This window comes from Yersinia sp. FDAARGOS_228 (assembly GCF_002073315.2).
GTDB lineage: Bacteria > Pseudomonadota > Gammaproteobacteria > Enterobacterales > Enterobacteriaceae > Yersinia > Yersinia intermedia.
In genome coordinates this window covers 2998918-3056588 of the sequence record NZ_CP020409.2, presented here as the reverse complement: position 1 = coordinate 3056588, position 57671 = coordinate 2998918, and the positions used below count along the sequence as shown (strand labels likewise).

The window sequence follows — 57671 nt, the reverse complement described above, 5'->3', positions numbered from 1 at the left end:
GTTAACCACGCCGACCCTACTGACCTTACTTATTCCATTCTGCATAATGGCGCTGGTTAATGGTGCCTGCTACCCTATTATCGTAGCGAATGCATTAATGCCCTTTCCAGCGAACACAGGTAAAGCAGCCGCGCTGCAAAATACCCTTCAGCTTGGGTTGTGTTTTGTTGCCAGTATGGTGGTCTCGGCCTATATCAGCCAGCCATTGCTGGCAACAGTGACCGTGATGCTATCAACAGTGGTTCTGGCATTTTTAGGTTATGGCATTCATTGCTACGCATTGCGAAAAGAAAAAAATCATACTAATCCGGTAACCAAAGTCATCGGCATTACAGCAAAGCCGCAAGCGGATGAGACGTGATGTGCTTAGATAAGTAAGTAATTCGGGCGATAAACCGGTCGCAAACCGATTTGAAGGCGGCTTGTGGCGGCCTCAACGAGGCGAGGCCCAAGGATGAGCCGAATAACAAGCGCCGCTAACACAGCGGTAGCGCCATAGGTGAAGTGAATTAATTCCCAATGGAAATAGTCACTAAGGAACACGCGAGCCGGGGACGATTTATTATTGAGAAAGCGCCCCGGCAAGCCTATACTCGATTTAACCAGATACAATACCATTAAAAAAAAGCATTAACTTAAGTACCTTCTGGGCGCGTGGATTGCGTCACATTTACTCTTAAGGATGAGTTGCCCTAAACCAATTTTTATTAGGGTTTCTTCTTAATCTTCCTCTGTCCGTTACGGATATTAGACACCAAGGTCACGACAACCTTATTGGTATGAATCTGCATGTATCGCGGGTCATAAGTCAGAAGAAAGTGATGGAGAAGCTATGAGTTCATCCTGTATAGAAGACCAGAGTATTCAAGAAACCCCGTGGTTTCGCATTATACAAGAAATGCTGAACCGGGCTGATATTGAAATTAATGGCCCTCGCCCTTTCGACATTAGAGTTAATAACCCTGATTTTTTTAAGCGGGTATTGCAAGAAGGATCTTTGGCATTAGGTGAGAGTTACATGGACGGTTGGTGGGAATGTGACCGCTTGGATATCTTTTTCCAACGGGTTCTCAGAGCTGGACTGGAGCATCAACTTCCACACCATTTCAAAGATACTTTACGCATTGCTGCCGCGCGCATTATTAATTTGCAATCGAAGAAAAGAGCCTGGATTGTCGGTAAAGAACATTACGATTTGGGTAATGATCTGTTTAGCCTAATGCTCGATTCAAATATGCAATACTCTTGCGCTTACTGGAAAGATGCCACGACCCTTGAGCAAGCGCAGGAAAATAAACTGCGGATGATCTGCGAAAAACTGCAATTGGCTCCGGGCATGACGTTACTAGACATCGGTTGTGGTTGGGGGGGCCTCGCCGCTTATGCTGCCCGGCATTACGGGGTTGCCGTTTCCGGTGTTACCATTTCGGCTGAGCAACAAAAACTGGCACAAAAACGCGGTGAAGGTTTGGACGTCACTATTTTGTTGCAAGACTACCGTGATCTGAACGAACAATTCGATCGGATTGTTTCTGTCGGTATGTTCGAGCATGTCGGGCCAAAGAACTATCACACCTATTTTGATGTCGTAAACCGCAATTTGAAGCCAGATGGCCTGTTCTTACTGCACACCATCGGCGCTAATCGTACCGATCTGAGTATTGATCCGTGGATTAATAAATATATCTTCCCCAATGGCTGCCTGCCGTCAGTAAAACATATTGCTAACGCCAGTGAGCCTTATTTTATCATGGAAGATTGGCATAATTTTGGCGCTGATTATGATCGCACCCTGATGGCGTGGTATGAACGTTTTCAAGCCGCGTGGCCAAGCCTGGCGGAGAATTACTCGTCACGATTTGAGCGGATGTTTAGTTATTATCTCAATGCCTGTGCGGGGGCATTCCGCGCCAGAGATATCCAACTGTGGCAAGTGTTATTCAGCCCGAACGGAGTGGATGGTGGGATTCGCGTACCGCGTTAAAAGTGAAAATAGGACAGGTATATTGACTCCCCTGTCCTATTCTTAATCACATTATCTCGGTTAAGACTACGTTTATCCGTGAGTGACCTTATCAACTACCGGCGTAGCATGTACCATCTCCCGCTGCGCCAATACCCGCTCGACTGTGTCCACTACCGCCTGAGTTTGTGGATCTATTTCGATATTTACCCGATGCCCCAAACGTTTTTTACCTAATGTGGTACGCGACAGTGTTTCGGGTATCAGATGCACACAGAAACGGTTCCCGACGACCTCACCAATGGTTAGGCTGATACCATCAATGCCAATAAAGCCTTTGTGTAATACATATTTCATTAAATCAAAGCTGGGCATACGAAACCAGATCTGACGGTTATTTTCTGATGTGTATATTTTGACAATTTCAGCAGTACAAATAATATGGCCAGACATGAGATGCCCACCAATTTCATCGCTGAATTTAGCCGCACGTTCCAAATTAACGGTATCACCAACCTTGATATCGCCCAAATTGGTAATGCGCAGTGTTTCCTTCATTAGATCAAAGCTAACCCGATTACCCTCAACGGCGGTGACTGTCAGACAGCAACCATTGTGAGCAACAGAAGCACCTAAGGCTAATTCAGGCAGCATCTCCGTTGGCATTTCTACTACATGTGTACGGAAATTTGATTTTTCCTCGATGGCAACCACCGGCGCGGTGCCTTGAACAATACCGGTAAACATACGCCATGCCTCTTATCAGTTATCTATAAAAAGAAAGATTCTCTGTCTTGATTTTGCCTCAGAAGATAAGGAAAACCAAACCACTTAGACTAAAAAAACAGATAAGCGGTATTTAGCTGATAATTAGCGACAAAGATTGCTTAAGCGCGATGAGCAGGTACAATCCTTTATAGTTTTTCCGCTATTTTATTTATCGCCCATTGCGCGATAAACAGTCGTTATTGAAATCATAACTAGGTTATACCCAAGTTACTTCGAGATACAGCTAGGCGGCAACCGCGTGAACCTCCAGGAGCTTAGATAACTAAGTGACGGGAGTGAGCAAGGGCAGCCAACACCCCTGTATATTGAAGGGCGACGGGTAGAGAAAGGTGCATACGTGCAGAAGTACATCGTCGAAGCGCGTAGCTTATTGGCTCTCGCTATTCCCGTCGTCATCGCGCAATTGTCTCAAACTGCCATGGGTGTAGTTGACACTATTATGGCGGGTTCTGTCAGTGCAACGGATATGGCCGCAGTAGCGGTGGGGACGTCTATCTGGTTACCGGCTATTTTATTTGGCCATGGTTTGTTGTTGGCACTTACCCCAACAGTTGCACAGCTCAATGGTTCCGGGCGGCGCAATCAGATTGCCCATCAAGTCAGGCAAGGTTTTTGGCTGGCTTTATGCGTTTCCCTGCTAATAATGTTTGTTCTATATAATAGCGACCACGTTATTAAGCAAATGCATAATATTGACCCAGTGCTAGCAGATAAAGCCGTTGGTTTCCTGCATGCCATTATGTGGGGTGCACCGGGCTATCTGTTCTTCCAGGTACTGCGTAATCAATGCGAGGGATTATCCAAAACCAAACCGGGGATGGTTATCGGCTTTATTGGTTTGCTCGTTAATATTCCGGTTAACTATATTTTCATCTACGGTAAATTCGGTGCTCCGGCATTAGGTGGCGTAGGTTGCGGGGTGGCTACAGGCACGGTCTATTGGGTGATGTTCCTGATGATGCGCTGGTATGTCACGCGTGCGCGTTCACAACAGGATATCAAACTGGAAAAAGGGTTCGCTGCACCAGACTGGCAAGTAATGAAACGCCTGGGTGGCCTTGGTCTGCCAGTCGCTTTGGCGCTGTTTTTTGAAGTAACGTTGTTCGCGGTTGTCGCCTTACTGGTTTCCCCTTTGGGCATTGTCGCTGTAGCCGGGCACCAAATTGCGCTCAACTTTAGTTCACTAATGTTTATGTTGCCTATGTCGCTAAGTGTCGCAGCCACCATTCGTGTTGGCTTCCGCCTTGGTCAAGGTTCGGTTGACCAAGCGAGGGTCGCCGCCTATACCAGTATTGCCGTGGGTTTAATGCTGGCTTGTGTTACTGCGGTATTCACCGTTATTTTCCGCGAGCATATTGCTTTGCTGTACAACAAAACACCGGCAGTAGTGATGATGGCCTCCCACTTGATGTTGCTGGCCGCTATTTACCAGCTCTCTGATGCGATTCAAGTAATCGGTAGCGGTGTGTTACGGGGTTATAAAGATACACGTTCGATCTTCTTTATTACCTTTACTGCCTATTGGATACTGGGGCTACCCAGTGGTTACTTGCTGGGGCTAACCGATTATATCGTGCCCGCCATGGGGCCAAGTGGGTTCTGGATTGGGTTCGTTATTGGCTTAACCTCTGCGGCGATTTTAATGGCGCTACGCATCCGCTGGTTACAAAAACAGCCTGCGACATTTATCTTGGGCAAAGCCGCACATTAGTACTGGCAATCTCTGGCGTGACCGGCAGAAATCATATTAGCAAGTCACGCCAGCGTAAAAACACCAAGGTGGAGAAAAAAACAGCGCAATGGGCAAAAGCGCAGCAATTACGTGAGTTTGCGGTGAATATTGTGTTTTTCTCCTTGCCAGCAGACGGGCAGCTCGTTAATATTCGTCCCCGCTGTCAGCATTGATGGTGAGTAATAAAAAGATGCGTCCGTAGCTCAGTTGGTTAGAGCACCACCTTGACATGGTGGGGGTCGATGGTTCGAGTCCATTCGGACGCACCAAATTTATTACACCTATGTAGTGGTTAAAGACGTTGTGAGTTCAGTAGCCAAAGTAGTAAGAGTTGCAGTCGGTCGTCCTGTAACTTCAAGTAAGTAGGGTAATGTGCGTCCGTAGCTCAGTTGGTTAGAGCACCACCTTGACATGGTGGGGGTCGATGGTTCGAGTCCATTCGGACGCACCACTCTGGTCACAGATTTATCATCTTTAGATGCGTTCTTAGCTCAGTTGGTTAGAGCACCACCTTGACATGGTGGGGGTCGATGGTTCGAGTCCATTAGAACGCACCACTCCGCTTCACTCTGTGTTTTCTTAATCTTCCCAATACTTGTTTACGCCCCCCTATTCCAGCTAATTCTCTGCAAGAGATGACCTCAATAATACAATAGAGCTCAACGAATCCTTCGATGTCTTCTGCTTGTTTATCAGCCCTGGATTGGCTAAAAATGTTAAAAATCACACCAGTTGCGCAACAAACTAAGAAATATTCGCAATACTTGCGCGACTAATTCCCCCTTTTTATAAAAAACGGCAATGAGTTTCTGTTTTCTATTTCATTTCCCGTTACTTACCGCTTATAATACGAACCGTCGTTTCAGTTGAATGGTTTCAGCATCTTGATCTGCCGATACGCTAAAAAAATACAACTCACATTTACGCCATCGTATACCGATCATGCGTTTAGCCTCGTGCTAAAGTTTTCCGCTCAACTTCCGCAACTGTCATCTATTCTTAGTAATGTTTTGCTTCTTTGTAACGTTTCGCTACACCAGACACTAATCAGATCCCACTCCGTTGATCTCATTAACGGAACTTTCGTTTTTAATCCATCACAACTTGTAGAAAAATCCTCATGAACATGAACGACAAAAAGACTAAAATTGTTTGTACTATCGGTCCCAAAACCGAATCTGAAGAAATGCTGACAAAACTGCTTGATGCCGGCATGAACGTTATGCGTTTGAACTTCTCTCACGGCGACTATGTAGAACATGGTCAACGTATCAAGAACATTCGTGCTGTAATGGCAAAAACCGGCCACAAGGCTGGCATCTTGTTGGACACTAAAGGCCCAGAAATCCGCACCATGAAACTGGAAGGCGGCAAAGATGCAGCCCTGGTTGCTGGTCAGACTTTCACCTTTACCACGGATCAAAGTGTTATCGGTAACGACAAGATCGTTGCTGTGACTTACCCAGGCTTCGCTGCTGACCTGAAAATTGGTAACACCGTTCTGGTTGACGATGGTCTGATCGGTATGGAAGTGACTGAAGTCACTGAAAGCGCCGTAGTCTGTAAAGTGCTGAACAACGGTGATTTGGGTGAAAACAAAGGCGTTAACCTGCCAGGCGTTTCTATCCAGTTACCCGCACTGGCTGAAAAAGATAAAGCTGACCTGATCTTTGGTTGTGAGCAAGGCGTGGACTTCGTTGCTGCCTCCTTTATCCGTAAACGTTCAGACGTGCTGGAAATTCGCGAACACCTGAAAGCGCACGGTGGCGAACATATCCAAATCATTTCTAAAATCGAAAACCAGGAAGGTCTGAATAACTTCGACGAAATCCTGGAAGCCTCCGACGGTATCATGGTTGCCCGTGGTGACCTGGGTGTTGAGATCCCGGTTGAAGAAGTTATCTTCGCGCAGAAGATGATGATTGAGAAATGTAACCGCGCTCGCAAAGTTGTTATCACTGCAACGCAGATGCTCGATTCAATGATCAAAAACCCACGCCCTACTCGTGCAGAAGCTGGCGACGTTGCTAACGCCATTCTGGACGGTACAGACGCCGTGATGCTGTCTGGTGAAAGCGCCAAGGGTAAGTACCCATTAGAGTCTGTCACCATCATGGCGACCATCTGTGAGCGTACAGACCGCATTATGCCTAGCCGCATTGATACGCTGAATGATAATCGTAAAATGCGTATCACCGAAGCCGTTTGCCGTGGCGCGGTAGAAACAGCAGAAAAACTGGAAGCAAAACTGATTATCGTTGCCACTGGCGGCGGTAAATCAGCAAAATCAGTGCGTAAATACTTCCCTACTGCCACCATTCTGGCATTGACCACCAACGAAACCACCGCCCGTCAATTAATCCTGACCAAAGGTGTTGTCACTCAACTGGTTGATAAAATCGCTTCCACTGATGATTTCTATCGCATCGGTAAAGAAGCCGCTCTGGCCAGTGGCTTGGCACTGAAAGGCGAAGTTGTAGTTATGGTTTCTGGTGCTCTGGTAGCAAGTGGCACCACCAATACTGCTTCGGTACACGTGTTATAACCCCAACACGTCCTCTCGGATGATAATTAAAAACGCCGCTTTCAATAGCGGCGTTTTCTTTTTTAAACCGTCCAAATAATCTTTCTGAAAAATCCGCTTTATCCCAACGGCGTTAAAGCCATTTTTTCAAATAGGACTTATCCCATAGAATCCGGCTGTTTTGCCTCGTTTTTTTAACTTTTTTTTAAAACAAGGTGCTTCTTTGAGCGAACGATCAAAATAAACCCCTCTAACACTAAAAATTTATTCTCTTTCGAAAAAACTTTGTGTAATACTTGTAACGCTACATGGAGATTAACTTAATCTAGAGGGTGTTAATAATGAATCGTACTAAACTTGTACTGGGCGCGGTAATTCTGGCTTCAACTATGCTGGCTGGTTGTTCAAGCAATGCTAAAATCGACCAACTGTCTTCTGACGTTCAGACTCTGAACGCTAAAGTTGACCAACTGAGCAACGACGTGAACGCAATCCGTTCTGACGTTCAAGCAGCTAAAGACGATGCAGCACGTGCTAACCAACGTCTGGACAACCAAGCTCACGCTTACAAGAAGTAATATTACTTCCTGAAAATGAAAAATGGCGCACATTGTGCGCCATTTTTTTTACCCCGCCAAAATGCATTCCTGACGTTACCCTCCTTGATAGCTACCTTCCTTTGCTACTCACTCACTCTGTCATCTTGCGGTTGAGGCTACAGGCTTTGCCACGACGGATACATTGCCATGGCAAAGGTGTATCTAATACTTAATTAGCGGCAGAGTAGACCGGACCTGGCTGAACCAGCTTAGGTGCGGCTTCGTTAGCCGGTTGCTGCCCTTCAGTCTGTGGTTGCGCCTGTTGCTCGCCCTGAGGCGCTACAGCGGCCGGAGCCTCCACAGGTGCTGTCTCACCTACCGTTACGATGACAGGCATGCCAGCGCGGCGTACAATCGCATCCTGGACCACTTGTGCATCAGTCTGGCTGTCGCTCATAAATTTCTGTAGGCCGCTGCTGATCGCAATTGGCATCGTTTGCGGGTCATCACTGTCCACGCGGGACAACGGCTGATGAACCTCAACATAACGTTTACCATCAGGTTCTACGGAATATTTAACCGGTTCGTTGACTATCTGTACGCGAGTACCTTTAGGTACTGAGCTGAACAGTGCCTTGATATCATCAGGACGTAAACGGATACACCCGGAGCTAACACGCATGCCGATACCAAAGTTGGCATTAGTACCGTGGATCAAATACTCACCGCCACCGGCTGACAAGCGCATAGCAAACAGGCCCATTGGGTTTTCCGGCCCGGCTGGAACGACTGATGGCAAGGTAACGCCTTGTGCCAGGTAGTGCTTGCGGATGTTTGCAGTCGGTGTCCAAGTTGGATTCGGGATCTTCTGACTAACAGATGTCGTCATAGTCGGGGTATTACGCCCTAACTGGCCGATACCGATAGGATACACGATGACTTTGCTCTGGCCTTTAGGGTAGTAATAAAGACGCAGCTCAGCCAGGTTGATGACGATGCCTTCACGTGGGGTATCAGGCAGCAGCATCTGGGTTGGGATGGTTAACACTGAACCCGGTAATGGCAGATACGGGTCAGCACCTGGGTTGGCTTCAAGCATCCCCAGCAAGCCGATTTTATAATCAGCAGCAATAGCCTCAAGCGGACGGCCATCATTTGGAACGGTATAGGTAGTATTTTCACCAATCAGACGGCTATTGGCTGGCGGTAGAGGATACTCGGTCGCATTGGCAGCGGTAATACTTCCCGCCATACAAGTTGCGAATAACATACCAATCAAGGTTAATGCACGTTTCATGCTTAGTTCCTACATCACTTCTTCAAATTCGGTTTACACGGCTATACCCAATAGATTCCAAGTTGCAGGAAGGCGGCAAACAAATGAATCCCGCGAGCTTACGCAAGTAAGTGATTCGGGGGAATGAGAGCAGCCAACACACCAGCAGTTTGAAAGATGACGGGTATATCTACGTTAATTCTAGCAGCCAATTATAAGGCCACCATATAGTAACAGCCCTTATTATAAAGGCAATTTATATCTCTAAAAATCAAGGTGTTACAAAGTAATTTATTATGCTTTATCCGGCATGGCAGCCGATTTAACCTGCTGAAATTTCACCATTTTAAGACTGTGACCCATGACTCAAAAATGGTCAACTTCTGAGGAATAAAGCACAAAATGTTGGCGTGAGTTAACCGTTTTTTAAAGTTGCCGCTTTAGTACGAATAGCGCGGATCATCGCTTCCAGACCTTGTGAACGCGAAGGGGTCAGGTGCTGACTGAGGGCTAAATCGGCAAAAAATGGCCGAACATCCAACTCAATGATCTGCTGTGGAGCTAAACCGTGATAAAGGATAAACACCACCGCGACCAAACCTTTAACGATAGCCGCATCACTGTCACCAGCAAAAACCACTTGCCCTTCATCTGAGGCTGTCATGGCAATCCACACCTGGCTTTGGCAACCGGAAATCAGATTCTCCGGCTGGCGTTGTTGCTCTGTCAGTGGGGCTAGCTGCCCCCCTAACTCGATCACATACAGATATTTTTCTTCCCAATTCAGACAACGGGAAAAGTTACGAATCAATTTGTCTTTATCTGGCAAACCAGCCATAGCATGCTTCCTGATACCTTTTATACTTGATGTCGTGGGCGGTTAGCCGCGCCTACTTACCCGCAAAATCACGTGATTACGCATGGGATTAAGGAGCCTCACCTTTGAGGCTCACCTTGTGGCTAGCATAAATACCGTTCAAATCGATCCCGACCGATTGGTCATTCGCTTGCTGCAACATCAATGACATTGGTAATCGTTGAATTTTAGATACAGCGCTTATTAATAACACTCAACCCAGTAATGTTTCAATGCGCTGTAGCCCTGCCACCAAGCGATCTACTTCCTCATGGGTATTATAAAGTGCCAATGAGGCACGACACATACTAGGAACGTGGTAGAACGACATCAATGGCATAGCACAGTGATGGCCGGTACGAATAGCGATACCGTATTGATCGAGGAAACTGCCAACATCATACGCGTGGTGCTCCCCTAAATTAAACGCAATAACCCCGGCACGGGCTTGCGGGCCATAAAGTGTCAGGCTGTTTACCTGACCCAGTTGCTCCAAGGCATACCGCATCAGCGACTGCTCATAGTGCTGGATCTGCGCAAACCCAAGATCAGTAACATAACGGATTGCCGCACCCAGCCCCATAATGCCTGCGGTGTTCGGCGAACCGGCCTCGAAACGCCACGGCGCATCGGCAAAAGTGGTGCCTTGCGTTAGGCTCACGGTTTTGATCATCGAACCGCCCCCTTCCCATGGCGGCATTTGCTGCAACAGTTGACTCTTGCCGTATAAGATACCAATGCCCGATGGCCCGTAAAGCTTATGGCCGGAGAAGGCATAAAAATCACAATCCAATGCCTGCACATCTATCGATTGATGCATGATAGCCTGCGCACCATCCACCAGCACCACCAACCCAGCCGCTTTAGCCTGAGCAACAATCTGCTGTATGGGATTCACGGTCCCCAAGACATTGGAAACCTGAGTAATCGCCAGCAACCGGGTGGTGTCATCAATCAAACCCGCCAATGCAGCCAGTTCAAGCTCCCCTGTTGCCGTCAGCGGCCAGATACGAATCTCAACACCCAAGTCAGTTGCTAACATCTGCCACGGCACAATATTGGCGTGATGCTCCATCTCGGTGATGATGATGCTGTCACCGGCGCTCAGGAAATGACGGCCATAACTGTTAGCCACCAGATTGATGGCCTCGGTGGTCCCTTTAACGAAAACAATCTCTTCGGCAGAAGCTGCATTGATAAAATCAGCAACCTGACTGCGCACCGCTTCCATCTGTTGGGTCGCTTCGCTACTTAGGGTATGAATCCCACGATGAACTGCGGCATAACCCTCACGATAAAAATTAAGCTCCCTGTCGATGACCACTTGTGGCTTTTGTGCGCTGGCGGCACTGTCCAGATAGGCCAGCGGCTGGCCGTTAACCTGGCGGCTCAGCAATGGAAAGTCAGCTCTGACCTGTTCGATAGGGAAACTCATAGCGATTCTCCGGCCAAACGTTCAGCAATCCGCGCCAGCACCACTTTGCGAATGGCGTCGCTGTGAATGGCTTCAGTTAATTCGGCAGCAAAGGCAAAAATAATCATCTGTTGCGCATCAGCCTGATTAATCCCGCGCGATTGCAGATAAAAAAGCTGTTCCGCATCAATGCGACCGACCGTCGCGCCATGGCTGCACTTCACATCATCGGCATAAATTTCCAACTGCGGTTTGGTATCAACCTCCGCCAATTTACTCAATAACAAGTTATTGTTGGTCATCTGTCCGTCAGTTTTCAACGCATGTTTAGCCACTTTAATCATGCCGTTAAAGATAGCTTTGCCGCGCTCACGCACGATGGTTTTATGTAACTGGCGGCTTTCGCAATAGCCTTTGTTGTGCTCCAGATAACTGCGAGTGTCACAGATTTCGCGCCCTATCGGTAACAGCAAGCTGTTAATGGACAACGTAGCACCTTCGCCATTCAATTGGGCGCTGGTATTATGACGAGTCAGCCCCGCGCCCAGCAGGAAGCTATAACTACGCGCCCGCGAATCACGGCTTAACAGCAGGTCATTGTGGGCAAAGTGGTAGCTCTGAGGGGCTTCAAATGCCAGTTTACAGTGATGCAGTTCAGCATTATCACCTACTGCAATGGTGAGCCGTGCGCCAGTAAAGTGAGGCTGTTGATTCAGACTGACGAAATGTTCGATCACTTCAGCCTGTGCATTAGCTTCAATCACCAGATGGTGGCGGTAGTGACTGGTATTCACAACGTCAGAATCATTGCCTGAGCTGATATGCAGCAGATAAAGCGGCTTCTCACTGTGTTTCCCCACCGGTAATCGGATATGCAGACTTTCCTGCGCCAGGCTTTCCGTCAGATGCAAAAACACCTCAGACTGGATCGCCGGAGGAAACTGCGTATTCCCACTCAGATTGGTCAGTTGGTAAGGGCCACACTCAATATCACTGAGTTCAGGTGCATATCGGCCATCAATAAAAACTAAACGATGAGCATCTTGCACCAACGACAGTTCATCGCGTTGGCTAGCCGTTACCTGCGCAGGGCTGGCGAAACTGAAACGATGGGCCAGCAAACGCTCCAGCGGCGTGTATTTCCAGTCTTCATGTTTAAAGCTCGGGAAACCCAACTGCAACACCTGTTGCCAGTGCGCACTGGCCTGTGTTGAATGACCACTCTGGCGCAGATTAAACAGTTGACCGAAGTGCTTGAGAGCATCAGCACGTTGTTTCTGTTGCAGATGCTGCTGTTCCAGCATTTTACTGTTGGTCGGTAAGCCAGCCATAGCCTTGCTCCTCCAACTGTTTCACCAAGGTGAAATCACCTGACTTAATGATCCGCCCCTGATACAGCACATGCACAAAGTCGGGTTTTACATAATCAAGGATACGCTGATAGTGAGTCACAATAATGAATGCACGGTTTTCATTGCGCAGCGAGTTAACCCCGTTAGCAACAATTTTTAGCGCATCAATATCCAGCCCAGAGTCAGTTTCATCCAGAATACATAAAGAGGGTTCCAGTGCCGCCATTTGCAGAATATCGTTACGTTTCTTTTCGCCGCCAGAAAAACCCACATTTACCGAACGGGTCAATAAGTCAGCAGGCATTTTCAGTAACTCAATCTTTTCTTCAATAAAATCAGCAAAATCAAAACGATCTAATGGCTCCTGCTGGCGATATTTACGCACCGCATTGACCGCAGTTTGCAAGAAGAAATGGTTACTGACTCCGGGGATTTCCACGGGGTACTGAAATGCCAAAAATATACCTTCACCCGCGCGATTTTCTGGGTCTAACGCCAGCAGGTCTTTCCCCTTGAAGGTCACACTGCCCTCAGTCACTTCATACTCTTCACGCCCTGCCAATGCCGCGGATAATGTACTTTTCCCTGAGCCGTTTGGCCCCATAATGGCGTGTACTTCACCGGGTTTGATCTCCAGATCCAAACCTTTGAGGATCTCATTACCTTCAACACTGACTTTTAAATTCTTAATGCTTAACATAGGGTTCCTTGGTGCGCCAGAGCGCAAAACTCTGCGAATGCGTGTTTCAACTCACACTTAACCGACACTGTGTTCCAGGCTAATAGCCAACAGTTTTTGTGCTTCGACGGCAAACTCCAGTGGCAACTCGGAGAACACATCTTTACAGAATCCGTTGACAATCATTGAGATGGCATCGTCTTCACTGATGCCACGCTGCAAGCAATAGAACAGTTGGTCATCGCCAATTTTTGATGTTGTCGCTTCGTGTTCCAATTGGGCTGAGTTATTGCGCACCTCTACATACGGGAAGGTATGCGCGCCGGAGTCCGGCCCAATCAACATCGAATCACATTGCGTGAAGTTACGCGCGTTATCCGCACCGGGCAGAATCTTCACCAGACCACGGTAGGTGTTCTGGCTGTGTCCGGCAGAGATCCCTTTGGCAATAATTGTTGATTTGGTATTTTTGCCAATATGAATCATCTTGGTGCCGGTATCGGCTTGCTGGTGGCCGTTGGTTAGCGCCACCGAAAAGAACTCACCGATTGAGTTATCGCCCTGCAAAATCACACTCGGGTATTTCCAGGTAATGGCGGAGCCAGTCTCAGATTGGGTCCACGACATTTTTGAACCCGCCCCTTCACACAAAGCACGTTTGGTCACAAAGTTAAGGATCCCGCCGGTGCTATCGGCACCTGCAAACCAGTTCTGCACCGTTGAATATTTCACTTCCGCATTTTTGTGCAAAATGACTTCAACGACCGCAGCGTGTAACTGGTAGCTGTCTCGCACTGGCGCTGAGCACCCTTCGATATAACTGACATAGCTGTCTTCGTCAGCAATCAAGATAGTGCGCTCAAACTGCCCTGTTTTAGCCGCATTAATCCGAAAATAAGTAGATAACTCCATCGGGCAGCGCACGCCTTTAGGCACATAAACAAAAGTGCCATCAGAAGCCACTGCCGCATTTAGCGCGGCAAAAAAGTTATCTTTGGCCGGCACCACCGATCCCAGATATTTCCGCACCAGATCTGGATATTCCTGAATAGCTTCGCTAAATGAGCAGAAAATAATCCCTTGTTCGGCGAGTTTCCCACGGTAGGTGGTTGCAACAGAAACTGAGTCGAAAATAGCGTCTACCGCCACCTCAGCCCCCTCGCGCACCGGAACCCCTAGCTGGGCAAACGCAGACTCCACCTCTGCGGTGAGGTACTCATTCATCGCCTGTTCAGACAAATCACGTGGTGCTGCACTGTCTGCCGATGATTGCTGCACTGCTCCTGGTTGCGAATCACAACTGTCGTCACAACTGCCACAGGATGGCGCGGAGTAATAACTGTAATCCTGATAATCCAGACTTTTATAATTGGCTTTCAGCCAATGTGGCTCTTCCATTTCGAGCCAACTGCGATAAGCACCAAGACGAAACTCCAGCATCCATTCAGGTTCATTTCGTTTCGCTGAAATAGCGCGAATGACGTCTTCGTTGAGACCTTTGGCTAACTGATCAGTCGCAAGCTGGGTAAAAAAACCCTCTTTGTAACGATTCTCACTGACCCAAGCTTGCACATCATCTGGAACCTCTACATTGCTTCGTGTCATTTCGTTTACATCGCTCAAACGCCAAAACTCTCGCCACACCCGCAGGAATGCTGAGCTTTAGGATTATTAAATTTAAAAATCTGGTTTAGCCCTTCGCGGACATAATCCACCTCGGTGCCATCGATAAACGGCATCGCTTTTAATGGTACGTAGAGTTTGGCACTACCTTGTTCGAAAACCAGAGCGTCGCTGGCTGGCTCTTTAGCCATATCCATCACATAAGCAAACCCGGCACAACCGGACTGTTTCACCCCAAGCTGCAACCCTTTAATTTGCGGATCTTGCTGCATGAGCCGTGTAATTTGCGCGGCCGCGCTATCTGTTATCGTAACGCCTTGCCAGACATTCTCGTCGAGTGAAAATGTCCCGACTGATTCCTGTTGCATATGCCCTACCTTCTATTTCGCAATCACCCATTGGGTTGATCGTTTTCAGGTTAACAATTTGCTGGCTGATTATTGAAGAACCAACACAGATTATTCACAATGGTAGTGATAATAATTATCACTTCAACCGTTTGTTTTGCAGGGATATTAAGAAAAGTGCCGTTTGAACCTCGAATGAGGCGGCAACGAATAAGCATGCTGCGATGGCCTGAAGAGGTCTGAGGGAAAATGTGCACTTTTATCGCCATGAAATAAATGAATAAATTCCCCGACGATGCTCGAATCCCTTGCTATCTCAGAGGCTAATCGCAGTCAGTCTCTGAGTATTTAAAACATTCATAAAAAATACCTATTTCTCTGTTAACTTTAGCTGAAAACCCTCACAGGGGAAACCTATCATAGAGATTCGCCACATTTATTGGCTAAATGAAACAGTCTAAAGGGGATGGGGGATCACTGTGAGCGATTGAAGCCACTCAGGATCATTAAATGACCCTAAGTAGACTAATCACGAATCTTTAGCGGGAGTTATCGGGACAATACGGCGACGGTTAAACGTGAGGTACAACACAGATTATTTTCTTCATCAAAAATCTCAATCTGCCAAACTTGATGGCTGCGGCCAATATGAATGGCCCGACAGCAACCCCGCACTTTCCCGGAACGTACAGCTTTCAGGTGGTTAGCATTGACCTCCAACCCTACCACCTGTTGCCCTTCGGTGGTGCACAGATACCCAGCCATCGAACCGAGCGACTCCGCCAGCACCACAGAAGCCCCACCATGAAGCAAACCGAAAGGTTGCGTTGTCCGATGGTCTACCGGCATCGTGGCTTCTATTTCATCATCCGAGAGCCGGGTAAGCTCAATGCCCAAATGCCCGACCATGCAGTCTTGGCATTGCTGATTTAACTGTTCCAGCGTTGCGGTACGTTTCCAAAGCATCTTGTTCCCTTCCGTTCTTGAAATTGCAGCGGTGTTAGCGGCACTGGTTATTCGGCCCATCCTTGGGCTTTAGGCCGCTATAAGTAGCATGAGGTTAATAGCATAGTTAGGCAGCCAGGTTAAACCAGCTCAAGCAAAGCTTGTAACGGATGTCTCAGTCCACCGCCTTCAATACGCTTAACCTGACTACGACAAGAGTAACCTGTGGCTAAACAACGTTTACTCGGTAACTTTTGTAACGCCTGCTGCCAGGATAACGCATAGATACCCAGAGAGTTATCGACGTTCTTCGCTTCATGACCATAAGTGCCGGCCATGCCACAACACCCGACACTGACGTTTTCCAGTTTGGCGCCATAACGGGAGAATATCGCTGCCCAGTGCTGGCTGCTGGCAGGTAGCGCGGTAGTTTCGGTACAATGCCCAAACAGATACCAGGATTCGCCACTCATCTGCTGCTCTGGCTGTTCAGCCAGTGCCACCTGTAGCCATTCGTGCACCAATTGCACCGTAAAATCACCACGAGCATCACCAAGGATCTCTTTATATTCATCGCGATAGCAAAGCACTAATGCTGGATCAACCCCAACCATCGGCATCCCCAGTAACGAAATACGGTTAAGAAAATCGGCCGTCTTACGGGCTGTTTTAGCAAAACGTTGCAGGAAACCTTTAATGTGTTGCGCCTTGCCATTAGGTGAGAATGGCAACAGCACTGGATTGAAGCCCAGTTTTTCGACCAAGCGAACAAAATCGGCCACAACCTGAGCATCGTAATAGCTGGTAAAGGGATCCTGTACGATCAACACATGTTGACGGCGTTCTGATTCAGGCAATTTCTCCAACTGTTCCAAGGTCATCGTGCTGGCATAATGACCCGATAACGCCTGCTTCAACGTAGGGCTGGAAAGCATCGGTAAATCCACCATCCCAATACTTTTCCGGCTTAGCTCCCTGACCCACGGCTGTTTGAGGAAGAAGTTAAACACTTTCGGTGTTTTAGCCATTAACGGCGCATAACTCTCTACCCCAGCCACCACATAGTCACGCAGTGGGCGATGATAACGGGTGTGATACAACTGTAGGAAGCGGGAACGGAAGCCCGGTACATCAATTTTTATCGGGCATTGCGTAGAGCAAGCTTTACATGCCAGGCAACCTGACATCGCCTCTTTGACTTCATGTGAGAAATCGTAATCCCCCTGGCGAGCAGCCCAGGTATTACGGGTCTTCTCAATCAAGCCACGCAGACTGGGGCGCTTGGTCGCCAGCCCTTTTTCCAACGCAACAGGGTCAACCCCTTGCTCGGATAACAGCCGTAACCATTCGCGTACCAGCGTTGCCCGACCTTTGGGTGAATGAATGCGATCACCGGTAATCTTCATTGATGGGCACATCGGACTACGTGCATCAAAATTAAAGCACAAGCCATTACCATTACATTCCATCGCACCACGAAATGACGTTCTGACCTCCAGCGGAATACGCCGGTCCAGGGTGCCGCGTTTATCGGCTGTATCCACTTTCATCATTGGTGCATCACTGCCCAACGGTGAGCATATTTTCCCCGGATTTAAGCGATTATCCGGGTCGAAAACTGATTTAATGCGCCGTAACTCGTGGTAAAGCACCTCACCAAAGAAGTCAGGGCTATATTCTGCCCGGAAGCCCTTACCGTGCTCGCCCCATAGCAAGCCGCCATAGCGCGCCGTCAGTTGCACCACTTGGTCAGATATCTGTTTCATCAGCATTTCTTGCTGTGGATCGCACATATCCAGCGCCGGGCGCACATGTAATACCCCGGCATCTACATGACCAAACATGCCGTAGCTCAGATTATGGCTATCAAGCAGTTGGCGGAACTCGACAATATAATCAGCCAAATGTTGTGGTGGCACGCAGGTATCTTCGGCAAAAGGAATCGGTTTAGCTTGGCCTTTACTGTTACCTAACAAACCAACCGCTTTTTTGCGCATACCGTAGATACGCTCGATACCGGCTAATTCACTGCAAATCTGATAACCAATAACGCCGCCTTGCTGAGCAGACATCAAGTCATCCAAGCGCTGGCAAAGTGCTTCCATTTGGCTATCGATCAACGCCTTATCATCACCGGCAAACTCAACGATATTCAACCCCAACATCTCTTTATCAGGGATATCAGTAATCAGTTCTTTAACCGAGTGCCAGACAATATCTTCTTTGGCCAAATTGAGAACTTTGGAGTCCACGGTTTCCACTGACAGCGCTTTGGCTTCCACCATAAACGGGGCATTACGCAGGGCGGAGTCAAACGAGTCATACTTTACATTCACCAAACGGCGAACTTTAGGCAGCGGCGTTATATCCAATGTGGCTTCAGTGATAAATGCCAACGTGCCCTCTGCACCGGTTAAAATTCGGGTCAGGTCAAAGGTTTGCAGGTCATCGCTAAACACATGGCGCAAGTCATATCCCGTCAGGAAACGGTTTAACTTAGGGAATTTTTCCACAATCAGCGCGCGCTGTTCACGGCAGTGATGCAACACAGTATGGTAAATACGGCCGGTTACAGAGTCTTCCTGCGCAATCGTTTCCGCCAGTGCCGTCGGCATGGCGCGGGTATCGAGCAGGGTTCCGTCCAGCAATATGGCACGTAACCCCAACACATGGTCGGACGTTTTGCCATACACTAGCGACCCCTGCCCAGAGGCATCGGTATTGATCATGCCACCCAATGTGGCGCGGTTACTGGTCGATAACTCTGGCGCAAAAAAGTAGCCGAATGGCCGCAAATATTGGTTGAGTTGGTCTTTAATGACCCCCGCTTCAACCCGCACCCAACCCTGTTCGGGATTAATCTCCAAAATACGGTTCATGTAGCGCGACATATCCACCACAATGCCGCTGTTAAGAGCCTGACCATTGGTACCGGTTCCGCCGCCGCGTGGCGTAAAGACCAGAGAGTTAAAATTCTCCAGACCAGCCAGACGGCCAATCAAGGCAACATCCGCAGTCGAACGCGGAAAAACCACGGCGTCGGGTAGCAGTTGGTAGATACTGTTGTCCGTCGCCATAGTCAGGCGATCGGCATAACCAGTGGCGGTATCGCCGGTGAATCCGTTTTGCTTCAAAGCATCCAAAAAATCCAGCACCAACTGAATGACACCCGGTGCCTGAGAAATCTGTGGGATCATTAGTGTGACCCTATCTAATAGGTATGTTTGGGGTTCCGCCAAGAGATTATCTGCTAGCAATCACCTTTGTCGAATAATTTATGCCAATTCAGAATGATGAGAAAGTGATGCGTATCTGCCGAGGATAAATGCGGCAATAAATCATTAAGTATCAAAATTATATATTGTACAAATAATAGCCGCATCAGCCCGAAAGAACATTGTTTCAGCGCTTTGGTTGCAGTTGGCGTTTTATTGTGTCCAAGCTAATGCTTTTTTTTTAATAAATCACAGCAGTAAAATCCGGTGTTGTCTGTTAAAACATTAAGAAATACACCATGATTACTACAGATACTTGATTAGTCCGAAAGCTAATGAGTGCCGAGAAAACAGTGCGATGGCCACCTTGCCATGACTTTCGATGTGAGAACCCACTGATGAATTACCCACAACAGCGCCGTTTCGATTTACCTAAACTGATGTTTGGGGTGATATTCATTATGATAATGATTATCGCCAGTTTTTGGGTGGTACAACCTTTTATTATGGGTTTTGCCTGGGCTGGCATGGTCGTTATTGCAACCTGGCCCTTGCTGATTAGGTTGCAAAAGCTCCTTTGGGGTAAGCGCTGGCTGGCCGTTATTGTCATGACTCTGTTGTTGATATTGCTGTTTGTCATTCCGATAGCATTGCTGGTCAGCAGCTTAGTGGAAAACAGCGGCCCGCTTATCCAGTGGGCATCCAGCCCGTCTAATTTGCGCATGCCAGATGTAACCTGGTTGCAATCGATTCCGATGGTGGGGAACAAACTCTACAGTAGTTGGCATACTTTGGTTGCTGGTGGTGGCAATGCGATGATCGCCAAAGTTCAACCCTACATTGGTGCGGCGGCGACCTGGCTGGTAGCTCAAGCCGCCCACGTCGGTTACTTTTTGATTCATCTGGCGCTAATGGTGCTATTCAGTGTTTTACTCTATTTCCATGGTGAGCAAGTCGGCTTAGGTATCCGCCATTTCGCGGTGCGCGCTGCCGACAAACGTGGCGATGGCGTCGTGGTGCTGGCCGCTAAAGCTATCCGTGCCGTTGCGTTAGGCGTAGTGGTTACCGCGCTGGTACAGGCCGTGCTGGGGGGTATTGGTCTGGCGATTGCCGGCATTCAATACGCCACACTGTTTACTGTCTTAATGTTTATCTGCTGCGTAGCTCAGCTTGGGCCACTGTTGATACTGGTCCCGGCGATTATCTGGTTGTATTGGACGGGGGATACCACCTGGGGCACCGCACTGCTGATTTGGAGCTGTATCGTTGGCACCATGGACAACGTTTTGCGCCCCTACCTTATCCGAATGGAAGCTGATATGCCGATGATTCTCATCCTGTCCGGGGTGATTGGTGGCTTGTTGTCATTCGGCATGATTGGCTTGTTTATTGGGCCGGTGGTGTTAGCTATTTCCTATCGTTTGACCTCAGCTTGGGTCAACGAAGCACCGGAACCTGAAGAGAGTATTCAAGAAGTTGCCAAACATTTAGAAGAGCTTTAAGCCTGAATGGGGTTTGGTGGTTATGCTGCCGAACCCCTATTATTTAGCGATATTCGCTATTAACAATAAAGAACAACCCTGTTTAATTCCTCTATCGCTATTCTCAACCTGTATTTCATTAGTTATTAAATAGAATGATTATTAATAACAGAATGAAATCAATTCCATAAAATCATTAATTTAATCTATTATAATCAGAGGATTCTTAATGACTAAGCCACGGAATTTACTTAATATTATTATTAGAAAGTGCTTTCTCCAAGGCATTTAAATAACTCATTTTCAAGTGAGTTATTTAAATATCTGTAATCGAAATACGTATTGCTGTGTGTAGTCTTTGCCTGTCATCTAAGACGGGCTTTTTTTTTACTCATTATTGCAAAAAAATCCGCAACCTACGCTGCGGATAATTAAATGTTCCTTTATCGGTATAACCCGATGCCGATCAATGCTTGGTATGTTGCGCCAAACTGACCCAGGTTTGTACCACGGTGTCCGGGTTAAGGGACAAACTGTCGATCCCCTGCTCCATCAGCCATAATGCAAAATCCTCATGGTCTGACGGGCCCTGACCACAAATACCCACATACTTGCCTTGGCGTTTTGCGGCCGTAATGGCCATCGATAGCAGCGCCTTAACGGCTTCATTGCGCTCATCGAACAGTTCAGAAACCACACCGGAGTCGCGATCCAGTCCCAATGTTAACTGAGTCATATCATTGGAACCGATAGAGAAACCATCAAAATGCTCAAGGAATTGATCCGCCAGCAACGCATTGGAGGGGATTTCGCACATCATAATAAGTTTCAGGCCATTCTCACCGCGTTTCAGCCCTTGCCTTGCCAGTTCAGCCACCACCGCCTCTGCCTGAGCCACCGTGCGCACGAAAGGCACCATAACCTCAACGTTAGTCAGCCCCATCACATTACGCACCCGCTTAACCGCCTCACACTCCAGTGCGAAACAATCACGGAAGCTGTCTGCGACATAACGACCCGCGCCACGGAAGCCTAACATCGGGTTCTCTTCATGGGGTTCATAAGCCTCTCCGCCAACCAGATTAGCGTACTCGTTGGATTTAAAATCAGACAAACGCACAATCACACGTTTTGGCCAGAAAGCCGCCCCTAAGGTAGAAATCCCTTCGGTCAAACGGCCGACGTAAAACTCAACCGGATCGTCATAACCCTTCATCAGCGCTTTGATTTCCGCCTGTATTGCCGGCTCCTGGCTATCGAACTCCAGCAATGCTTTAGGATGCACGCCAATCATGCGGTTGATGATAAATTCCAAGCGCGCCAAGCCAACGCCTTCATTCGGTAAGCGAGCAAAATCGAAGGCTCGGTCTGGATTGCCAACATTCATCATTATTTTTAACGGCAAATCTGGCAATTCAGTAACCTGTGAACTCTGAATTGAGAAATCGAGCAATTCTTGATAGACATAGCCCGTATCCCCTTCAGCGCAGGAGACCGTTACATTCTGCCCTTCTTTCAGAATATCGGTGGCATTACCGCAACCCACAACTGCCGGGATCCCCAGCTCACGAGCGATGATTGCCGCATGGCAGGTGCGCCCGCCACGGTTAGTCACAATCGCCGACGCTTTTTTCATGATCGGTTCCCAATCAGGGTCAGTCATGTCGGTTACCAGTACATCACCCGCCTGAATGCGATCCATCTCGCTAATATCATTAATGACTTTAACCGGCCCCGCACCAATACGATGACCAATGGCGCGCCCCTCCACCAACACCTCACTTTGGGCATTTAGCAGATAACGTTCCATGACTTGCTGATTGGAACGCACCGTTTCCGGGCGAGCTTGCACGATGAACAGCTTACCGGTATGACCATCTTTGGCCCACTCAATGTCCATCGGGCGACCATAATGTTTTTCGATTGATAATGCCTGATGCGCCAGCGCTTGCACTTCGTCATCACTAAGAGCGAAACGATTGCGTTGCTCTTCTGGCACATCTTCAATCTGCACCTGTTTGCCATGTTCCTGGCTTTCAGCATAGATCATGCGAATTTTCTTCGACCCCATGGTGCGGCGCACAATCGCGGGTTTGCCATTACGCAATGTTGGTTTATGGACATAAAACTCATCCGGGTTCACCGCCCCTTGCACCACCATCTCTCCTAAACCATAGGCTGCGGTGATAAATACCACCTGATCGAAACCTGACTCGGTATCAATGGTAAACATCACGCCCGCAGACGCGAGATCAGAACGCACCATCCGTTGTACACCGGCAGACAGCGCCACGCCACGGTGGTCATACCCCTGGTGTACACGATAGGAAATAGCGCGATCATTGAACAGTGAGGCAAAGACATGTTTGATGGCAACCATCACCGCATCAATCCCCTGCACATTCAGGAAGGTTTCCTGCTGACCGGCAAAGGAGGCATCTGGCATATCTTCAGCGGTGGCCGATGAACGCACGGCAAAAGAAGCCTCTGGCTCACCTTCCGCTAATTGTTCGTAGGCTTCATGAATAGCCTGTTCAAACTCCGGATGGAACGGCGTCTCAACCACCCATTGACGAATCTGCGCACCCGCTTTGGCTAATGCCGCAATATCATCAACGTTGGTCTGATCCAACAACTGATAAATGCGTTGGTTAACACCGCTTTGCTCCAGAAATTCGTTAAATGCTTGAGCGGTGGTAGCAAAACCATTAGGTACCGAAACACCCAGATCTGAAAGGTTAGTTATCATTTCACCCAGGGAGGCATTTTTGCCGCCAACCCGCTCAACATCATTCATGCCAAGCTGGTTGTACCAAAGCACATTGCACAGATTTAGGCCATTGTTGGACATCGAAACAATCCTTTTTTACATTGTCTATTAGTTATGGACGGTCATTAGGGTACAGATGGACGTGTACGGCTGACGAATCAGCCATTTCAGACTAGCACAATGATCCATAGCCCATGGACAGGTGAATCGATCAACCCAACAAGAAAAGTTATTTTCAGGCGATTCTGACAGCAAACGCTTTACCGATAAGCCGAATCAGGCACACTGATTGCGTTAAACTTGTCATAAGACGCTTATTTAGCAGTACAACGAATCCGGCCGCAAAATACTCAGGAGTCAGCGTGGAAAGAAGTGTGTTTTATATTTCGGATGGTACCGCCATCACCGCAGAAGTGCTCGGTCATGCGGTTCTGTCACAGTTCCCAGTTAAAGCCACCACCTTTACGTTGCCATTTGTCGAAAGTGCAGCGCGCGCGCAAGAGGTTTGCCAGAAGATTAATCAGATATATCAAGAAACTGGCGTTAGACCGCTGGTTTTCTATTCAATAATCAGCGCCGAAGTACGTGAACTCATTCAGCACAGCGAGGGATTTTGTCAGGATATTGTGCAAGCACTGGTCGCCCCTCTACAGAGTGAACTGGGGGTCGACCCCCAACCGGTGCTCAACCGAACTCACGGTCTCACTGCCAGCAATTTGGGTAAATACGATGCGCGAATCGCGGCTATCGACTATGCCCTGGCCCATGATGACGGTATTTCGCTACGTAATCTGGACCAAGCACAGGTGATTCTATTGGGGGTTTCCCGTTGTGGTAAAACCCCAACCAGCCTCTATTTAGCCATGCAGTTTGGTATTCGTGCTGCAAACTACCCGTTTATCGCCGATGATATGGACAATTTGCAACTTCCTGCCGCGCTGAAGCCTTTTCAGCAAAAGCTGTTTGGTTTGACGATTAACCCTGAGCGGCTGGCGGCAATCCGCGAAGAACGGCGTGAAAATAGCCGTTATGCCTCGCTACGCCAATGCCGAATGGAGGTGGGTGAAGTGGAAGCATTATTCCGCAAAAATCAGATTCGTTATCTGAACTCCACTAACTACTCCGTTGAGGAAATCTCCACCAAAATCCTGGATATTTTAGGCATGAGTCGCCGCATGTTTTGATGGAATATTTGCTTGGGATATTATTTACAGTTTATTTCATCATAAATTGTATGAATGAAGGCCATGGCGGTTGAATTCATTTAGTTTTGGTTTATTGTGATCGCCATCACTTCCCGGTATTCCTGCCGCAGAGAAGAACAGATTTAGAGAATTTCCATGCATAAAACAGATGAACTGCGGACCGCGCGCATCGATAGCTTAATCACGCCACAACAACTGGCGGAAAAGTTGCCGATATCCGAGGGGATAGCAGATAACGTGACAGCGTCACGTAAGCGAATTGAAAAAATACTCACCGGTGAAGACTCACGCCTGCTGGTGGTGGTTGGCCCTTGCTCGATTCACGATCTTGATGCCGCCATTGACTACGCCACGCGGCTGAATGTATTGCGTGAACGCTATCAGGATCGTTTGGAAATTGTCATGCGCACCTATTTCGAGAAACCGCGCACCGTAGTGGGCTGGAAAGGGCTGATTTCTGACCCTGCGTTGGATGGCTCATGTCAGGTCAATCTTGGGATCGAGATGGCGCGCAAACTGTTACTGGCAGTTAATGAGTTAGGTCTACCTACTGCCACCGAATTCCTTGATATGGTGACGGGCCAGTACATTGCTGATCTGATCAGTTGGGGGGCTATTGGCGCACGTACCACGGAAAGCCAGATTCATCGAGAAATGGCATCGGCCCTCTCCTGCCCGGTTGGTTTCAAAAATGGCACCGACGGCAATACCCGCATTGCAATTGATGCTATCCGTGCCGCACAAGCCAGTCATATGTTTTTATCACCAGATAAAAACGGCCAGATGACTATTTACCAAACCAGTGGCAACCCGCATGGGCACATTATTATGCGTGGAGGCAAAAAACCTAATTATGGCGCATCAGATATTGCCGCTGCCTGTGACAGCCTGCGTGAGTTCGATTTACCTGAACATCTGGTGGTTGATTTCAGCCATGGTAATTGTCAGAAAATGCACCGCCGCCAATTGGAAGTTGCCGCTGATATCGGGCAGCAAATTCGTGCCGGATCTACCGCAATTGTAGGTGTGATGGCTGAAAGCTTCCTGATTGAAGGCACGCAGAAAATTGTTGCAGGCCAAGCCTTGACCTACGGGCAGTCCATCACCGATCCGTGCCTAAACTGGGCGGATACTGAGCAATTATTGAGCTTGCTGGCGGATGCGGTCAGTAGTCGGTTTTGATTAACACACAGTGATAGAATGGATTAACCGCTATAGCGAGTCTGTTCTATCACTGGATTAAATGGTCCACGCCCCCTCATTCCGCTCAAGCCCCCTTTTTACAAATCAATTCTAAACTATCTATCCAAAATATTAATTACTAAGCAAAATAAAGGAATTAACATAAAAAGTAATAGAGATTGTTATTGAAACCATTCACCCATGGAGATGATAATCATTATCACTTAAATATGTACTCTAAAGAACACTTCTTATGCACAAAGCCATCTATCCTATTCAAACAGTAAACTGCGCACCAGAGCAAAACTCTGCTGTTTTGCAATTATCCTGTATCAACAGCGGACAACTGCTTGGCCAACATGATGTAGTGATGATCAATCACCAAGGGCAGCTCTATTATTTGCGCCAAACCAAAGCAGGTAAACTGATACTGACCAAGTGATTTGGGTCGTTAGCGCCTATTTTTAAAGAATTTCTACTACGCCAGCCACCTTATATTGAATACTCAGGCAGCCAGCAACTTATTGATTATGTTTAATAACATATGGAGAGTTGCTTATGCTTCGTTTTTTTCGTTTGTCTTTATGCAGTGTGGCGATAACCGTAGCGTTATCCCCACTGGCAACAGCTCACTCAGCATCTACGAGTAAGAATCACACCCTGGTGGTTACTGGAACTCAAGCGGTGACGGACAGTTTTAGCACCCCTGGCACAGTTACCGTCATTGATGCCAGATTGCCACAAAAACAAACTGCCACCACCGCCGCAGAGATGCTGCAAAACGTACCGGGTGTGAGTGTGGGCGGTGTTGGGCGCACCAACGGGCAAAATATAAATCTCAGGGGGTATGATCAGTATGGCGTTATGGTGCTGGTCGATGGTATTCGTCAGGGCATTAATGGTGCCAATATCAATGGTACCTTCCTTGAGCCGGCCCTGATAAAGCAAATCAGCGTCATTCGTAGCCCATCAACATCTAGGTTTGGCAGTGGCGCCATGGGCGGGGTGATTGCTTACCAAACTGTTGATGCGGCCGACTTGCTGGCAGATGGCCAAAATCTTGGCTTCCGAGTTAGCGGCTATGGGGCCACGGGTTATCATAGTATCGGCTCCGGGATGTCCGTTTTTGGCCGCACAGAGCATCTTGACGGCATTATCGCGCTAAGCAAACGTAAGGTCGGCAATACTTACCACGGCAACGGTAATGAAGCACCGAATAATGAAACGATTAACAGCCTGATGTTTAAAGGCACCGCCGCTCTTTCTGGCAGCCAGTCGTTAACCACCGCCCTGCGTTATTACAATAACCAAGCGCTAGAACCGCGCATGGCTAATCTTAGTGCGCCTGACTTAAGATTTAATAAAAATCCAATGATGAATCGTTCCACCCTTCAACGTGATGCTGAATTAACCTACCGCCTGCAACCACAACACCTTGACTGGCTGGATGCCACCACCCGACTCTATCATTCCGAAATCAGTATTAGTGATAACGTCAATCGTGAGGGCTATGGCCGCCGAAAACAGATCACCCGAGGTTTAAAGCTGGAAAATAACAGCATGCTATTTACCCACAGCCCCGCAGCAAATGTATTCACTTATGGCATTGAAACCTATCATCAAGAGCAAGTTCCGAGCGGTGTTATTCGTAGTTTCCCCCCCGCTGAAATCAAATTCTCCTCCGGTTGGTTACAAGACGAAGTTACACTGCGTGATTTACCCATTACCTTACTGGTAGGCAGCCGCTTCGACAGTTATAAAAACAGCCGCAACGGTTTTGCTGATAGGGAAGCTAAAAATTGGTCAACTCAAGGAGCCGTTACCCTCAAACCCACTGATTGGCTGATGTTGTTTAGTGCCTACAGTCAGGCGTTCCGTACGCCAACGCTGACTGAGCTTTATAATGATTCAATCCATTTTTCTATGGGGCCTTTTGCCAATCGCTGGAGACCCAATCCAAATCTAAAACCCGAAAGTAACGTCACTCGCGAAGCGGGTTTTGGTTTGACATTTGATCAATTATTGTCCAATGATGATTCGGTTGAATTCAAAGCCAGCTACTTCAGTATTGATGCCAAAGACCGTATCACCAGTGAAGTCCACACCGAATTTTTTGGTAAGAATTACTCCGGCTACATCAATATCCCGCGCAGTAAAAGCTGGGGGTGGGATGCAGCGCTGGACTACCAAAATCAATGGTTTGACTGGACGCTGGCCTATAACCGTACCCGTGCTATTAATCTCGACACCCGCCAATTCATTAACAGTATCAATCCAGATACCGTCACCAGCAGGCTTAATGTCCCCATTGCGAGCAGCGGTTTTAACGCCGGTTGGGTATTAACCATGGCTGAAAACACCAAATTTATGAAAAATAATGATGCCAAAACATCGTCACGCCGCCCCTATGCGCCGCAAGCGGGCTATGCGGTTCATGACTTTTACCTAAGCTACCGTGGGCAAGGCTCCTTGAATGGCATCACCACCACCGCAGTATTGGGTAATGCATTCAATAAAGTGCATTACTCACCACAAGCAATCCCACAGGATGGACGTAATGCCAAATTACTGATCAGCTATCAATGGTGATATTTCACCCAAACTGTATATAGCGCCTGATCTGGAAAGCCACCATACTTAACGAACCATATTGAGTGGTTCCAAGGACACCTGCCGTATCCGATAACACGGGTTGCGGCACTATCTTAAAGGAATGAATAAATGGAAATGTCACTGTATCAACGTTACCTGAGCGCAAAGCAGCTCAACCCTCAATTACCCACCTGTGATTTAGCAGAAAGCCTGAATGTCAGCGAAGCAGAGTTGGCATATGCCCGTGTCGGCCATGATATGGAACGCTTAAATATCAGTGCCAGCGTATTGTTGGCAGAATTAGCGCATGTGGGGGTAACAAAGTCGGTCACTGCCAATCAATGCGCGCGACATGAGATAATCGGTGAGTATCAGAATTTGCGTTTACATGGTCACCTTGGCTTGATTCTTAACCCACGCGCCCTGGATTTAAGGCTGTTTTTCCGCCAATGGGATGCCATTTTTAGTCTGTGTGAGACAACACCGCAAGGTGAGCAACATAGTATTCAATGCTTTGATCTTCAGGGTAATCCAATCCATCAAATCTATTGCATCGGTGAGACAGATCTTAATGCCTGGCAAGCATTAGTGACTAAATATCGTGCCACGGATAACACTCCGCTGGTTCTACACCCCAGGGATCAGGAACTCAGCGGTACAGCACCTCTCAATAACGCCCTTATTGATGCTGAGTGGCGCAAAATGAATGATATCCATCAATTCTTTATGCTATTGAAACGCCACAAAATTACCCGTAAACAGGCTTTCCGTGCTGTCGGCGACGATTTGGCGTTTCAGGTTGATAACCAGTCACTGAGTCAAATACTTCGTGCGGCACAAGCTCGTCAGAACGAGATAATGCTATTTGTCGGTAACAGTGGGTGTATACAGATATTCACCGGCGTAATTGAACAATTAATAGTCGAACGGAATACACATGCCGACGGACAACTGTCGATTAATGTGCTTAATCAGCGCTTTAATCTGTATTTAAACAAAGATGCCATTGCAGAGATTTGGGTAACACGCAAACCCACCAAGGACGGTTATATCTCAAGTCTGGAACTCCTCGATAACCAGGGTAAGCATATCTTACAAGTGTTTGGTCAGCGCAATGAAGGTCAATCCGAGCAAAGTCAGTGGATTGAACAACTCGCAGAATTAACGGTTATAGAGTCAACACATGAATAAATGGTTGTTGATATTAACTGTCGTTATCGCGGTAAACTGTCAGGCGAGTCAACGGATTATCACTATCGGTAACGATGTCTCTGAAATCACCTACGCATTAGGCGTAGGTGCCTATATTGTTGCCAGAGATCGCGCCAGTGTTAGCCCTGAAGCGCTAAAAGAATTACCGGATGTGGGTTTTATGCGGCAACTCAATACTGAAGGCATTCTCGCTTTAAAACCGACACTGGTGTTAAGCACCACGCGCGCATCCGCTTCAAGCGCGCTGCGCCAAGTTGAGGCAAGCGGTATCAACGTGGTCTATATCCCAGTGGATACCACGCCAGAAGGGGTGCCCGCTAAAATACAACTGATTGCCGCCACGTTGAATCAAGCACAAAAAGGCCAGCAACTGATACAGCATTATCAGCAACAACTGGCAGAGATCATGTCTACGCCTTTGCCGGTCAAGGTCTTATTTATTATGAGTCATGCTGGGATCCCGCCACTGGCGGCCGGTACGCACACCCCTGCCGATACCTTATTTCGTCGTACTGGACTTAAGAATGCGATACATGAGTTTGCAGGCTATCGCCCGCTGTCACAGGAGGGGATTATTGCCAGTGCGCCAGATTTGCTGATTATGACCACTCATGGGGTGATATCACTGGGCGGGGTTGATAACGTCTGGCGCATTCCCGGAATTGCGCTTACCCCAGCGGGTCAGCAACGTCAGGTGTTAATACTGGATGATAGAGCATTATTGAGTTTCGGCCTTCACACGCCAGCGGTAATGAAACAATTGCGTGCTGCGGCGCAACCCGATTGATACGAAAGCGTTTTTGCACGGGTTGTAACCCTCTTTGTGCCCAGAGGAATACGATGGCAGGGAATATCCCTGCCATCGATAGTGACTAACTGGAGCAAGATATCTCCAGATGTTTCCCCCAATCTGGAGGTAACTTAGCCAAATCATCAAATTCAGGCTGTTCGGCAAAAGGGTGCTGCAATGCCTGATGCAGGCGCTGCAATGGCTGAATATCATCCTTTTCGGCGTGGTCGATCGCTTGCTGTGCCAGATAGTTACGCAATATATATTTCGGGTTCACTGCTTTCATCAAATACTGACGCTGAGCATCGTCAATCGGTTCTTGTTGCAAACGTGCACGATAACGACTGTACCAACTGTCAAAACCGGCTCTATCGATAAAATCATCACGTAGCGGCGATTGTGCCGAATGCATTTCAACCTGACTCAACAAACGGAATGTGCGGGTATAGTCTCGGCCCTCTTGGGTCATCAAACTCAATAATTCTGTCAGTAGTTCGTTATCTTGACTGCTGCTTTCGACGAAACCTAATTTAGCGCGCATCTGTTGGCCGTAAGCTGCCATTAACTCTGGCTCGTAAGCGCTCAGTGCCAACTGCAACTGTTCCACCGACATTAAGCCGGACAGCGCCTGCCCTAGCCGATGCAGGTTCCATAATGCGACCGCTGGTTGATTATCGAATGCATAGCGCCCTTGATGATCGGAATGATTGCAAATATATCCCGGAACATAGTCATCCAGAAAACCGAATGGACCATAGTCCATAGTAATACCAAGAATCGACATATTATCGGTATTCATAACACCATGAGCAAAACCGATTGTTTGCCACTGGGCGATTAAACGCGCCGTGCGTTTTACCACATCAGTAAACCACAACAAGTAGCATTCTGCTTGCCCGGCGCATTGTGGCCAGTGGCGGGCAATCACATAGTCCGCTAGCTGTTTAACCTGTGCAGGCTGCTGACGATAATAGAAGTGTTCGAAATGGCCGAAGCGAACATGGCTTTCAGCCACCCGCAATAGCATAGCGCCTCGCTCCGCTTGCTCACGGTAGACTGGATGTTCGCTGGTAACGATGGTCAGTGCGCGGCTGGTAGGTATTCCTAAATGATGCAATGCTTCGGAAGCTAAAAACTCACGGACAACTGAGCGCAAAACTGCACGCCCATCCCCCATGCGGGAATAAGGTGTTAACCCTGCACCTTTCAGATGCCAGTCCATACTGCGACCATCACTGAGCTGCTGTTCCCCCAGCAAAATGCCACGACCGTCGCCAAGCTGCCCCGCCCATACACCAAACTGGTGACCGCTATATACTTGTGCCAGCGGTTCCATACCTGATAACAAAGCCTCTCCAGCCCATATGGCGGCTTTCGGCAGACTAAACCAACTCTCATCCAGCCCAAGCTCCTGCGCCAAAGGGGCACTATGGTACAGCAAGTGTGCCCCCCTTAACGGTGTTGGCTGCAAGTAAGTATAAAAACCGCTGAGTTGCTGCCCGTAGCTATTATTAAATTGAGGAGCATCCTCAAACTCAGACGGGTTCTCTGCTTTGGAACTGCTATCAGACTCAATGCCCTTAAAGGATGTCATCAACGTAATACCTCAGCCAGCCAATGACGAACTTGCAACAACTCGGCGTATGATTCAGGGAAATCATCGCTTAATCGCAGGCAAACCGCATTAATAGTATCAGGACGATACATCACCCCTTGTAGGCGCTCAGCCAACGCCTCCAGCGGGGCAGGATTCAAACTGTCCGTAAAAATTTGGCAACGATCAATGGCACCCTGTAATACATCGAAATGTAGTTCAATTCCGCCCCAAACAAAGCGGGTATCAACTAAGTGACTAAAGGCAGGTGCCTGACCAAAATTCCATTCCCAGCTACTCTGTTTGGCAAATTGCTCAGTAAAACCCGGTAGGTTGGGCAATACTTGTGGGGATATTATTTCCGCTGATACCTGTTCATCGTAATAATCGAAAAAAGCCTGTTCAATGGCAACAGAGATCTGCTGGTGGTCAATCCCTGGTAACAGCTCTACCAGATTAGTCACGCGAGAACGAACTGACGTAATCCCTTTAGCCTGCAATTTTTTCGGATCAGGATTAAGGTAATCGGCCAAACGGCTCAGGTCCGCACTCAATAACAATGTGCCATGATGAAAACCACGATCTTTGGTCTCTTTATAAGCCGATCCCGATACTTTGCGCTCATCATCACCGTTCTTAACCACCAAATCATTACGACCTGAAGCTGTGGCCTGAATTCCGAGCGATGCCAAAGCATTAAGAATAATTTGAGTGGATACTGTTTTATCATATTCAGGTTTGCCGGCCATAAAGGTAAAACAGGTATTACCCAAATCATGGAATACCGCCCCACCGCCACTGCTGCGCCGAGCCAGCTTCACACCATCTTGCTCCATGCGACGGGTATTGCACTCTTTCCATGGATTCTGAGCACGCCCGATCACCACGGTATCAGCATTCCGCCACAAAAAGAGCACTCGCTGATCTGGAGACATTTGGCGGAAAATACACTCTTCTACAGCCAGATTAAACCAGGGATCATAAGAATCAGAAATGAGTAAGCGAAGGGATGACATAAACGCGGCTCCGAACCAAAATAAGCAGCCATTAAGATAACATAACCCACACTGATATCTTTAGGTTCGAGGATTCATTCTGTATTAACTAAGGATTCAAGCAAAAAAGCATCAAATACGGCGCGCTTGCCAGTAAACACGTTTCCAGTAAACATTCTCCAGCGATGAGCGGATCACACCTTTACTCGTTGAAGCATGAATAAACTCATCATTCGTATCGTAAATACCAACATGCAATCCATTTTGTCCACTGCCGGTTTTGAAGAACACCAAGTCACCAGGCATCAGCTCATCACGACCCACTTTAGTGCCTAGCGTGGTTTGCGCTACAGTCGTCCGGGGTAATTGCATATCAAAACGATCGCGGAAAGTGCGGTAAACAAACCCAGAGCAATCAACGCCGTTTTGATCCAGCCCACCATTACGATATGGCGTTCCTTCCCATTGACGCAGTTGTTCATTCAGTTTAGCAACTACCACAATAGAATCAGACAAGTGACCACTTGGTGTTGGAGCATGGCTGCTACAACCAGCAAGAATCATACTCATCAAAAAGATCCAGCAACGCATCCGCATCGAGATATCACCAAAGGTAAGGCTTAGCCAATGCGCCAGACAGCAAGCTATTCGGCGCTACATCTGGCTAGAGATAGGCACCAGTATCGCTAATTTAGCTATCGAGTTTGGAAAAAACAAGTTATATGAATGAGATAATAGATTTAATCGTTCTTTATTGGTTTTGTATGAATCAGCCATATCCCCAATAGAATGAAACCTGCCCCTAACGTTTTCAGTAATGTCGCCGACTCATTGAACTCAGGTAGCCATACTGCGGCTAAATAGACTAACGCATAACTCAGACTGAGTAATGGATAGGCCCGACTGAGTGGCAGATACCTTAGTGCAAAAAACCAGCACAACATCGATAAGGCATAACCGGTTAACCCGCAAGTTACCGCTATTAACTGTGTTAAATGATGAGCTAAAAATTGAACATTAATATCTGCCAGTGATATTAATGGGGTATGCATCATCCCCCATTTAAGCATTAATTGGGCAATGGTCACCAATATTACACTGCCTATTCCCCATAGATAACCTTTCATTAATACCAACTAATCAAAAGGATGCCAAACATAATGGAGGCAACGCCAAGCCAATGGCGAGAAGTTGTCTTCTCGCCATAAAACAGCTGCGCGGCCAAGGTCACCAACACAAAATTAAAGCTTAATAGCGGATAAGCCACACTCAAAGGCAGATGTTGCAATAAACGCAGCCAGAATAACATCCCTAAACCAAGCAGTATTAGTGCAATGGTAAGCCAACGCAGTGTTGGGGCTAGCCGTTTATCACTTGGCCGATCCCAGCATTGCGCTGCTTGCTTCTGACACAGTTGCCCCGCACAGGTCAATAAACTAACCACTATCAAGAGCAGATAACTTGTCATGGTGTCTTTTGGTACCACAAAAGTGCCAAACGATTCATTAAATTAACCTTGTCGGCTACCGGATAATGGGCAGGGATGCCCTCACCGCGAGATAATTGTACAACTAACGATACATCACCTTGCCGCCTTGCATGAGCCAACCATTCACTAAAATCTTTATCGTTAATGTATTTATCTTTGCTGTCAGCGTAGTTCAGCCCATAAGACAGCTCGCCCTTTTCGCTGAACATGAGTATATCGCTACGTTTCAGTTGCCACGCTAACCCCGCCGCTACACCAACGCTATCGGTAAGTACATAACGGCTACTGCTCAGTGCATCAAAATTATTCTGGATAAAGTTTTGCGGTTGTTTGGAGTCAATAACCTGCTGAGGAATCAGATAACCCACCAGCAAAACCAACAGTAATGGGCAGGCAGCAGCCCAACGCCAATAACGAGCGTTATTATACAAGGTTATAAACCCGACTAACCCCCAGCCAACAAAGGCGACTATCGCCAGTATAACTTTCTGATGCTCTTGCGGCCCATAAGCAACCATGTGCCCCACTAACCCCAAACCAATAACCAGCACCGCCAGCGCGCAAACTAATCCGAAAATAAGATTTATCGCACCATTTATCTTCAGTACGCGCATACGCATGTTACTGGCACAGTCTGTTGCGTATGCAGCCATCAGTAAAGATAATGGCGCCATACATGGCAAGATATATGTCGGGAGTTTTCCTTTAGCCACACTGAAAAATAGCAACGGCATGATGACCCAACTGAGCAAGAAAAACAGTTCAGGTTTTGCCACCCGTTCACGCCATCCTTTAAGTACCGCACCCGGTAATAACCCCAACCACGGCAATACCCCAATGCACAGAATAGGCAGGTAATACCAGATAGGCGCTTTATGTTGAGCATCTTTTTCAGCGAACCTCTGAATATGTTCAACCCAGAAGAAGTAATGCCAGAAATCAGGTTCACGTTGCGCAATTGCCAATGCCCACGGCAAGCTCAAAATTACCGCACCCAATACCGCGATCGGACCAAAAATGATGAGATCTTTTATTCGCTTTTGCTGTATGACAATAGGCAATACTGAAATAACCGGCACGGCCAACGCGAGAAAACCTTTGGTCATAAAGCCCATGCCACAGGCAAGGCCGAGCAAAAGGTAAGCGCCAACCTTTTGCGTCGAGGTTTCTGCTCGTAATGTGAGATAAAAACAGACCATTGAAGCGGTCAGCCATAATGAAATCATCGGGTCCAATACCGCATAGGAGCCGATACTAAATACCAACAACATGGAGAGATAAATTAATGTCGCCAATACTGATGTAGAGCGATTACGCCACAATAAAGTCGCCAACCAATAGACTAATATTGCACTCAGGGCGGTACTAAAAATGGAACCAAATCGGACGGCGAAATTAGTGTCACCAAATATCCACTGGCTAATATTATTAAACCAATAACCCGCGATAGGTTTTTCGAAATAACGAATCCCCAGAAAATGCGGCACTATCCAATCACCACGTTGCAACATTTCCCGGCTAATTTCAGCATAGCGCGTTTCGTCAGGCTGCCACAGTAAACGGCTATTGATTGGCAATAAATAAATAAGAGCAAAGAACAGCGCCAGCAGGGCGGCTCCGCCACCTTTTAATAATCTCATCCAACATCCTTAATATCTGACTGACACCCTAACCAGCCCTCTCGGCCAGGAAAGGTTGTACGTTCGACTGTCCCTATTGGCAATGAATCCAAATCATCGGGTAATAGTTCTCGAAGTGGGCAAAACTGTATACCTTGTTTTTTCGCCTGGACTAATAATTGCTCAAACATCGCCGCCTGAGACATCCCTTCCACTTCAGCATGAATGGTATAAACCGAGACACCTCTATCACGCAAAATAGCTTCAATGATGAAATCATTAAAATCCTCGGCACGAACCTCACTGCCGACGACTTCATCGTACGTTGGCAACGTCACTGGGATTTGTACGCTGCCAAGGTTGCCATCAGGCAACAGAGGGCGGAAAGGATGTGTACCACGACAATCGCTGTTATAACGAAAAGAGAACGGCTGCTTTATGGCTAATACCCGAGAGTCAGCACGCCATCCAGCAGCCGCAGAACACGTAACTGGCTGCCCAATACTGTGCTGCAATGCATCCACACCCAATTGTACCTGTTCAGTTAGCTGTTGCGTTGACCAGGATGCAACTTTAGCTTGCCAGCCTTGATGATCCCAGGCATGTAAACCAACCTCATGCTCTGCTTGTAATGTGGCTTTCATTAATGAGCCAAGGTCTTTAGCGATTTTTTTACCCGGCCAGGCGGTTCCTGCCAGTAAAATATCCCAACCATAAAGCGACGCAGCATTTGAACGCAGCATCTTCCACAAGAAACGGGGACGGAAAAGGCGCCACAAGTGGCGCCCCATGTTATCTGGACCAACACTGAAGAAAAAGCTGGCACTGATATCATACTTTTCCAATACAGCAAGTAATGATGGCACACCTTCTTTTGTTCCACGGTAGGTATCCACATCAATCCTTAGTCCAACTTGCTTCATAGGTGATGCTCATCCTTTGGGGTTTCACTCAGCTCAACTACAGCACCGCGAAGGAAGAAATCCAATGTTTCGGTGACAGTTTGCTGCAAGGCAATTTCTGGCTGCCAATGTAAAATACGGCGCGCATTCGTGATACTTGGCGTGCGATATTCAACATCCTGATAGCCTTTGCCATAATATGCGCTGCTTTCAATATCTTTAAAGCCCGCAAACGGAGGGAAGTGACTGCGTAATTCATGTTTTTCAAAACTACTCAGTAGCATTTCTGCCAATTCACGAATACTTGCCTCATTGGTCGGGTTACCAATATTAATTATCTGCCCATCACAGCAGCCATCATTGTTCTCAATAATGCGAAATAGCGCTTCAATGCCATCATGAATATCAGTAAAGCAGCGTTTTTGCGCGCCACCATCAACCAGTTGAATAGGAGAGCCTTCGACCAGATTTAATATAAGTTGTGTAATGGCGCGGGAACTGCCAATACGAGCAGCATCAAGGTTATCCAGGCGTGGTCCCATCCAGTTAAATGGACGGAACAGTGTGAATCTAAGATTCTCTTTGGCACCATAAGCCCAGATAACGCGATCCAATAACTGTTTGGATACTGAATATATCCAGCGCTGTTTGTTAATTGGCCCCACAATCAACCGAGAGCTATCTTCGTTAAACTCTTTGTCATCACACATACCATAAACTTCAGAAGTGGATGGGAAGACAATGCGTTTATTGTATTTAACACAATCGCGAACAATTTTTAAATTTTCTTCAAAATCTAATTCGAAAACACGCAATGGATTACGGGTATATTCAATTGGCGTCGCAATAGCCACCAACGGCAGAATAACATCACACTTTTTAATGTGATATTCAATCCATTCGGAATGAATGCTGATATCCCCCTCCACGAAATGGAAGAAAGGATTATCCAAGAAACGACTAATAGCATCAGAACCAATATCCAAACCGTATACTTCGTAGCGGTTATCGCGCAACAAACGCTCAGTTAAGTGGTTACCAATGAAGCCGTTTACACCAAGGATAAGTACACGGGTACGTCTTTTCAGAGCTTTACTTGGCTTATTGGCTAAGCGCACATCTGTGACAATACCCATTTCTTGGGCTAAACGACTGCCCTGGACATACAAACCAGCATCGCCCTGACCAGTAACAATCTCCAGCGCACCTTCACCACAAGCAACAACCAAAGGTGAAATTGAGAGTACGGTACCAGGCAACTTCCCATGTGCTACCGTCAGTGGTCGTGCACGCCAGATGATAAGTTTACGCTGACCAAGATAACTGAATGCGCCAGGGTATGGCTCAGTCACTGCGCGAACCAAATTATTGATATCTGATGCTGACTTGTGCCAATTAACCTCTCCATCCGCAGCAGTCCGACGGCCAAAATAGCTGGCATCAGCTTCTTTTTGTGGTGTTGGATGCAGCGAAGAACGCTTCATTTTAGGCAATATATCACGCAGCAATTCTTGCGATGCTTCGCGCATTTTTGCATGTAATGTCAATGCAGTATCATCATCGCTGATAATAACTTTCTGCTGGCCCACAATTGGCCCCGCATCAGCTTTTTTTACCATTTGGTGCAGGGTTACACCGGTTTCGGTCTCCCCATTAACCAGCGCCCAGTTAATCGGAGCACGGCCACGGTATTTAGGCAACAAGGACCCGTGTAAATTAAATCCTCCTTGCGGTGCTGATGACAAAATTTCCTCACACAGCATATTACGATAATAGAAAGAGAAAATAACATCAGGTTGCAATAGCTTAATACGCTCAATCCATAACGGATGATTGACATCATCTGGCGCAAATACAGGGAGTTCTAAATCAGCAGCAACACGCGCGACTGAAGAGAAAAAGCGATTTTCATTCGGATCATCCGTATGGGTAAATACCGCCTGAATATCGTAACCTGCTTCTACTAATGCTTTTAGGCCTACACAGCCAATATCATGATAGGCAAATACAATCGCTTTCATTTCTCTACTTCCTGATTATTGTCGGTCTGCTCTGCGCCGACTACTTTTTGTATGAAATAACGTGGACGCGCGCGCACATCGTTATAAATACGACCGATGTATTCACCAAGTAGCCCCATACCAACGAATTGGGCTCCGATGAACATGAACAACACGGCAAAGAGTGTAAAGACACCGCCGCCAGCCCATTCTGGGCCAAATACCAAGCGTAAAACGACTAACAGCACTGCAAGAGTAAAACCAGAAAGCGCAATGACACTCCCCACCAGGCTTAACAGACGTAATGGTGTCGTTGTCAGACAGGTTATCAAGTCATACATTAGATTGATGAGTTTCATCAGACTGTATTTTGAGTCACCGAACTCGCGCTCTGCGTGGTGCACAGTAATTTCAGTGGTACGGCGAGCAAAGGTATTTGCCAGGATAGGGATAAATGTACTGCGTTCGTGACAGTGTAACATCGCCTCTACGATATGGCGACGATAAGCCCGCAACATGCAGCCGTAATCACCCATCGACTTTCCTGTAGCCCGCTGAATCATTAAATTAATTAAACGGGAGGCTGTTTTGCGAAACAGTGAATCCTGCCGGTTAGCGCGCACCGTACCGACGACGTCGTAACCCTCTTCGGCCACACTAACCAGCCGCGGAATTTCCTCTGGCGGGTTTTGCAGATCAGCATCAAGTGTAATAACCAAATCACCGCTAGCCTGATTGAATCCAGCCATAATGGCAGAATGCTGACCATAATTACGATTCAGCAAAACTGCGATTATGCAGCTTTCTGGTTCGTTCGCTGCTGCTGTCAGCATTTCAGCAGAACTATCACTGCTCCCATCATCAACCAAAATAATTTCATAAGCTTGGGTGAGTAACTTACAGGCAGCCGATGTCCTCTCTATTAATGCTGGCAAGCTCTCTTGCTCGTTATAAACAGGGATAACTATTGATACTTTTTTGATTTCTTCATTTTGAAACACGGTGCGGCCCTATAATAGTTGCCAATGCATCAACCACCCGCTCAACATCACTGTCCAGCATGTCGGGGAAAAGGGGCAATGTGCATAATCTGGCGGAATTCCACTCGGTATTGGGTAAGTTCAGGTTCGGATAACGCTCGCGATAATACTTTTGAGTGTGCGCTGCGCGAAAATGAAGGCCAGTACCAATACCTAACGCTTTCAACCGCTCCATCAGAGAGTCTCGACTAATTCCACAGCGCTGTTCATCAACGCGCACCATAAACAGGTGCCATGCGTGCTGATGGGCGTAGCCGGGAACAGCAAGGGGTTGCAAGGGCGAGTCATTCAATGCCTTATAATATTGAGTGACTAATTCTTGGCGGCGAGCATTGATTTCAGGTAAACGTTTGAGTTGCACTACAGCAATCGCTGCGTGAATATCAGATAAGTTATATTTATAGCCAGGCACTATGACTTCGGCCTGTGGGCTGCGCCCTTGTAGCTGTCGATCAAAAGCATCCACCCCCAAGCCATGAAACTTAAGTTGCCGTACTTTGTCGGCTAGCTCATCATCGTCGGTGGCAATTAAACCGCCTTCAGCACAAGTCATGTTTTTAATGGCATGGAAAGAAAAAATGGCTGTGCCCTTCTCTCCGACCCATTGATTCCCATAGCGGGTGCCCGCAGCGTGGGCCGCATCTTCAATCAGTGGGATACCTCGACGCTGAGCAACTAAACGCAAAGCATCAAGATCACAGGGAGCGCCTGCATAATGTACTGGGATAATGGCTTTGGTTTTTGCGGTGATAGCTGCTTCAACATCCGCAGCATTTACCATTAAAGTGTCGCGATCAACATCAATCATTACCGGCTCAGCGCCCAGTAACACAATCATATTGAGAGTAGAAACCCACGTTTGGGACGGGGTGATAACTTCATCCCCTGGGCCAATACCCAAGGCCATCAAGGTGATATGCATTCCCGCCGTAGCCGAACAGACAGCAATGGCATGTTTGCAACCAAACGCATCACAAAAATTAGCCTCTAATTGCTGATTCTGCGGTCCGGTGGTTATCCAACCTGAACCTAATACATTTACGACCGAATTAATTTCTTCCGTACCAATCGACGGGCGTGAGAAAGGTAAAAAATTCTGCATTAAATAATCCCTTAGGACACTAGAGCTATCGGCAACTATATGCCCACGCAAGTTAACGAAAACTAAACGTCAATCAGATAAACGCATGGTTTTCTAGCTCAACTTTAGTCCATTAACCTTAAATAAACCTTAAGACTGTCTTTTTTATCTCAGAGATCATCAGAAAGGTCACCATCACCGAGCGTGAAGTGATTTTTATCTTAAAATAAAACAACTGACACAAAACCCTACAGAAGGTACAAAGGTGATGATTTAATTGACTTTATCCGTGTAAAGTGAGAAGTAAACGCCGCAGATAATAGAAATGTGAATTAAAAGTACAGGGAATTAATTTCCAACTACCAATAGAACTTGATAAATAGATGTAAGCGTCACATGCTTTTTGTAACAATCCAATTCTGAAGCTCAAAGCTGTGAATTTGAAAGTCCACTTCAAATACGTCAGACAGAATATTTGCCTCCATTACCTGTTTAGCCCCCCCCTGCGCAAGCACGCTCCCTTTAGACATCAACCAAACCTGATCGGCCTGTTGTAAAGTATGGTTAAGGTCATGAGCACTGATGATAGCGCTGCGCCCTGCCGCACAAAACTCAGCAAGTAGCCCATCTAGCGCCACTTTTTGCGCCACATCGAGTCCGGTATAGGGTTCATCGAGTAATAACAGTTTGCTGTCAGAATTGATATCAGGCCAAACTTGCAGGAATACTGCCGCCAACCGAACGCGCTGCCACTCACCACCTGAAAGCTGTGATAGCATTCTTGGCAATTTGTCGGTTAAGCGCAATTTTTGACAGAGATAGCCAATCGTTGCCGCTACCGCATCTGGTGCAGCGCCGACAGGCTGGTAAAGCGCGAGATATTGGAAAACGGGCATTAAAGTCAGGGCTGATTGCTGTTGACTTAGATAACCTCGTGAACGGGCCAAGTCATGCCCTGCATAAAGGGTCAGCGGCTGCCCTGCCAGTAAAATATCCCCATGCGCAGGCAGCAAGCCCGCTAAAGCCGCCAACAAGGTACTTTTCCCTGCCCCATTTGGGCCTATCAGATGAATTTGCAACCCGGCAGCCACTTCAGCAGAAAAAGGGGCAAGGCGTGTTTCTACATTGACATTGCTGAGTTGCAATAGCATCAAAATAAACCTGTTGTCGGAAATTAGTTGTTGGCTAACGCTTGAGTCATTGCACCGATTAGAATCGGATCTTCTGGTGTCATATCGGGAGCAAAACGTTCAAGTACGACACCCTCGCGACTAATCAAGAATTTCTCAAAATTCCACAGAATATCACCTGGTTGCTTTGGTTCACGCCCTTTACTGGCTAAGCGTTGATAAAACTCGCTCCCTGCCGGTTTTACTGCAACAGATTTAGCCGCAATCAATTGCTGGTATAAAGGGTGTCGTTGCGAACCATTGACCTCAATTTTACTAAACATCGGAAACTCAACCCCAAATGTGCCTCGGCAGAAGGCTTGTATCTCTTCATCACTGCCCGGTTCTTGCCCCGCGAACTCATTGCTCGGAAACCCTAAAACTTCAAAACCTTGCTGATGATATGTTTTATAAAGGTTTTCAAGCCCTTCATACTGCTTAGTCAGACCACATTGAGAAGCCACATTAACGACCAATAGAACTGAGCCCTTATACTTTTCCAGCAGAATAGATTCACTTTCAATGGTTTTAACAGGGATGGAATAAATTGGATTACTCATCAGGAAGGATCCTTATTCAGCGATGTTATACAGGTGAACTTACAAGAAGATAAAATAGGTGTAAGGCCGATCACTTTACACTTTTCACTCGTGTCAGCAACCAGATAAATAATGGCGAACCTAAGGTTGCTGTTACCACACCAATTGGCAGTTCCGCCGAGAATAACGCTATACGCGCGATAACATCAGCAAACAACAGTATTCCGCCGCCAGCCAATGCACATCCGGTTAGTAGGCGGCGTTGGTCGGTTAAGCCCGTCAACCGCAAGATATGGGGGATTACCAAGCCAATAAAACTGATAACACCCGCTAGGGCAACGCTGATGCCAACCAGCAAACCGATAGCCAGCACTAATAAGTTCCGCCACAAATGGAGAGGGATTCCCAACTGCCTTGCTTGCTGCTCACCCAATGACATAAAGTTGAGCACTCGGCCCTGACAACATAGCCATACAACTATCGGCAACAGTGCCACGACTAATCCCTGCTGTCGCCAATCTATGCCGCTAAATCCCCCCATCATCCAATACATCAACTGCCGTAAATCCAGGCTAGTGCTAAAATAGACAGCCCATGTCATCACCGCACTGCACACGATCCCCAATGCAACACCGACCAGTAACAAACGAGCATTAGTTAATAAGCGCCTGCGTGCAAAGCCTAGTAGCAGCACCGTCATCAGTAAGGCTCCGGCTATGGCACAGCCACTTAAAAACCAGATAGGCAACAATCCATGCCCTAGCAATACCGCCATAACCAATGCAACGCCGGCCCCATTCGCCACTCCCAACAAACCGGGTTCAGCTAATGGATTTTCAAACAGTGCCTGCATTACAGCACCCGATACCGCAAGGCTTGCACCCACCATCATCACGGCTAAGCTCCGGGGCAAGCGCAACTGCCAGACGAACAACTGCCCACGCTCGCTGAACCACTGGCGAGGCCAAATCCAAGTATCGCCAGCACACAAACTGACTATCAGAGCCAAAAAAAGTATGATAACCAACCCTTTAAGGTAACGGTAATCCCGCTGTTGTTGCCGCTGTTGAAGTGAGGTAAATAACTGACTGGTCTGCATTACATCCTCGGCCGCTGTATCAGGATAAACCTGAAGATGTCTCATAAAGATTAGGCCTGATGCCCATCGCCAGGCACTGATAGTAGGGGGTTAACGCGGCAAGGGGAAGTTTTGCATGAAGAATAAGACGTTTACTGGGAGAAAACGCTAACTGAGCCGCTGATTTTAGAGGCAAAGTTAGCGTTCATCACGTATTTGCTGTTAGCGTTGACCACTATTTTGCGGTGGATAGAGTGGCTGACCACCGCCATTATTTGGCCCACCTTGCTTAGCAGCACGTTGGCGTCCATCATCCGCCGACTGACCACGCCCACGATTATCATTATTGTGCTGTGGCGAATTAACATGTTCGCCACGCTCATTATGGTTTTGATCCCCATGCTGCTGCCCACGGAACGGATTACGACCATCTTGTGTTTGTGGGTGCTGCCAACGACCACCGTCCCAATAATAGCCACGTTCATTACGATCACCAATATGACCGCCACGATGTTCATGCCACCACTGCGGCGGGCGCCAATCGTAGCCATCCCAGTAATAACCTCGATTGTCCTGATCCCCTAAGTGCACGCTGACGCCAGGGATATTGATATCAAGTGACACCTCTGCCTGTGCAAACAGTGGCATTAATGCCAACGCCCCAAGTAATAGCAGATATTTTTTCATACACATCCAAATATATTATTTAGCAGTTAATGAATTTATATCAGTGAAAATAAAAACCCTCTATCAGACAACCCACCCTTTTCACTTTCATTTCATGTCACTTACGAAAACTATACATACCTTACATGTCAGATATTCTTATTCACCACTATTACTAACATGTCTTAACGTTTATCTGACAGTAATAATCATCATATTAAATTATTATGATAAGCTTAACTGGTAAATAAAAGGCAGAGCAAACAAAATGCGGTCTATAGCATTAATGGTGACAGTAATCATATTAAGCGCCACATTATCAGCTTGCTGTATATTCCCGCCGCATGGCGGTGGCGGTGGCGGTGGCGGTGGCGGTCCAAGAATGCACTACGATAACCATCCATATCATTAAATTACAGCCATAAGATAAATATAAAACTGGCATTCAATAAGAATAATCTAATTTATTTAGAAAAAATCATTGAATGCTAGCGTAGGTTTCCATAATAAAAAAACCATTCTCTTGCTAATTTAAATATCGACACTAATTATTAGTTAATAATTAATAGAACCATTACAATCAATTTAATAAGTACTGCTCTAAAGTCAATCATCTCATTCAATCAAACTTTATCAGAAACAAAAAACCGACTATCTGTTAGTATGTTGATATATTAATACTTTTCTAACACTTAATGACCCTGACACCGAATATGATCCAGTCATAATCAGGAATAACTGGCTTCAGGTTAGCTGTATATTCTGGCAATCGACAGATTTCTCGGCGAATTCAGATGGCGTCATCCATCCCAGCACAGAATGGGGACAACGCTGATGAGATCTAGCTACAGCTATGACCCCTGCAATGCGGGGTTTTTTCTTGTCTGGAACAATGCACGCTCACTATTAGAACATGGCAAAAGGACAACAAGACCTTAAATCGCGGTCAGTATGTGGAGATTAATAAAATTATTATATTTCAATGAATTACAAATAAGAAAAAGGCCGCTTACGCGGCCTTTTGTTTGAGTAGATACTCACTCTTTTGGAGTAGCACCTTCTACCCGGCTTTTTAGCTTTTGCCCTGGACGGAAAGTCACCACACGGCGCGCCGTAATAGGAATGTCCTCACCCGTCTTCGGATTACGGCCCGGACGTTGGTTCTTGTCTCGCAGATCAAAATTGCCAAAGCCAGACAGTTTGACCTGTTCGCCATTCTCGAGAGCACGACGTACTTCCTCAAAGAATAACTCAACCAGATCTTTGGCATCTCGTTTGCTAAGCCCTAGCTTTTCAAACAGATGTTCTGACATTTCAGCTTTAGTAAGCGCCATAGGTTCAATCCCTCAAGGATGCTTGGAATCGCTGTTTTAACGCCTCTACACATCTTGCAACGGTAGCGGCGATCTCCTCTTCTTCCAGTGTACGTGCGGTATCCTGCAACACCAGACTAATAGCCAGACTCTTATAGCCCTCTGCTACGCCCTTGCCACGGTACACATCAAACAAGTTTACGCCAACTACCTGATTTGCGCCAACTTTCTTACACTCCGCCAAAATATCTTCTGCGGGAACGTTTTCAGCCACTACGACAGCGATATCGCGGCGGTTTGCTGGGAAGCGTGAAATCTCGCTGGCCTGAGGCACAGCGCGGTCTGCAAGCCTGTTCCACTGCACTTCAAACACCACAGTTCGACCATTCAGATCCAGCTTACGTTCCAATTCAGGATGAACTACACCAATGAAACCAATGTGTTCCCCTGATAAATAAATTGCAGCACTCTGCCCAGGATGCAGTGCAGGATGCGCTTGTGCACGGAACTGAACATCCGATAATTTGCCGGTAAGTTCCAGAATTGCTTCCAGATCACCTTTCAAATCATAGAAGTCGATTGGCTGACGCGCCAGATCCCAATGCTCATCGTAACGGTGACCAGCAATAACACCAGCCAGCATTAGATCCTGTCTAACGCCTAAATCTGCTGTACTATCAGGTACAAAGCGCAAGCCACTCTCAAATAAACGCAAGCGAGATTGCTGGCGATTCTGGTTATAAACTACCGCCGACAGTAAACCGGTCAACAATGACAAACGCATGGCAGACATCTCAACCGAGATAGGGCTTGGCAAGATTAACGCGTCTTGTTGTGGATGCAGAAGTGCCTGTACTTTCGGGTCAACAAAACTGTAAGTAATTGCTTCCTGATAACCTCGATCAACTAAAGCCATTTTTACACGCTTCAGTGACAAATCAGCTTCACGGTGTTTAGTCATCACCAAATTAGCTTTAACTGGCACATCTGGGATATTGTTATAGCCGTAGATACGGGCAACTTCTTCCACCAAATCTTCTTCGATTTCCATATCGAAACGCCAGCTTGGTGCCACCGCCTGCCAATCAGAACCAAGTTCAGTCACCTGGCAGCCTAGTCGGCGCAAAATGTCACTCACCTGCTCAGAAGGAACGTGATGACCAATCAATCGGTCCAGCTTCTCACGGTGTAGCGTGATTGTGGCGCATTTTGGCAATTCTGCCGCCGCAGTCACGTCAATCACCGGGCCTGCTTCACCACCACAGATATCAATTAGCAGACGTGTCGCTCGTTCCATCGCTTTATGCTGCAACGCAGGATCAACACCGCGCTCGTAGCGGTGGGAGGCATCGGTATGCAAGCCGTGGCGACGCGCACGACCAGTAATTGATAATGGGTTGAAGAAGGCAGATTCCAGCAAAACATTGCGGGTCTCTTCGTTAACGCCAGAGTGCTCGCCGCCAAAGATACCGGCCATTGCTAGTGGCTTATGTTGGTCAGCAATGACCAGCGTATCTGCATTCAATTTGGCTTTTGTGCCATCTAGCAGTGTTAATTCTTCACCTTCAGCCGCCAGACGGACAATAATCCCACCGTCAATACGGTCCAGATCAAACGCGTGCATTGGCTGACCTAACTCTAATAAAACGAAGTTAGTGACATCTACCACCGGATCAATCGAGCGAATACCACAACGGCGCAGTTTCTCACGCATCCACAATGGTGTCGCCGCTTTGACGTTAATCCCTTTAACCACACGGCCCAAGTAGCGCGGACAAGCCTGTGGCGCCTCTACGTGAATTGGGAATGTATCGGGAATCAATGCCGCAACAGGTGTCATATCCGGTTCAGATAATGGCAATTGATTCACGACCGCTACATCGCGTGCTACACCGATAATGCCCAAACAATCGGCACGATTTGGTGTGACACTGATTTCAATGGTTTTATCGTCCAAATGTAGATATTCACGCACATCGACACCGATAGGCGCATCAGCAGGCAGCTCGATAATACCATCGTGATCATCTGAAATAGCAAGTTCAGAGAACGAGCACAGCATGCCTTCTGATGGTTCACCGCGCAATTTGGCAGCTTTGATTTTGAAATCACCAGGCAACACTGCACCAACAGTTGCAACCGCGACTTTCAAGCCCTGACGACAATTCGGTGCACCACAAACGATATCCAGCAAGCGGTCACCGCCTACATCGATCTTAGTTACCCGCAGTTTATCTGCGTTTGGATGTTGACCACATTCGACAACGTGACCGATAACGACGCCATTAAATTCGCCTGCAACCGCATCTACACCATCAACTTCTAAACCGGCCATAGTAATTTGATGGGCCAGGTCATCACTACTAATGGCTGGGTTTACCCATTCGCGTAACCAAAGTTCACTGAATTTCATGAGATATCCCGCCTTACTTAAACTGTTTGAGGAAACGCAGATCATTTTCGAAAAATGCACGCAAATCGGTGACGCCGTAACGCAACATAGTTAAGCGCTCCATCCCCATTCCGAAGGCAAAACCTGAATAAATATCAGGATCAATACCGACGTTTCGCAATACATTTGGGTGCACCATGCCGCAACCGAGCACTTCAAGCCATTTACCATTTTTACCCATCACATCCACTTCAGCAGACGGTTCGGTAAACGGGAAATAGGAAGGACGAAAACGAATTTGCAAATCTTCTTCGAAGAAATTACGCAAGAAGTCATGCAAAGTGCCTTTCAAATTGGTGAAGCTGATATCACGGTCAATAATCAGCCCTTCCATTTGATGGAACATCGGTGTGTGTGTTTGGTCGTAATCATTACGATAAACGCGGCCAGGCACGATAATCCGAATAGGCGGTTGCTGGATTTCCATGGTGCGAATCTGTACGCCGGACGTCTGCGTGCGCAGCAATCGGGTGGCATCAAACCAGAAGGTATCGTGGTCAGCACGAGCAGGGTGATGAGCCGGAATATTTAATGCATCGAAGTTATGGTAGTCGTCTTCGATTTCCGGGCCAGACTCAACGGAAAAGCCCAACTCACCAAAGAATGTTTCGATACGATCGATTGTGCGGGTAACTGGATGCAACCCTCCATTTTCCATACGACGCCCCGGTAGAGAGACATCAATGGTTTCGGCTGCCAGTCGAGCATTCATGACGGCTGATTCCAGCCTGTCCTTGCGAGCATTAAGCGCTTCTTGTACTTCTTGCTTGGCCTGGTTAATCACAGCCCCGGCTGCCGGGCGCTCTTCGGCTGGCAGCTCGCGCAGCGATGTCATTTGAAGGGTCAAATGGCCTTTCTTACCCAGATATTCGACGCGTACCAAATCCAACGCGGCAACATCTTGGGCATCTTCTACGGCTGCTTTAGCTTTGGCAACCAGCTCTGCGAGATGTGGCATTGTTTTCTCTTCCTCTGGCCGTATGGCCCACTTGTAGTTATATCCTTTGTTCTTGAAGCAGCAAGGGTGTTAGCTACGCTCACTCACCCGAATCACTTACAGGAGTAAGCTTATCGGAATTTACTCGCTTGCTTGCTACCTACCTGCAACTCCAATAACGTTGGATATATGTAATGAGTTAAAAATCGATAATTGAAATGAATATTTTACACAAAATCAATAAGGTACTATATCTGTGATACCCGCACTCTAGTCACTGTAAGTGCCGTAGAGTAAAAACAAAAAAGCCTCCACGATGGGAGGCTTAGGCGCTATTTTTCGTTTCTATTCTTACGCGCAAGCCTCCTGAAATCAGGCGCTAAAGTAAAAAAAGAAGCGAAAAGTAACTGCATGTATCATAAAAATGACCTTCTTACCAAGAAGATAAAGATTAAAAGAGGGAGACAAGCTCCCTCTTCAATTCTGACTTACGCCAGAGCTACTTTCGCTTTTTCGACCAGCGCAGAGAATGCCACTTTATCGAATACTGCGATGTCAGCCAGGATCTTACGGTCAATCTCAACAGAAGCCTTTTTCAGACCATTGATGAAACGGCTGTAAGACAGACCATTCTGACGAGCAGCTGCGTTGATACGTGCAATCCACAGTTGGCGGAATTGACGCTTCCGTTGACGGCGGTCACGGTAGGCGTATTGGCCTGCCTTGATTACTGCCTGGAAAGCAACACGATAAACGCGCGAACGGGCACCGTAGTAACCTTTCGCCTGCTTTAATATTTTTTTGTGACGTGCACGAGCTACCACACCACGTTTTACGCGAGCCATTTACTTCTCCTATCGTCTTAATTCAAACCAAAATTACTTATGCGTATGGCAGACATGCTACGACCAAACCTAGATCGTTCTTAGATACCATGCCTTTTGGACGTAAATGACGTTTACGCTTAGTAGCTTTTTTGGTCAAAATATGACGCAGGTTGGCATGCTTACGCTTAAAACCACCGGCACCGGTTTTTTTAAAGCGCTTAGCGGCGCCGCGTACTGTCTTAATTTTTGGCATTGAATATATCCACTTCGCATTGTTAATTACAACGAGCTAGCTAGGCGAACAGACCCCTACTCTGCAAGCAGGAAGAGGCCTATTACTTGAGTGCCTTACTGTCTCTTCTTAGGTGCGAGCACCATGATCATCTGACGGCCTTCGATACGAGTCGGGAAAGACTCCACAACGGCCAAATCAGAATCTTCAGTCAGATCTTTTTTGACACGGTTAAGTACTTCCATGCCGATCTGTTGGTGCGCCATTTCACGCCCACGGAATCGCAGGGTGATTTTGGCTTTATCGCCATCTTCCAGAAAGCGAATCAGGTTGCGTAGTTTGACCTGATAGTCGCCATCATCGGTACCAGGACGGAATTTGATTTCCTTGACCTGTATAACTTTTTGCTTCTTCTTCTGTTCTTTTGTCGACTTGCTCTTCTCATAGAGGAATTTGCCGTAATCCATGATACGGCAAACCGGCGGCTCGGCATTCGGACTGATTTCTACTAAATCAACACCAGCTTCCTCAGCTTTTTCAAGAGCTTCATTCAGACTGACAATGCCAATCTGCTCACCATCGACGCCTGTTAAGCGAACCTCTGTGGCGCGAATCTCTTTGTTGATGCGATTAGGACGCGCCGGTTGAACTCGTTTTCCGCCTTTAATACTTTATTCCTCCAGTTGATGAAGACTACGGCTGCGAATTTCTGTTAGCAGCTGGTCTACGACCACGTTGACGTCCAAGCTTCCCAAGTCTTTACCACGGCGGGTACGAACGGCAATTTTGCCTGATTCGACCTCTTTATCGCCACAGACCAACATATATGGAACCCGACGCAACGTATGTTCACGAATTTTAAAGCCAATCTTCTCATTTCTCAAGTCCGCTTTTGCCCTAATCCCTGCATCTTGCAGTTTTTTGGTCACTTGTTGGACATAATCAGACTGACTATCGGTGATATTCATCACCACGACTTGTACCGGAGCTAACCATGTAGGGAAGAAGCCTGCATATTCTTCGGTTAAAATACCGATGAAGCGCTCCATTGACCCCAAAATAGCCCGGTGAATCATTACTGGCACCTGACGATCGTTATTTTCGCCGATGTAAGACGCACTTAAGCGGCCCGGTAATGAGAAATCGAGCTGTACGGTACCACACTGCCACGCGCGATCCAAACAATCATGTAAGGTAAACTCAATTTTCGGACCGTAGAACGCCCCTTCACCCGGCTGATACTCAAACGGAATATCGTTTTCAGTCAGTGCAGCGGCCAAATCATCTTCGGCACGGGTCCATAAATCATCACTACCAATCCGTTTTTCAGGGCGAGTTGACAGCTTAACCACAATTTTCTCGAAGCCGAAGGTGCTGTACATGTCGTACACCATCTTGATGCAGCTATTCACTTCATCGCGAACCTGCTCTTCAGTACAGAAAATGTGTGCGTCATCCTGAGTGAAACCACGGACGCGCATTAAACCATGCAGTGCGCCTGAAGGCTCATTACGGTGGCAGCTACCGAACTCAGCCATACGCAATGGCAAGTCACGGTATGATTTCAACCCTTGGTTGAAAATCTGTACGTGCCCTGGGCAGTTCATTGGCTTGATGCAGTACTCGCGGTTCTCAGACGATGTGGTGAACATATGCTCAGCATAGTTTTCCCAATGCCCGGTTTTTTCCCACAGTACACGGTCCATCATAAACGGCCCTTTCACTTCCTGATACTGGTACTCTTTGAGCTTGGTACGCACAAAAGTTTCCAGTTCACGGAAGATAGTCCAACCGTCGTTATGCCAGAACACCATACCCGGTGCTTCTTCCTGCATGTGGTAAAGGTCCAATTGCTTACCAATCTTACGATGGTCGCGTTTGGCCGCTTCTTCCAGACGTTGCAGATAAGCATTTAGTTGCTTCTTATCACCCCAAGCCGTGCCGTAAATGCGTTGCAGCATTTTATTTTTACTGTCGCCACGCCAATAAGCACCGGACGTTTTCTGCAATTTGAAATGATGACAGAAACGCATATTCGGTACGTGCGGGCCACGGCACATATCAACGTATTCTTCATGGTGATACAAACCTGGGCGATCATCGTGGCTAATATTCTCATCAAGAATTGCCACCTTATAATCTTCACCACGAGCAGCAAAAGTGTCACGGGCTTCTTGCCAACTGACTTTCTTCTTGATTACGTCGTAATCTTTATCGGCAAGTTCATGCATCCGCTTTTCAAGCAGATCCAAGTCTTCCTGCGTCAAGGTGCGGTCGATATCAACATCGTAATAGAAACCGTTGTCGATAACCGGCCCGATAGCCATTTTAGTATCAGGCCAAAGTTGCTTGATTGCGTGCCCCAACAAGTGTGCACAAGAATGGCGGAGAATCTCCAGACCTTCAGCATCTTTGGTGGTGATAATAGCCAATTGGGCATCAGATTCGATCAGGTCACTGGCATCTACCAGTTCGCCGTTAACTCGGCCAGCAATACACGCTTTTGCTAAACCTGGGCCGATATCTAAGGCCACATCAAGAGCAGAAACGGCGTGATCGAAATGACGCTGACTGCCGTCAGGAAGGGTAATAACGGGCATTCTAATTCCTTATCTACAGTGGTGACCCACACGACAGATCACATGCAAGACGTAATTATTGTTTAACTTCAAAAAGTTGCGGCATCAATTTAACCCACGTTTGTTATATTGGTACGCAACTGTGTACAGCGTTCCCTTTGCACCACAGTGTTAGCCACAAAGGAAACTCATATTATCATTACTCAATACAATGACAAGCATCTACTCAACGCCAATAACAACAGGGGCAAAACAAAATCCATATTGAGTATCAATCACTCATATTTTCATGATGGTATCTGTTACTAAAGGGAGTGCATCACCGCAGTCGGTAAGCGCAGATACAATAATACCTGCCGAATAACCTATTAATACTACAGCCAAACGGTGATAATGATCACCGACAAAGTTATCGAGCTAAAACTGCACTACGATCACTATAATATCAATACCGTACAACTGAGGGTCAACTATTGCAGCGACAACCTGTTACATCTTCCAGAATTCTGTCGATTGGTTATGATCCTGAAAATCGCATGTTGGAGATACAGTTCCGTGAACAAGGGATTTATCAGTATCTTGGTGTCCCTGAGCGTGTTTATCAGAATTTTATGTCCGTGGTTTCGAAAGGTCGTTTTTTTGATGGCGTGATTAAGGGTAAGTTTTTGTGCCGGAAAATTGGCTAATTAGAAAAATAACCAATTAAAACAGTCAACTAAATAAATCTGAAACGGTCGCTTCAATGATCAATCTGTGCAGAGAAGCCTACCGTTTTAGAAGTCATCTTTTCCCTCACATTATCCCATCATGTAACGCCATAAATAGGATATGGGTACCACAAACAATAGCGCGGGCAGAAAATTCACCACCGCGAATATTTTAATTTGTGCAATACGTAGCCCCACCGCAATCATAATAATCCCACCGCAAGCGGAAAAATCAGCAAAAGCAATATCATCCATATACGGCATGATGAGTTTGGCCAATAAAACCAACGCAATTTGAATCAACAATTGCGGAACAGCAATAGCCACCAGCGCAATACCCAGCGAAATTGAAAATATCAGCGCAGTGAAGAAATCCATTAACGCTTTGACAAATAGCAGTTGAAAATCACCGGTAATACCTTCAGTTAAAGAGCCGACAACCCCCAACCCACTGGCGCAAAACAGCACAATCATCGCAGTGAAACTCTGCGCAAACTCCTGCGGCGGTAGTGTACTGCGCGAGGGTATAACCCGCTCCAACATGATGCGAGTTTTGTTCGCCCCCCATTTTACGCCCTGCTCAAGGGATAATAACTCCCCTACCGCTGTGCCAACAATCAACGCCAAAATAACCGCTGGCATAAAATGGACTTTTACCACCATCACAATACCGATGGAGATAGAAGCCAGCGCAAACGTGGCCGGTAGCCCTTCCTGCAACCGCTTAGGGACATGACGGGCAAGTAATACGCCAACAATCCCCCCCAAAATAATACCTGCACTATTAATAAACGGACCAATCATGCCGTGCTCCCAATGGCTAAAACGCGTTCTACTGATAAAAATGTGTCTGTTTTAGAATTAGGAATTTCGATAATAGCTAAAGACAAACAACCGATAGGAGGGTTATCTCTGCATTGGAATAACCCATATAGGCAAGCCAAACGTTACGGTGTCACAAACCCCAATTCTTGTGAGATACGCTGAGCCGTGGCCAAAATAGGTTTAATCAGGGTTTTCACCCCCACCTGTTGCAGTTTGGCAGTAGGCAGAGAAACGGAAACAGCGTACGGCACCCGCTGCTGAATATCAAAAACGGGAGCTGCCACACAAGAGACACCGAGCTCATTCTCTTCCCGGTCCATAGCCAGCCCTGTTTTGCGAATATCCGCCAGCTCCTGGTACATCTTGGGCAATTCGGTAATGGTATTGTGAGTCAGCGGCTCAATTTCATGCTGATGGCTCTGCCAATAGTCATCTGGATAGTCACTCTTGCCGTATGCCATAAATATCTTACCCATCGCTGAGCAATACAACGGCATATGCTGCCCGATATACGCACGAGTGCGCATCATGCCAGTGGTGGGTTCTAACTTATAAATCAGGATAACGTGGTCATCTTCGCGGGTTGAGAAATTGACTGTCTCACCAAGCTCAAGATTGAGTTGTTCTAAATGCGGGGCCGCAACATGAATAATATTCAGTGATGACAGTGCTTTTTGGCCGATTGAGATGAACTTGGTTGTCAGCCGATAACTGCCCGGAGAAGGTGCCTGAGTGACATAGCCACAGGTATGTAGCCCCTGCAATAACCGATGAACGGTACTTTTGTTCATCCCGGCCAATTCAGACAGATGCGCCAATGGGCAGCCATTAGGGTAATTACTTAATATCTCAATCAGTTGCAGCCCGCGAAACAGACTTTGGCTGCCTAACGGCTTATCTTTCTTGTCATCTGTGAGTGTAAGGGCCATAGACAATATCCTTGTTGTTTAGCATGAAATGGTACTCCAAAGCCGTAGTCTGTGTGAAGCACGAAACAGTGTTTCGGTATCATCGCAGGCATCGCGTTTCGCAACATTTACCCAACATAAGAAGTGCGTAGTTCGTCACATTTCCACAAACAAATAAATAACCATTTGTTTTTTATAAAGAATTAATTCATCACTTCTTTTGCTTTAGCGAAGATATCAGCATATGATTTTTGAAATCTGATTTCGTATGTTGAAATATAAAGTCTAGTTTATGCTCGATAACCACTAAATCGCGAATGCTTTTACTCAAAACATTCGCCGGATAAGGGGCGTCACACTGATGAATACCACTGAATTGGGCCAACCTATTCTCTCGATGCGCCATATCATCAAAGGATTTGGCGGTAATATTGCTGTCAATGATGTCAGTCTTGATGTCATGCCAGGCGAAGTAGTGGCACTGCTCGGCGAAAACGGCGCAGGAAAGTCCACCCTAATCAAAGTATTGGCAGGTGTCTACCCACGGGACAGTGGCGATATTCTGTTTCAGGGAAATACCATACGTTCTGCCGCAGAACTTAAAAGTGATACCCGTCAGCCTATTGCTTTTATTCATCAGGATTTAGGGCTAATTGACTGGATGACTGTTGCCGAAAATATGGCACTGGTGATGGGGTTTCCACGTCGATTCGGTTTGATTAATTGGTCCGCTATTCGCCAGCAAGCCGGTCGTGCTTTGCAGGATATCGGCATTGACCTCTCACCCGATACTCGGGTGTTCGAGCTGTCACGTACTGAAAAGTCATTATTGGCCATTGCCCGCGCCGTTGCGGTTAATGCCGAATTACTGGTGTTGGATGAGCCAACCGCCTCTCTGCCTGCCAACGATGTCCGCCATCTATTTGAAGTGATTAATCGCCTGAGGGATAAGCATGTTGGCATGATTTACGTGACTCATCGCTTGGATGAAGTGATTGAGATTGCTGACCGGGTATGTGTGATGCGGGATGGGCGCTATGTTGCAGGTGGGAATACCGCCGACTATTCATTGCGCGATCTGGTGCAAATGATTGTTGGTGAAGCCATGGGTGACTCCCAACGTGAACCGTTACCGGAAGCAGGCAAACCCGTATTACAGCTTAACGAGGTGATGGTAGGTGAGATTGGCCCGGTTACTTTCAGCCTGCAACCAGGCGAAATGCTGGCCTTGGCGGGGCTAAGGGGGGCGGGCCAGGAGGAGTTGGGCCGCCTGCTATTTGGCTTACGCCATTGTGATCAGGGTGAAATTATTTTCCGCGACCGCCCCTATACCGCCTCTTCACCGCAGCAAGCTATGGCGGCAGGTGTTTCATTGGTGGCCGGTGATCGCACCGGTGAAAGTCTGGTGATGTCGATGTCGGTGCGCGAAAACTTATTCATTAACCCAATTGCTAGCGGTCATAAATTACTTTCTCGTTATAGCACCCGTAGCGAAATGGGGGAAAGTTGGTGGAAGGTGCAGTTATTCGATGTTCGGCCTAAAGACGTCAATATCGATATCAGCGCCCTTTCCGGCGGTAACCAACAAAAAGTGGTTATGGCACGCTGGATGCATCTGGGCGCGCCATTACTGATTCTTGAAGATCCCACAGCCGGCGTGGATGTTGGCGCACGTGCTGAAATTTATCACTTATTAAACAAATCATTAGCAGAAGGTGTGGCGGTTTTGGTGATTTCCAATGATTTAGAGGAGATCGCGCATATCTGTAATCGGGCGTTGGTGTTTAACCGTGGCGAAGTGGTTGGTGAACTGCGTAATCAACAGGTCTCGTTCGCTAATTTATTGGAGCTGGCGTCTGCCAGCACCGGGGAAGTTACATCCGTTTAAAACAGCGACCTGTGCTAACGATGATATCGCCCTGCGCGGTGTCATTGTGATGCTCAGGTTTCGGAGAGTGTTATGTCTAAAACATCCATAAAATCGACAGCGCTTGAACAACGAGTCAGCCTGAGCGAACACGGTTTCGGTGCCTGGTCCATGCAGGCCATGACCCGTTACGGCTTACTGCTATTGTGTATTTTATTGGTGCTGGTGTTCTCACTGACCACCCCGTCGTTTGCCTCCATGCTCACTTTGCAGGCCATTTTGTCCAGTAAATCAAAAATTGCTTTACTGGCACTGGCCGCCACTATTCCGATGATTGTCGGCAAGATCGATTTAAACGTCGGTTTC

General features: G+C 47.2%; 50 protein-coding genes, 3 tRNA genes, 1 other RNA gene and 1 other annotated feature (2 of these 55 only partly in view). Of the genes, 20 read left to right on the top strand and 34 right to left on the bottom strand.

Annotated features, from left to right (window positions below):
* Positions 1 to 361, top strand: the end of a protein-coding gene (gene punC, locus A6J67_RS14095) for a purine nucleoside transporter PunC (RefSeq protein WP_005184486.1). It extends 881 nt beyond the left edge of the window; only the last 361 of its 1242 coding nucleotides appear in the window; its start codon lies off the left edge, out of view; the stop codon is at positions 359 to 361.
* Positions 362 to 832: 471 nt separating this feature from the next.
* Entirely contained in the window at positions 833 to 1984 is a 1152-nt protein-coding gene (cfa, locus tag A6J67_RS14090) for a cyclopropane fatty acyl phospholipid synthase (RefSeq protein ID WP_005184487.1), read from the top strand.
* A 72-nt stretch (positions 1985 to 2056) separates the two neighbouring features.
* Here cfa and A6J67_RS14085 read toward each other — a convergent pair whose 3' ends face one another.
* The gene (locus tag A6J67_RS14085) at positions 2057 to 2710 is read right to left on the bottom strand and encodes a riboflavin synthase (RefSeq protein ID WP_005184489.1); all 654 of its coding nucleotides are present in this window, start codon (positions 2708 to 2710) and stop codon (positions 2057 to 2059) included.
* A 379-nt stretch (positions 2711 to 3089) separates the two neighbouring features.
* Between A6J67_RS14085 and A6J67_RS14080 the strand changes: the two genes are divergently transcribed.
* From A6J67_RS14080 to A6J67_RS14055, 7 genes are all read left to right on the top strand, one after another.
* A complete protein-coding gene (locus A6J67_RS14080; RefSeq protein WP_005184490.1) occupies positions 3090 to 4463 on the top strand; it encodes an MATE family efflux transporter in 1374 nt (457 codons plus the stop codon).
* A gap of 17 nt (positions 4464 to 4480) precedes the next feature.
* Positions 4481 to 4657 carry a hypothetical protein gene (locus tag A6J67_RS23500; RefSeq protein WP_005184491.1) on the top strand — a complete coding sequence of 59 codons (177 nt, stop codon included), beginning with the start codon at positions 4481 to 4483 and terminating at the stop codon, positions 4655 to 4657.
* Positions 4658 to 4676: 19 nt separating this feature from the next.
* Positions 4677 to 4753 (top strand) — tRNA-Val (locus tag A6J67_RS14075).
* A 105-nt stretch (positions 4754 to 4858) separates the two neighbouring features.
* Positions 4859 to 4935, top strand: a tRNA-Val gene (locus tag A6J67_RS14070).
* 29 nt (positions 4936 to 4964) lie between these two features.
* A tRNA-Val gene (locus A6J67_RS14065) sits at positions 4965 to 5041 on the top strand.
* Between the two features lie 569 nt (positions 5042 to 5610).
* On the top strand, positions 5611 to 7029 hold the full coding sequence (gene pykF / locus A6J67_RS14060) for a pyruvate kinase PykF (RefSeq protein WP_032905889.1): 1419 nt from the start codon (positions 5611 to 5613) through the stop codon (positions 7027 to 7029).
* A 320-nt stretch (positions 7030 to 7349) separates the two neighbouring features.
* A complete protein-coding gene (locus A6J67_RS14055) occupies positions 7350 to 7586 on the top strand; it encodes a major outer membrane lipoprotein (RefSeq protein ID WP_005165631.1) in 237 nt (78 codons plus the stop codon).
* 190 nt (positions 7587 to 7776) lie between these two features.
* Here A6J67_RS14055 and A6J67_RS14050 read toward each other — a convergent pair whose 3' ends face one another.
* The 9 genes from A6J67_RS14050 to A6J67_RS14005 form a co-directional block, all read right to left on the bottom strand.
* The gene (locus A6J67_RS14050; RefSeq protein WP_050073380.1) at positions 7777 to 8844 is read right to left on the bottom strand and encodes a L,D-transpeptidase family protein; all 1068 of its coding nucleotides are present in this window, start codon (positions 8842 to 8844) and stop codon (positions 7777 to 7779) included.
* 394 nt (positions 8845 to 9238) lie between these two features.
* A complete protein-coding gene (gene sufE, locus A6J67_RS14045) occupies positions 9239 to 9661 on the bottom strand; it encodes a cysteine desulfuration protein SufE (protein ID WP_042569821.1) in 423 nt (140 codons plus the stop codon).
* A gap of 232 nt (positions 9662 to 9893) precedes the next feature.
* On the bottom strand, positions 9894 to 11114 hold the full coding sequence (sufS, locus tag A6J67_RS14040; RefSeq protein WP_050073381.1) for a cysteine desulfurase SufS: 1221 nt from the start codon (positions 11112 to 11114) through the stop codon (positions 9894 to 9896).
* Entirely contained in the window at positions 11111 to 12424 is a 1314-nt protein-coding gene (gene sufD / locus A6J67_RS14035) for a Fe-S cluster assembly protein SufD (protein ID WP_032905772.1), read from the bottom strand. The genes sufS and sufD overlap by 4 nt, the downstream gene beginning before the upstream one ends.
* Positions 12399 to 13145, bottom strand: a complete 747-nt coding sequence (gene sufC, locus A6J67_RS14030; RefSeq protein ID WP_042569823.1) for a Fe-S cluster assembly ATPase SufC — start codon at positions 13143 to 13145, stop codon at positions 12399 to 12401. The genes sufD and sufC overlap by 26 nt, the downstream gene beginning before the upstream one ends.
* 57 nt (positions 13146 to 13202) lie before the next feature.
* Entirely contained in the window at positions 13203 to 14729 is a 1527-nt protein-coding gene (gene sufB, locus A6J67_RS14025; protein ID WP_042569824.1) for a Fe-S cluster assembly protein SufB, read from the bottom strand.
* Between the two features lie 14 nt (positions 14730 to 14743).
* Positions 14744 to 15115 carry a Fe-S cluster assembly scaffold SufA gene (gene sufA / locus A6J67_RS14020; protein ID WP_032905776.1) on the bottom strand — a complete coding sequence of 124 codons (372 nt, stop codon included), beginning with the start codon at positions 15113 to 15115 and terminating at the stop codon, positions 14744 to 14746.
* A gap of 528 nt (positions 15116 to 15643) precedes the next feature.
* A complete protein-coding gene (locus A6J67_RS14010; protein ID WP_005182792.1) occupies positions 15644 to 16060 on the bottom strand; it encodes a hotdog fold thioesterase in 417 nt (138 codons plus the stop codon).
* Between the two features lie 119 nt (positions 16061 to 16179).
* Positions 16180 to 19236, bottom strand: coding sequence for an FAD-binding and (Fe-S)-binding domain-containing protein (locus A6J67_RS14005; protein WP_050296996.1), 3057 nt, complete (start codon positions 19234 to 19236; stop codon positions 16180 to 16182).
* 416 nt (positions 19237 to 19652) lie between these two features.
* Between A6J67_RS14005 and ydiK the strand changes: the two genes are divergently transcribed.
* Both ydiK and rprA read left to right on the top strand, forming a co-directional pair.
* A complete protein-coding gene (gene ydiK / locus A6J67_RS14000; RefSeq protein ID WP_005182800.1) occupies positions 19653 to 20756 on the top strand; it encodes an AI-2E family transporter YdiK in 1104 nt (367 codons plus the stop codon).
* Positions 20757 to 21021: 265 nt separating this feature from the next.
* An RNA gene (rprA, locus tag A6J67_RS13995) (antisense sRNA RprA) lies at positions 21022 to 21125 on the top strand.
* A gap of 76 nt (positions 21126 to 21201) precedes the next feature.
* Here rprA and ppsA read toward each other — a convergent pair.
* The gene (gene ppsA / locus A6J67_RS13990; protein ID WP_032905778.1) at positions 21202 to 23586 is read right to left on the bottom strand and encodes a phosphoenolpyruvate synthase; all 2385 of its coding nucleotides are present in this window, start codon (positions 23584 to 23586) and stop codon (positions 21202 to 21204) included.
* Positions 23587 to 23867: 281 nt separating this feature from the next.
* Here ppsA and A6J67_RS13980 point away from each other — a divergent pair, with 281 nt between their 5' ends.
* The 6 genes from A6J67_RS13980 (at position 23868) to A6J67_RS13955 (ending at position 30483) form a co-directional block, all read left to right on the top strand.
* Complete coding sequence (locus tag A6J67_RS13980; protein ID WP_032905779.1) at positions 23868 to 24689, top strand: pyruvate, water dikinase regulatory protein; 822 nt, start codon at positions 23868 to 23870, stop codon at positions 24687 to 24689.
* Between the two features lie 156 nt (positions 24690 to 24845).
* Positions 24846 to 25892 carry a 3-deoxy-7-phosphoheptulonate synthase gene (locus A6J67_RS13975; protein ID WP_005182809.1) on the top strand — a complete coding sequence of 349 codons (1047 nt, stop codon included), beginning with the start codon at positions 24846 to 24848 and terminating at the stop codon, positions 25890 to 25892.
* A gap of 253 nt (positions 25893 to 26145) precedes the next feature.
* Complete coding sequence (gene hemP, locus A6J67_RS13970) at positions 26146 to 26334, top strand: hemin uptake protein HemP (protein ID WP_005182810.1); 189 nt, start codon at positions 26146 to 26148, stop codon at positions 26332 to 26334.
* Positions 26335 to 26450: 116 nt separating this feature from the next.
* The gene (locus A6J67_RS13965; protein ID WP_050296997.1) at positions 26451 to 28481 is read left to right on the top strand and encodes a TonB-dependent hemoglobin/transferrin/lactoferrin family receptor; all 2031 of its coding nucleotides are present in this window, start codon (positions 26451 to 26453) and stop codon (positions 28479 to 28481) included.
* Positions 28482 to 28613: 132 nt separating this feature from the next.
* Entirely contained in the window at positions 28614 to 29675 is a 1062-nt protein-coding gene (locus A6J67_RS13960; protein WP_050088343.1) for a hemin-degrading factor, read from the top strand.
* Positions 29668 to 30483, top strand: a complete 816-nt coding sequence (locus A6J67_RS13955; protein WP_050073387.1) for a heme/hemin ABC transporter substrate-binding protein — start codon at positions 29668 to 29670, stop codon at positions 30481 to 30483. Before A6J67_RS13960 ends, A6J67_RS13955 begins: the two co-directional genes overlap by 8 nt.
* Positions 30484 to 30568: 85 nt before the next feature.
* Here A6J67_RS13955 and A6J67_RS13950 read toward each other — a convergent pair whose 3' ends face one another.
* From A6J67_RS13950 to thrS, 21 genes are all read right to left on the bottom strand, one after another.
* A complete protein-coding gene (locus A6J67_RS13950) occupies positions 30569 to 32080 on the bottom strand; it encodes a protein adenylyltransferase SelO (RefSeq protein WP_050296998.1) in 1512 nt (503 codons plus the stop codon).
* The gene (locus A6J67_RS13945; RefSeq protein ID WP_032905785.1) at positions 32080 to 33096 is read right to left on the bottom strand and encodes a lipoate--protein ligase A; all 1017 of its coding nucleotides are present in this window, start codon (positions 33094 to 33096) and stop codon (positions 32080 to 32082) included. The genes A6J67_RS13950 and A6J67_RS13945 overlap by 1 nt, the downstream gene beginning before the upstream one ends.
* A gap of 111 nt (positions 33097 to 33207) precedes the next feature.
* Positions 33208 to 33672 carry an NlpC/P60 family protein gene (locus A6J67_RS13940; RefSeq protein WP_005182828.1) on the bottom strand — a complete coding sequence of 155 codons (465 nt, stop codon included), beginning with the start codon at positions 33670 to 33672 and terminating at the stop codon, positions 33208 to 33210.
* A 143-nt stretch (positions 33673 to 33815) separates the two neighbouring features.
* Positions 33816 to 34202, bottom strand: coding sequence for a 4-amino-4-deoxy-L-arabinose-phosphoundecaprenol flippase subunit ArnF (gene arnF, locus A6J67_RS13935; protein ID WP_005182829.1), 387 nt, complete (start codon positions 34200 to 34202; stop codon positions 33816 to 33818).
* The gene (gene arnE, locus A6J67_RS13930) at positions 34202 to 34543 is read right to left on the bottom strand and encodes a 4-amino-4-deoxy-L-arabinose-phosphoundecaprenol flippase subunit ArnE (protein WP_032905787.1); all 342 of its coding nucleotides are present in this window, start codon (positions 34541 to 34543) and stop codon (positions 34202 to 34204) included. Before arnE ends, arnF begins: the two co-directional genes overlap by 1 nt.
* Complete coding sequence (gene arnT / locus A6J67_RS13925; protein WP_080608236.1) at positions 34540 to 36204, bottom strand: lipid IV(A) 4-amino-4-deoxy-L-arabinosyltransferase; 1665 nt, start codon at positions 36202 to 36204, stop codon at positions 34540 to 34542. Before arnT ends, arnE begins: the two co-directional genes overlap by 4 nt.
* Positions 36201 to 37106 (bottom strand): 4-deoxy-4-formamido-L-arabinose-phosphoundecaprenol deformylase, encoded by a 906-nt coding sequence (gene arnD, locus A6J67_RS13920; protein WP_032905791.1) that lies wholly within the window; start codon positions 37104 to 37106, stop codon positions 36201 to 36203. Before arnD ends, arnT begins: the two co-directional genes overlap by 4 nt.
* Positions 37103 to 39106 (bottom strand): bifunctional UDP-4-amino-4-deoxy-L-arabinose formyltransferase/UDP-glucuronic acid oxidase ArnA, encoded by a 2004-nt coding sequence (gene arnA / locus A6J67_RS13915; RefSeq protein WP_032905793.1) that lies wholly within the window; start codon positions 39104 to 39106, stop codon positions 37103 to 37105. The genes arnD and arnA overlap by 4 nt, the downstream gene beginning before the upstream one ends.
* Positions 39103 to 40086 (bottom strand): undecaprenyl-phosphate 4-deoxy-4-formamido-L-arabinose transferase, encoded by a 984-nt coding sequence (gene arnC, locus A6J67_RS13910; RefSeq protein WP_032905795.1) that lies wholly within the window; start codon positions 40084 to 40086, stop codon positions 39103 to 39105. The genes arnA and arnC overlap by 4 nt, the downstream gene beginning before the upstream one ends.
* Positions 40073 to 41227, bottom strand: coding sequence for a UDP-4-amino-4-deoxy-L-arabinose aminotransferase (gene arnB / locus A6J67_RS13905; protein WP_005182835.1), 1155 nt, complete (start codon positions 41225 to 41227; stop codon positions 40073 to 40075). The genes arnC and arnB overlap by 14 nt, the downstream gene beginning before the upstream one ends.
* A 371-nt stretch (positions 41228 to 41598) precedes the next feature.
* Complete coding sequence (btuD, locus tag A6J67_RS13900) at positions 41599 to 42357, bottom strand: vitamin B12 ABC transporter ATP-binding protein BtuD (RefSeq protein ID WP_005182836.1); 759 nt, start codon at positions 42355 to 42357, stop codon at positions 41599 to 41601.
* 23 nt (positions 42358 to 42380) lie between these two features.
* Positions 42381 to 42935 carry a glutathione peroxidase gene (locus A6J67_RS13895; protein ID WP_042569831.1) on the bottom strand — a complete coding sequence of 185 codons (555 nt, stop codon included), beginning with the start codon at positions 42933 to 42935 and terminating at the stop codon, positions 42381 to 42383.
* 70 nt (positions 42936 to 43005) lie between these two features.
* Positions 43006 to 44013 (bottom strand): vitamin B12 ABC transporter permease BtuC, encoded by a 1008-nt coding sequence (gene btuC, locus A6J67_RS13890; protein ID WP_005182838.1) that lies wholly within the window; start codon positions 44011 to 44013, stop codon positions 43006 to 43008.
* 201 nt (positions 44014 to 44214) lie between these two features.
* Positions 44215 to 44679 (bottom strand): DUF2502 domain-containing protein, encoded by a 465-nt coding sequence (locus tag A6J67_RS13885; RefSeq protein ID WP_050297001.1) that lies wholly within the window; start codon positions 44677 to 44679, stop codon positions 44215 to 44217.
* A 1016-nt stretch (positions 44680 to 45695) separates the two neighbouring features.
* The gene (gene ihfA / locus A6J67_RS13880; protein ID WP_004875238.1) at positions 45696 to 45992 is read right to left on the bottom strand and encodes an integration host factor subunit alpha; all 297 of its coding nucleotides are present in this window, start codon (positions 45990 to 45992) and stop codon (positions 45696 to 45698) included.
* A gap of 4 nt (positions 45993 to 45996) precedes the next feature.
* The gene (gene pheT, locus A6J67_RS13875) at positions 45997 to 48384 is read right to left on the bottom strand and encodes a phenylalanine--tRNA ligase subunit beta (RefSeq protein ID WP_005182841.1); all 2388 of its coding nucleotides are present in this window, start codon (positions 48382 to 48384) and stop codon (positions 45997 to 45999) included.
* 13 nt (positions 48385 to 48397) lie between these two features.
* On the bottom strand, positions 48398 to 49381 hold the full coding sequence (pheS, locus tag A6J67_RS13870; RefSeq protein ID WP_005182843.1) for a phenylalanine--tRNA ligase subunit alpha: 984 nt from the start codon (positions 49379 to 49381) through the stop codon (positions 48398 to 48400).
* 277 nt (positions 49382 to 49658) lie between these two features.
* Positions 49659 to 49781, bottom strand: a sequence feature (Phe leader region).
* Positions 49782 to 49848: 67 nt separating this feature from the next.
* The gene (gene rplT, locus A6J67_RS13865; RefSeq protein WP_004706556.1) at positions 49849 to 50205 is read right to left on the bottom strand and encodes a 50S ribosomal protein L20; all 357 of its coding nucleotides are present in this window, start codon (positions 50203 to 50205) and stop codon (positions 49849 to 49851) included.
* A 37-nt stretch (positions 50206 to 50242) separates the two neighbouring features.
* Entirely contained in the window at positions 50243 to 50440 is a 198-nt protein-coding gene (rpmI, locus tag A6J67_RS13860) for a 50S ribosomal protein L35 (protein WP_004713020.1), read from the bottom strand.
* 95 nt (positions 50441 to 50535) lie between these two features.
* Positions 50536 to 51087, bottom strand: a complete 552-nt coding sequence (gene infC / locus A6J67_RS13855; RefSeq protein ID WP_011816226.1) for a translation initiation factor IF-3 — start codon at positions 51085 to 51087, stop codon at positions 50536 to 50538.
* A 3-nt stretch (positions 51088 to 51090) separates the two neighbouring features.
* A complete protein-coding gene (gene thrS / locus A6J67_RS13850) occupies positions 51091 to 53019 on the bottom strand; it encodes a threonine--tRNA ligase (protein WP_005182845.1) in 1929 nt (642 codons plus the stop codon).
* A 452-nt stretch (positions 53020 to 53471) separates the two neighbouring features.
* On the opposite strand from thrS, the gene A6J67_RS13845 reads away from it, so the two are divergent.
* Positions 53472 to 53684: a KTSC domain-containing protein gene (locus tag A6J67_RS13845; RefSeq protein WP_032905797.1), complete on the top strand. Its 213-nt coding sequence runs from the start codon at positions 53472 to 53474 to the stop codon at positions 53682 to 53684.
* Between the two features lie 111 nt (positions 53685 to 53795).
* Here the strand turns inward: A6J67_RS13845 and A6J67_RS13840 are convergent, their stop codons facing one another.
* Together A6J67_RS13840 and A6J67_RS13835 are read right to left on the bottom strand one after the other, a co-directional pair.
* Positions 53796 to 54509: a DUF554 domain-containing protein gene (locus A6J67_RS13840; RefSeq protein WP_005182848.1), complete on the bottom strand. Its 714-nt coding sequence runs from the start codon at positions 54507 to 54509 to the stop codon at positions 53796 to 53798.
* A gap of 143 nt (positions 54510 to 54652) precedes the next feature.
* Positions 54653 to 55459 carry an IclR family transcriptional regulator gene (locus tag A6J67_RS13835; RefSeq protein ID WP_005182850.1) on the bottom strand — a complete coding sequence of 269 codons (807 nt, stop codon included), beginning with the start codon at positions 55457 to 55459 and terminating at the stop codon, positions 54653 to 54655.
* A gap of 340 nt (positions 55460 to 55799) precedes the next feature.
* Here A6J67_RS13835 and A6J67_RS13830 point away from each other — a divergent pair, with 340 nt between their 5' ends.
* Both A6J67_RS13830 and A6J67_RS13825 read left to right on the top strand, forming a co-directional pair.
* Positions 55800 to 57326, top strand: a complete 1527-nt coding sequence (locus A6J67_RS13830) for a sugar ABC transporter ATP-binding protein (protein ID WP_050074088.1) — start codon at positions 55800 to 55802, stop codon at positions 57324 to 57326.
* Between the two features lie 72 nt (positions 57327 to 57398).
* On the top strand, positions 57399 to 57671 hold the beginning of the coding sequence (locus A6J67_RS13825) for an ABC transporter permease (protein ID WP_005182862.1). 801 nt of this gene lie beyond the right edge of the window; the window shows 273 of its 1074 coding nt (coding positions 1-273); its start codon is at positions 57399 to 57401; the stop codon falls past the right edge of the window.

Coding starts and splice junctions, on each gene's coding strand:
- A6J67_RS13885 (WP_050297001.1), bottom strand. CDS start 44,679: ATGAAAAAATATCTGCTATTACTTGGGGCGTTGGCATTAATGCCACTG.
- sufD (WP_032905772.1), bottom strand. CDS start 12,424: ATGGCTGGCTTACCGACCAACAGTAAAATGCTGGAACAGCAGCATCTG.
- A6J67_RS13940 (WP_005182828.1), bottom strand. CDS start 33,672: ATGCGGATGCGTTGCTGGATCTTTTTGATGAGTATGATTCTTGCTGGT.
- sufE (WP_042569821.1), bottom strand. CDS start 9,661: ATGGCTGGTTTGCCAGATAAAGACAAATTGATTCGTAACTTTTCCCGT.
- sufA (WP_032905776.1), bottom strand. CDS start 15,115: ATGCAACAGGAATCAGTCGGGACATTTTCACTCGACGAGAATGTCTGG.
- rpmI (WP_004713020.1), bottom strand. CDS start 50,440: ATGCCAAAAATTAAGACAGTACGCGGCGCCGCTAAGCGCTTTAAAAAA.
- ppsA (WP_032905778.1), bottom strand. CDS start 23,586: ATGTCCAACAATGGCCTAAATCTGTGCAATGTGCTTTGGTACAACCAG.
- cfa (WP_005184487.1), top strand. CDS start 833: ATGAGTTCATCCTGTATAGAAGACCAGAGTATTCAAGAAACCCCGTGG.
- hemP (WP_005182810.1), top strand. CDS start 26,146: ATGCACAAAGCCATCTATCCTATTCAAACAGTAAACTGCGCACCAGAG.
- A6J67_RS13840 (WP_005182848.1), bottom strand. CDS start 54,509: ATGATTGGTCCGTTTATTAATAGTGCAGGTATTATTTTGGGGGGGATT.
- rplT (WP_004706556.1), bottom strand. CDS start 50,205: ATGGCTCGCGTAAAACGTGGTGTGGTAGCTCGTGCACGTCACAAAAAA.
- pheT (WP_005182841.1), bottom strand. CDS start 48,384: ATGAAATTCAGTGAACTTTGGTTACGCGAATGGGTAAACCCAGCCATT.
- pheS (WP_005182843.1), bottom strand. CDS start 49,381: ATGCCACATCTCGCAGAGCTGGTTGCCAAAGCTAAAGCAGCCGTAGAA.
- A6J67_RS13835 (WP_005182850.1), bottom strand. CDS start 55,459: ATGGCCCTTACACTCACAGATGACAAGAAAGATAAGCCGTTAGGCAGC.
- A6J67_RS14055 (WP_005165631.1), top strand. CDS start 7,350: ATGAATCGTACTAAACTTGTACTGGGCGCGGTAATTCTGGCTTCAACT.
- arnE (WP_032905787.1), bottom strand. CDS start 34,543: ATGACAAGTTATCTGCTCTTGATAGTGGTTAGTTTATTGACCTGTGCG.
- arnF (WP_005182829.1), bottom strand. CDS start 34,202: ATGAAAGGTTATCTATGGGGAATAGGCAGTGTAATATTGGTGACCATT.
- A6J67_RS13895 (WP_042569831.1), bottom strand. CDS start 42,935: ATGAGTAATCCAATTTATTCCATCCCTGTTAAAACCATTGAAAGTGAA.
- arnD (WP_032905791.1), bottom strand. CDS start 37,106: ATGAAGCAAGTTGGACTAAGGATTGATGTGGATACCTACCGTGGAACA.
- sufB (WP_042569824.1), bottom strand. CDS start 14,729: ATGACACGAAGCAATGTAGAGGTTCCAGATGATGTGCAAGCTTGGGTC.
- arnA (WP_032905793.1), bottom strand. CDS start 39,106: ATGAAAGCGATTGTATTTGCCTATCATGATATTGGCTGTGTAGGCCTA.
- arnB (WP_005182835.1), bottom strand. CDS start 41,227: ATGCAGAATTTTTTACCTTTCTCACGCCCGTCGATTGGTACGGAAGAA.
- btuD (WP_005182836.1), bottom strand. CDS start 42,357: ATGCTATTGCAACTCAGCAATGTCAATGTAGAAACACGCCTTGCCCCT.
- pykF (WP_032905889.1), top strand. CDS start 5,611: ATGAACGACAAAAAGACTAAAATTGTTTGTACTATCGGTCCCAAAACC.
- A6J67_RS13955 (WP_050073387.1), top strand. CDS start 29,668: ATGAATAAATGGTTGTTGATATTAACTGTCGTTATCGCGGTAAACTGT.
- thrS (WP_005182845.1), bottom strand. CDS start 53,019: ATGCCCGTTATTACCCTTCCTGACGGCAGTCAGCGTCATTTCGATCAC.
- A6J67_RS13945 (WP_032905785.1), bottom strand. CDS start 33,096: ATGTCATCCCTTCGCTTACTCATTTCTGATTCTTATGATCCCTGGTTT.
- A6J67_RS14085 (WP_005184489.1), bottom strand. CDS start 2,710: ATGTTTACCGGTATTGTTCAAGGCACCGCGCCGGTGGTTGCCATCGAG.
- A6J67_RS13975 (WP_005182809.1), top strand. CDS start 24,846: ATGCATAAAACAGATGAACTGCGGACCGCGCGCATCGATAGCTTAATC.
- A6J67_RS14050 (WP_050073380.1), bottom strand. CDS start 8,844: ATGAAACGTGCATTAACCTTGATTGGTATGTTATTCGCAACTTGTATG.
- A6J67_RS13965 (WP_050296997.1), top strand. CDS start 26,451: ATGCTTCGTTTTTTTCGTTTGTCTTTATGCAGTGTGGCGATAACCGTA.
- A6J67_RS13950 (WP_050296998.1), bottom strand. CDS start 32,080: ATGACATCCTTTAAGGGCATTGAGTCTGATAGCAGTTCCAAAGCAGAG.
- ydiK (WP_005182800.1), top strand. CDS start 19,653: ATGAATTACCCACAACAGCGCCGTTTCGATTTACCTAAACTGATGTTT.
- arnT (WP_080608236.1), bottom strand. CDS start 36,204: ATGAGATTATTAAAAGGTGGCGGAGCCGCCCTGCTGGCGCTGTTCTTT.
- A6J67_RS14005 (WP_050296996.1), bottom strand. CDS start 19,236: ATGATCCCACAGATTTCTCAGGCACCGGGTGTCATTCAGTTGGTGCTG.
- ihfA (WP_004875238.1), bottom strand. CDS start 45,992: ATGGCGCTTACTAAAGCTGAAATGTCAGAACATCTGTTTGAAAAGCTA.
- sufC (WP_042569823.1), bottom strand. CDS start 13,145: ATGTTAAGCATTAAGAATTTAAAAGTCAGTGTTGAAGGTAATGAGATC.
- btuC (WP_005182838.1), bottom strand. CDS start 44,013: ATGCAGACCAGTCAGTTATTTACCTCACTTCAACAGCGGCAACAACAG.
- A6J67_RS14010 (WP_005182792.1), bottom strand. CDS start 16,060: ATGCTTTGGAAACGTACCGCAACGCTGGAACAGTTAAATCAGCAATGC.
- A6J67_RS13830 (WP_050074088.1), top strand. CDS start 55,800: ATGAATACCACTGAATTGGGCCAACCTATTCTCTCGATGCGCCATATC.
- sufS (WP_050073381.1), bottom strand. CDS start 11,114: ATGAGTTTCCCTATCGAACAGGTCAGAGCTGACTTTCCATTGCTGAGC.
- A6J67_RS13960 (WP_050088343.1), top strand. CDS start 28,614: ATGGAAATGTCACTGTATCAACGTTACCTGAGCGCAAAGCAGCTCAAC.